Origin of the sequence: Desulfovibrio sp. 6_1_46AFAA (assembly GCF_000224635.1) — a bacterium.
In the GTDB taxonomy this organism is placed as follows: domain Bacteria; phylum Desulfobacterota; class Desulfovibrionia; order Desulfovibrionales; family Desulfovibrionaceae; genus Desulfovibrio; species Desulfovibrio fairfieldensis.
Window position 1 is genome coordinate 73,313 of record NZ_JH114302.1, and the last position, 43,089, is coordinate 116,401.

Annotated in this window: 38 protein-coding genes and 1 riboswitch; of the genes, 12 read left to right on the plus strand and 26 right to left on the minus strand. The window is 63.8% G+C overall.

Annotated features, from left to right (window positions below; all coding sequences use genetic code 11):
• From HMPREF1022_RS18885 to HMPREF1022_RS07035, 4 genes are all read left to right on the plus strand, one after another.
• On the plus strand, window positions 1–187 hold a 187-nt coding region (locus HMPREF1022_RS18885), incomplete at its 5' end, for a hypothetical protein (protein ID WP_009302535.1).
• A gap of 9 nt (window positions 188–196) precedes the next feature.
• Window positions 197–706 carry a peptidylprolyl isomerase gene (locus HMPREF1022_RS07025; protein WP_008683157.1) on the plus strand — a complete coding sequence of 170 codons (510 nt, stop codon included), beginning with the start codon at window positions 197–199 and terminating at the stop codon, window positions 704–706.
• A gap of 18 nt (window positions 707–724) precedes the next feature.
• Complete coding sequence (locus HMPREF1022_RS07030) at window positions 725–1,204, plus strand: DinB family protein (RefSeq protein WP_008683158.1); 480 nt, start codon at window positions 725–727, stop codon at window positions 1,202–1,204.
• Between the two features lie 136 nt (window positions 1,205–1,340).
• On the plus strand, window positions 1,341–2,273 hold the full coding sequence (locus tag HMPREF1022_RS07035; RefSeq protein ID WP_232221573.1) for a diguanylate cyclase domain-containing protein: 933 nt from the start codon (window positions 1,341–1,343) through the stop codon (window positions 2,271–2,273).
• Between the two features lie 82 nt (window positions 2,274–2,355).
• Here HMPREF1022_RS07035 and HMPREF1022_RS07040 read toward each other — a convergent pair whose 3' ends face one another.
• A complete protein-coding gene (locus HMPREF1022_RS07040; RefSeq protein WP_008683162.1) occupies window positions 2,356–2,817 on the minus strand; it encodes a nuclear transport factor 2 family protein in 462 nt (153 codons plus the stop codon).
• Between the two features lie 245 nt (window positions 2,818–3,062).
• Here HMPREF1022_RS07040 and cysK point away from each other — a divergent pair, with 245 nt between their 5' ends.
• Window positions 3,063–3,980 (plus strand): cysteine synthase A, encoded by a 918-nt coding sequence (gene cysK / locus HMPREF1022_RS07045; RefSeq protein WP_009302536.1) that lies wholly within the window; start codon window positions 3,063–3,065, stop codon window positions 3,978–3,980.
• A gap of 195 nt (window positions 3,981–4,175) precedes the next feature.
• Window positions 4,176–5,117, plus strand: coding sequence for a chemotaxis protein (locus HMPREF1022_RS07050; protein ID WP_008683165.1), 942 nt, complete (start codon window positions 4,176–4,178; stop codon window positions 5,115–5,117).
• Between the two features lie 68 nt (window positions 5,118–5,185).
• Here the strand turns inward: HMPREF1022_RS07050 and HMPREF1022_RS07055 are convergent, their stop codons facing one another.
• The 12 genes from HMPREF1022_RS07055 to HMPREF1022_RS07110 all read right to left on the minus strand — a co-directional run bounded on the left by HMPREF1022_RS07055 (window position 5,186) and on the right by HMPREF1022_RS07110 (window position 19,898).
• Entirely contained in the window at window positions 5,186–6,460 is a 1,275-nt protein-coding gene (locus tag HMPREF1022_RS07055) for a TRAP transporter large permease (RefSeq protein ID WP_009302537.1), read from the minus strand.
• Window positions 6,461–6,505: 45 nt separating this feature from the next.
• Window positions 6,506–7,045, minus strand: a complete 540-nt coding sequence (locus HMPREF1022_RS07060) for a TRAP transporter small permease (RefSeq protein WP_009302538.1) — start codon at window positions 7,043–7,045, stop codon at window positions 6,506–6,508.
• A gap of 75 nt (window positions 7,046–7,120) precedes the next feature.
• Window positions 7,121–8,200, minus strand: coding sequence for a TRAP transporter substrate-binding protein (locus tag HMPREF1022_RS07065; protein WP_009302539.1), 1,080 nt, complete (start codon window positions 8,198–8,200; stop codon window positions 7,121–7,123).
• Window positions 8,201–8,222: 22 nt separating this feature from the next.
• A complete protein-coding gene (locus HMPREF1022_RS07070) occupies window positions 8,223–9,053 on the minus strand; it encodes an SDR family NAD(P)-dependent oxidoreductase (RefSeq protein ID WP_009302540.1) in 831 nt (276 codons plus the stop codon).
• Window positions 9,054–9,078: 25 nt separating this feature from the next.
• The gene (locus tag HMPREF1022_RS07075; protein ID WP_009302541.1) at window positions 9,079–10,377 is read right to left on the minus strand and encodes a TRAP transporter large permease; all 1,299 of its coding nucleotides are present in this window, start codon (window positions 10,375–10,377) and stop codon (window positions 9,079–9,081) included.
• Entirely contained in the window at window positions 10,374–10,904 is a 531-nt protein-coding gene (locus tag HMPREF1022_RS07080) for a TRAP transporter small permease (protein ID WP_009302542.1), read from the minus strand. Before HMPREF1022_RS07080 ends, HMPREF1022_RS07075 begins: the two co-directional genes overlap by 4 nt.
• Before the next feature lie 233 nt (window positions 10,905–11,137).
• Entirely contained in the window at window positions 11,138–12,142 is a 1,005-nt protein-coding gene (locus tag HMPREF1022_RS07085) for a TRAP transporter substrate-binding protein (RefSeq protein WP_009302543.1), read from the minus strand.
• 51 nt (window positions 12,143–12,193) lie between these two features.
• Complete coding sequence (locus HMPREF1022_RS07090; RefSeq protein WP_009302544.1) at window positions 12,194–13,903, minus strand: thiamine pyrophosphate-binding protein; 1,710 nt, start codon at window positions 13,901–13,903, stop codon at window positions 12,194–12,196.
• A gap of 211 nt (window positions 13,904–14,114) precedes the next feature.
• Window positions 14,115–15,533 carry a sigma-54 interaction domain-containing protein gene (locus HMPREF1022_RS07095; RefSeq protein WP_009302545.1) on the minus strand — a complete coding sequence of 473 codons (1,419 nt, stop codon included), beginning with the start codon at window positions 15,531–15,533 and terminating at the stop codon, window positions 14,115–14,117.
• A 630-nt stretch (window positions 15,534–16,163) separates the two neighbouring features.
• Complete coding sequence (gene purN, locus HMPREF1022_RS07100) at window positions 16,164–16,856, minus strand: phosphoribosylglycinamide formyltransferase (protein WP_009302546.1); 693 nt, start codon at window positions 16,854–16,856, stop codon at window positions 16,164–16,166.
• A 19-nt stretch (window positions 16,857–16,875) separates the two neighbouring features.
• Window positions 16,876–18,396, minus strand: coding sequence for a uroporphyrinogen-III C-methyltransferase (gene cobA / locus HMPREF1022_RS07105; protein ID WP_009302547.1), 1,521 nt, complete (start codon window positions 18,394–18,396; stop codon window positions 16,876–16,878).
• Window positions 18,393–19,898, minus strand: coding sequence for a leucyl aminopeptidase (locus HMPREF1022_RS07110; protein WP_009302548.1), 1,506 nt, complete (start codon window positions 19,896–19,898; stop codon window positions 18,393–18,395). Before HMPREF1022_RS07110 ends, cobA begins: the two co-directional genes overlap by 4 nt.
• Window positions 19,899–20,083: 185 nt before the next feature.
• Here HMPREF1022_RS07110 and hemW point away from each other — a divergent pair, with 185 nt between their 5' ends.
• Entirely contained in the window at window positions 20,084–21,349 is a 1,266-nt protein-coding gene (gene hemW, locus HMPREF1022_RS07115; RefSeq protein ID WP_009302549.1) for a radical SAM family heme chaperone HemW, read from the plus strand.
• 14 nt (window positions 21,350–21,363) lie between these two features.
• Here hemW and HMPREF1022_RS07120 read toward each other — a convergent pair whose 3' ends face one another.
• From HMPREF1022_RS07120 to HMPREF1022_RS07135, 4 genes are read right to left on the minus strand one after another with little or no spacing between them, the layout of a single operon-like run.
• Window positions 21,364–21,990: a class II aldolase/adducin family protein gene (locus HMPREF1022_RS07120; protein ID WP_009302550.1), complete on the minus strand. Its 627-nt coding sequence runs from the start codon at window positions 21,988–21,990 to the stop codon at window positions 21,364–21,366.
• Complete coding sequence (locus HMPREF1022_RS07125) at window positions 21,974–22,900, minus strand: glycosyltransferase (protein WP_009302551.1); 927 nt, start codon at window positions 22,898–22,900, stop codon at window positions 21,974–21,976. The genes HMPREF1022_RS07120 and HMPREF1022_RS07125 overlap by 17 nt, the downstream gene beginning before the upstream one ends.
• Complete coding sequence (thiL, locus tag HMPREF1022_RS07130; protein WP_009302552.1) at window positions 22,900–23,973, minus strand: thiamine-phosphate kinase; 1,074 nt, start codon at window positions 23,971–23,973, stop codon at window positions 22,900–22,902. The genes HMPREF1022_RS07125 and thiL overlap by 1 nt, the downstream gene beginning before the upstream one ends.
• 1 nt (window position 23,974) lies before the next feature.
• Window positions 23,975–26,275, minus strand: a complete 2,301-nt coding sequence (locus tag HMPREF1022_RS07135; protein WP_009302553.1) for an ATP-dependent helicase — start codon at window positions 26,273–26,275, stop codon at window positions 23,975–23,977.
• 116 nt (window positions 26,276–26,391) lie between these two features.
• Between HMPREF1022_RS07135 and HMPREF1022_RS07140 the strand changes: the two genes are divergently transcribed.
• The 3 genes from HMPREF1022_RS07140 to panB all read left to right on the plus strand — a co-directional run bounded on the left by HMPREF1022_RS07140 (window position 26,392) and on the right by panB (window position 29,628).
• Entirely contained in the window at window positions 26,392–26,925 is a 534-nt protein-coding gene (locus HMPREF1022_RS07140) for a hypothetical protein (protein ID WP_008683179.1), read from the plus strand.
• Window positions 26,926–27,904: 979 nt separating this feature from the next.
• Window positions 27,905–28,801 carry an agmatinase gene (gene speB / locus HMPREF1022_RS07145; RefSeq protein WP_009302554.1) on the plus strand — a complete coding sequence of 299 codons (897 nt, stop codon included), beginning with the start codon at window positions 27,905–27,907 and terminating at the stop codon, window positions 28,799–28,801.
• On the plus strand, window positions 28,798–29,628 hold the full coding sequence (gene panB, locus HMPREF1022_RS07150) for a 3-methyl-2-oxobutanoate hydroxymethyltransferase (protein WP_008683182.1): 831 nt from the start codon (window positions 28,798–28,800) through the stop codon (window positions 29,626–29,628). Before speB ends, panB begins: the two co-directional genes overlap by 4 nt.
• 104 nt (window positions 29,629–29,732) lie before the next feature.
• Here the strand turns inward: panB and HMPREF1022_RS07155 are convergent, their stop codons facing one another.
• From HMPREF1022_RS07155 to HMPREF1022_RS07195, 9 genes are all read right to left on the minus strand, one after another.
• On the minus strand, window positions 29,733–30,260 hold the full coding sequence (locus tag HMPREF1022_RS07155) for a GNAT family N-acetyltransferase (protein WP_009302555.1): 528 nt from the start codon (window positions 30,258–30,260) through the stop codon (window positions 29,733–29,735).
• A 26-nt stretch (window positions 30,261–30,286) separates the two neighbouring features.
• Window positions 30,287–30,544, minus strand: a complete 258-nt coding sequence (locus HMPREF1022_RS07160) for a YjhX family toxin (protein WP_009302556.1) — start codon at window positions 30,542–30,544, stop codon at window positions 30,287–30,289.
• Between the two features lie 334 nt (window positions 30,545–30,878).
• On the minus strand, window positions 30,879–32,213 hold the full coding sequence (locus HMPREF1022_RS07165) for an amidohydrolase (protein WP_009302557.1): 1,335 nt from the start codon (window positions 32,211–32,213) through the stop codon (window positions 30,879–30,881).
• Window positions 32,210–35,344: a DEAD/DEAH box helicase gene (locus tag HMPREF1022_RS07170; RefSeq protein WP_009302558.1), complete on the minus strand. Its 3,135-nt coding sequence runs from the start codon at window positions 35,342–35,344 to the stop codon at window positions 32,210–32,212. Before HMPREF1022_RS07170 ends, HMPREF1022_RS07165 begins: the two co-directional genes overlap by 4 nt.
• A gap of 1 nt (window position 35,345) precedes the next feature.
• Complete coding sequence (locus HMPREF1022_RS07175) at window positions 35,346–36,041, minus strand: acyltransferase (protein ID WP_009302559.1); 696 nt, start codon at window positions 36,039–36,041, stop codon at window positions 35,346–35,348.
• A gap of 306 nt (window positions 36,042–36,347) precedes the next feature.
• Window positions 36,348–37,253, minus strand: coding sequence for an ATP-binding protein (locus HMPREF1022_RS07180; protein WP_008683196.1), 906 nt, complete (start codon window positions 37,251–37,253; stop codon window positions 36,348–36,350).
• A 174-nt stretch (window positions 37,254–37,427) separates the two neighbouring features.
• Entirely contained in the window at window positions 37,428–38,684 is a 1,257-nt protein-coding gene (locus HMPREF1022_RS07185) for a glycosyltransferase (protein ID WP_009302560.1), read from the minus strand.
• Window positions 38,684–39,634, minus strand: a complete 951-nt coding sequence (locus HMPREF1022_RS07190) for an aminotransferase class IV (RefSeq protein ID WP_008683198.1) — start codon at window positions 39,632–39,634, stop codon at window positions 38,684–38,686. Before HMPREF1022_RS07190 ends, HMPREF1022_RS07185 begins: the two co-directional genes overlap by 1 nt.
• A 16-nt stretch (window positions 39,635–39,650) precedes the next feature.
• Entirely contained in the window at window positions 39,651–40,697 is a 1,047-nt protein-coding gene (locus tag HMPREF1022_RS07195) for an aspartate-semialdehyde dehydrogenase (RefSeq protein WP_008683199.1), read from the minus strand.
• A gap of 374 nt (window positions 40,698–41,071) precedes the next feature.
• A riboswitch (glycine riboswitch) is annotated at window positions 41,072–41,188 on the plus strand.
• 55 nt (window positions 41,189–41,243) lie between these two features.
• Between HMPREF1022_RS07195 and HMPREF1022_RS07200 the strand changes: the two genes are divergently transcribed.
• The gene (locus HMPREF1022_RS07200; protein WP_009302561.1) at window positions 41,244–41,642 is read left to right on the plus strand and encodes a GrdX family protein; all 399 of its coding nucleotides are present in this window, start codon (window positions 41,244–41,246) and stop codon (window positions 41,640–41,642) included.
• A 134-nt stretch (window positions 41,643–41,776) separates the two neighbouring features.
• Window positions 41,777–43,063, plus strand: coding sequence for a glycine/sarcosine/betaine reductase component B subunit (locus tag HMPREF1022_RS07205; protein ID WP_008683201.1), 1,287 nt, complete (start codon window positions 41,777–41,779; stop codon window positions 43,061–43,063).
• The last annotated feature ends 26 nt before the right edge of the window (window positions 43,064–43,089 follow it).

Here is a 43,089-nt window from a genome sequence, read left to right on the forward strand (position 1 = left end):
CGCGGCCTCCAGGCCGGGCAGCATCGCCGGGGCGGCTCCGGGCCGCGCTGCGGGCTGTTTGGGAGGAATTTTCTTCGTTCCGGGCATGGGCGGCAGTGTATACCCCGGCCCCGGCATTGTCATCCGGCCCGGCCTGGCCTATATTTCAAAAACGGCCCATGCCGGGCCGAATATCCCCAATTTTTAAGGAGCAGGCATGGCTGACAATCCCACCGTGTTGCTGGAAACCTCGTCCGGCGACATCCTGATCGAACTTTTTCCGGACAAGGCTCCCCAGACCGTCGCCAACTTTTTGCAGTATGTGGACGACGGCTTTTATGAAAATACCATCTTCCACCGCGTGATCCCCGGCTTCATGATTCAGGGCGGCGGCATGGGCGCGCGCATGGATGAAAAGGACACCCGCGAGCCCGTGCAGAACGAGGCCGACAACGGTCTGAAGAACGAGCGCGGCACCCTCGCCATGGCCCGCACCCGCGACCCGCACAGCGCCACGGCCCAGTTTTTCATCAATCTGGTGGACAACGACTTTCTGGACCACAGCCAGCCCACGCTCGACGGCTGGGGCTACTGCGTGTTCGGCAAAGTCACCGAAGGCATGGACGTGGTGGACAAGATCGCCAAGGTCAAGACCAAGAGCATGGGCATGCACGAGAATGTGCCCGTGGACATGGTGCTGATCACCGGCGCGAGCCGCTTTGAGTAACAACGTTAAGGAGGCTGTATGTCCCGCGCAATCGTAATGGCGGCCCAGGGGCCGTTTCTGCACGCCTGGGGACTGCTGGAGGCCTATGTGGACGTCTGCCCGGATGAAATATGGGTGGAGAAAAACGGCGGCTGGCCCGTCTGGCAGCAACTCGCCCACACGATCATGGTGCTGGATTTCTTTGTGCTCGGCGAGAATGAGCAACTGCTGCCCGTACCCTGCGACATGGACGCGCTCATGCTCAGGACGCAGGACGTTCCGGCGCTGGGCAAGACGGCCCTGCGGGGCTACGCGGCCACGGTCAAGGCCCGCGTGGACAACTGGATCGCCGGGCTGGAAGACGCGGACCTGGCCCGCACTAACGTCGTGCTGAGCGCGAAGCTGGGCCGCGAAACCTCCTACGCGGCCACCCTGGTCATGCTGGCCTCGCACACCGACTACCATATCGGCTCCTGCGACGCGGCCTTGAGGAACCATGGTTTGCCGGGCGTGTTTTAGCTGAGACGCCTTGCCCTGTTTTCGCTGTGATGTTCTGGAAAGGCGGCGGCATGTTTTACCGGGAGGCCCCGGCCGAGCATGTCGCCGCCGTATGTTTGCCGGTGGGAAAGGCCGCGCCGGTGAAGGGGGATTGACTTTGAAAACGAAGCCCGCAAGCGGGGAAGCGGCGGTGCGGCAATTGCTGCATGAATATGGCGAACGGAACCGGGATGGAATTCTGGAACTCCTCACGGACGATGTGATCTGGATCGGCACGGCGGCACATGAGCAGATTTTCGGCAAACACGCGGTGGCCCGCTTGCTGGACGACGATCTGCGAACAGACGCGACGCCGTATGACGTGGAGCTCACGGACGTTAAAGAAATTGCTCTCGGACCGGCCGTGGCGACATTGTTCGTGCAGACCAGAGCATCCCTGCGGGGAAGAACGGATTTCGCCCTGGAATGCCGCAACACCTATACCTGCTGCGACAAGGGCGACGGCTTCAGGATTTGTTCGTGGCATTGCTCCACAGCGACGGCCCTGCAGAATGAGAATGAATATTTTCCGATTTCCTTTGCGGAAAATATCATGAAAAAAGCCACCCTGGATCCGGTGACGCGTATCATGAACCGGGCCAGCTTTGAGGAATCCGTACAGCTTTACCTCAAAGAGCGGCGCGGCAATTACGCGCTGGCCCTCATTGACCTGGATGATTTCAAGGGCGTCAACGACAGGTACGGGCATCATTGCGGCGACAAGGTGCTGGCCTTTGTCGCGCAACGCCTGAAAAGGGCTTTTGCGGAAACAGACCTTGTGGCGCGCCTGGGCGGAGATGAACTCGTGGCCTTTATGCCTTCGCTGACCGGCGAGGAAGAGCTGCGAGCCAAGATTGAAGCCTTTTTCAGAGGCATCTCCCGCGCGTTGACTCTTGATTCCCAGGTCTATACGCCCTCGGCAAGCGTGGGCGTGTGCATTTGCCGGGAAAAGCGGGGAATGAGCTACGAACAGTGTTACAAGGCGGCGGACGCCGCCATGTACCAGGCCAAGCACAGCGGCAAAAACGCATGGCGTTTCAAGCGCTTCTGAGAAGGGAAGCCTTTTCGGAAAACAAAAATCCGCCATTGCCCTGGGGCAACGGCGGACCATAATCTTTGAAGAGCGGTCGGCCTTACTTGATTTTGCAGTTGCCGTCCTTGCAGTCCGGGGTGGGCTCCACGGGCGTGGCCTGGAAAAGCGCCACCTGCTCCTGGCCGTTATTGTTGGCCAGCACCATGGTGAAGCGCATCAGCCCCTGGGGCAGAGGCGGCACGGCCGTACCCTTGAAGTAACCGTTGGCCGTAAGCATCCTGGTGTTCCCGACCTTGGTGTCGCGCACGTTGGTGAGCGTCAGGCGGTCCACAATCAGCTCCTTGTCTTTGATGCCGGCGATGAAGTGCTCCTTGTCCTGGATATGGCCGTTGGAGCTGACGTGCCAGTAGTTGGGCGCCAGCAATTTTTGCAGGGCGGCCACGTCGCCGGTCATCACAGCTTCGGTGTACAAAGCCACGGTATCGGCCTTGGCATGAGCCACGCCGCCTGCCAGACAAAGGGCCAGAGCCAGAAGAAGCGGCACCAACTGTACAAATTTCATGACATTTCCTCCATAAAATCAAAGGCTTGTTACCGGGCAACGCCCGACTCCGCGCCGATGGGACGCTTTCTTTACGGCTACTTGTCGCGCCTGTCAAGAGGCTGCTGGAACTATTTGCCAAGCGGCGCGCTTTCCTCTACCCTTATCTAAGGAATATCCGTAAAAAGTAAATGCCGGTAACGCTTCCGGAACCGGCTTTTTTGAGCGCAGCAAACGCGAGAGTATATAACGCGAGGCTATAGATTATGTTGACCACTGTTTTGCAGACCATCGGCAATACGCCCATGCTCCGTCTGGATCTTTCCCGCGACCTGCCGGGCACGGTCTGGCTGAAGCTGGAAAACCGCAATCCCGGGGGCTCCATCAAGGACCGCGTGGCCTTTTACCTGATTGAGCGCGCCCTTGAAAACGGCGAACTGGAGCCCGACGGCGTGTTGGTGGAGGCCACCAGCGGCAATATGGGCATCGGCATGGCCCTGGTCTCGGCCGTGCGCGGCCTGCGTTGCGTGCTCGCCATGCCGGAATCCATGAGCCTGGAGCGCCGCAATCTGCTCAAGGTCTTGGGCGCGGAGCTTAAGCTCACGCCCGCGGACAAGGGCATGGGCGCGGCCGTGCAGGAGGCGCACCGCATCGCCCAGGCCACGGGCGGCCATATTCTCGGCCAGTTCACCAATCCCGAGGCCGTGGAGGCCCATTACCAGAGCACCGGGCCGGAAATCTACAAGGACAGCGTGGGCAAGATGGACGTGCTGGTGGCCGGTGTGGGTTCGGGCTCGTCCATCACCGGCACGGGCCGTTTTCTGAAGGAGCGCATCCCCGGCTTCAAGGTCATGGCCGTGGAGCCCGCGGCTTCGCCCGTGCTCTCCGGCGGCAAGCCGGGGCCGCATCTGATCCAGGGCATCGGGGCGGGTTTTGTGCCGGAAATCCTGGACCGCGCCCTGCTGGACGAAATCATTCAGGTGGACGGCCGGGAGGCCATTGACATGGCCCGCAAGCTCATGCGCACCCAGGGCGTGTGCGCGGGCATCTCCACCGGAGCCAACGTGCTGGCCGCGCTGGGCGTGGCGGCACGGCCCGAAATGCGGGGCAAGAACATTGTCACCTTTGCCTGCGACACCGGCGAACGCTATATGTCCACGGCCCTGTTCCAGGATCAGGACTGAAATTTTCAGCGGCACGCAGGCGGCGGCCCGGTATATTTGCCGGGCCGCCGCTAATCTTTTCCGGCCGTTGTCCGATAAGAAAACGCAACGGCACTGACAGGCGCGGATGACGGAGCGCCGGCGTTTTTCCCGGTCGGACCGACATTCGGAAATTTTTTACCTATCCGCGCGGCGTCCCCCGCACATGGAGCAGCTATGGCGCAGACCAATATCTTGCTGGAAACCGGCACCAATGAGCTGGAAATCGTGGAATTTTACGTCAACCAGGACGGCTACGAAGCCCACTACGGCCTGAATGTGGCCAAGGTGGTGGAAATCGGGCGGCGGCAGACCGTCACGGCCATGCCGGAAATGCGCCACAAAGCCCTGCTGGGGGCCTTTCCCCATCGCAACGGCCGCATTGTGCCGCTCATCGACATGGCCCAGTTCCTGGGCAGCGGCCCCATCACCAATGAGGACGCCAAAGTCATTGTGACCGAGTTCAACACGGTCTGCACGGGCTTTCTGGTGTCGGGCGTCAACCGCATCTACCGCCTGAGCTGGACGGATGTGGAAGCGCCGGGCAATTTCCTGCAGAACGTCAGCCGCAGTTCCGTGACCGGCGTGGTGCGGTTGGAAGAGCGGGTCATTTTTCTCCTGGATCTGGAGGCCATTGTGGCCGAACTGCACCCGGCCATGGCCATCAGCTTTGACGGCGCGGCCATGAATGACGCCGACGGCAAGACCTACAATATCCTGCATGTGGACGATTCCAGCAGCATCCGTTCCCTGGTGCTGGATCTGCTCAACAAGGAAGGCCGCTTCAACGTGGTGCAGCACGTCAACGGCCAGGAAGCCTGGGATTATCTCCAGCGCCTGCGCGCCCGCAGCGAAGAGGAAGGCAAGCCCATTTCCTCCTATGTGCAGGGCATCATCAGCGACATTGAAATGCCCTCCATGGACGGTCTGGCCCTGTGCAAGCGGATCAAGACGGACCCGATGCTCAACCAGGTCCCGGTGGCTATTTTCTCCTCCATGATCAACGAAAGCCTGGCCCGCAAATGCGCCAGCGTGGGCGCGGACGCCCAGTACACCAAGCCGGACCTCAAGGCCCTTTCGGTGAAGTTGCACGACCTGATCACCAGGGCCTGGGCGTAACAAACCGCTCCGCCGGACCATTCCTGTCCCGCCGCCGAGATCGCTCCCGGCGGCGGGACATTTTTTATTCAGTTCAGGAGCAGCAGAGATATTTGCGGCACGGCAGCCAGCACGGCCAGGGCCAGGAGCATGGCCAGCAGAAAGGGCAATACGGCCAGGCTGAGTTTTTCAATGCTCATCTTGCTGATGCCGCAGGCCACGAAAAGGTTCACGCCCACCGGGGGGGTCAGAAAACCCAGGGCCGCCGAGGTTATCAGCACAATGCCGAAATGCACCGGGTCGATGCCCGCGCTCTTGATCACCGGGAACATCAGCGGCGCCAGGATGATGATGTTTGCCAGGGCTTCCATGAACGTGCCCGCGATGAGCATGATGACAATGATCACAGCCAGCAGCAGATATTTGTTGTGAGCCACGCCGGCCAGCAGGCCGCTGACGGCGTCGGGCACGTTGTAGATCAGCAACAGCTGCCCCAGGGCGCAGGCCACGCACATGATGATGAATATGGTGGCGTTGGTGATGGCCGCGCCTTTGAGCACTTCCCAGGTTTTGCTCCAGGTCAGGGAGCGCAACAGCAGGCCTTCCACCACAAAGGCGTACAGCACGGCCACGGCTCCGGCTTCGGTGGGTGTGAAGATGCCGCCGTAAATGCCTCCCAGCACGATGACCGGCACCAGCAGGGCGTGCTTGGCCTCCCAGACGGCGCGCAGGGTTTCGCGCCGTCTGGCTTTGCGGGTGGCGACGTTGATGCCGCGCCGCCGTACCAGGGCCCAGGCCGTGAACATCAATACGACGCCCACGAAAATGCCGGGCAGAATGCCCGCGATGAACAGATCACTCACTGACACGCCTACCGTGGTGCCGTAGATGATTAAAGGCACGCTGGGCGGAATCATCACGCCCAGGCAGCCCGCCGAGGTGTTCACCGCAGCTGAGAAATCACGCGGATAGCCCTCCTTTTCCATGGCCGGGATCATGATGCCGCCCACAGCGGCCACCGTGGCCGGGCTGGAGCCGGACAGAGCGCCGTAGAACATGCAGGTCAGAATGCTCACGTGGGCCATGCCGCCGGTGATGTGTCCCACCAGGCAGCGAGAGACGCGCAGCAGTGCGTCGGCCATGCTGCCTTTCTGCATGATCTCGCCCGCCAGGATGAAAAAGGGCACGGCCAGCAGCGGAAAACTGTCCAGAGAGGAAAAAACCTTCTGCATCATGAATTCCGGCGGCAGATCGCCCGCGATCATGCCCACCATGACCCCGAGGCCCAGGGCGGCGGCAATGGGCACGCTCAGGATCAGCAGCAGCACAATGGTCACGGCCGTCAGAAGAATGGGGAGTTCCATACAACCTCACAGATATGACGGAGGTAAAAAGGAAACGCGGGGTCGTCACCAGGATTTGGACATCTCGGACAGGGCGTTTTCCTCGTGGGATTTTTCGGGGTCGGCGGCTCCGCTCTTTGGGCCGCGCAATTTGCGCAGGACCGTCAGGGTATGGTTCAGGCTGCGCAGAAACATGCAGGCCATGCCCAAAGGCACCACCAGATAGATACTATACATGGGCATGGCAACCGAGGCGGCCACCTGATCCGACTCGGCCACGAAAAGAACCATCCGCGCGCCCCAGACCGTCATGATTGCGCAGAACAGCAGGGTGAAGGCCGTGGAAATCACGGTCAACGCGTAGTGCACGCGCGGCCCGAAGCAATGCTTGCAGACGCTGATTTCCAGATGCCTGCCTTCCTGGGCGGCCAGGCTCGCACCCAGAAAAACGGCGCAGATAAAGGCGTAGCGGGCGATCTCCTCGGGCCATTCTAGGGCATTGTCCAGAACGTAGCGGAAAAAAACCTGGATAGCGATGCAGATGAACATGACCACCAGGGCGGCCACGCCCGCATAGCCTTCCAGCCTGGCGCAGAATTTCAGCATAATGTCCTCCGGGCGGCAGGCGGTCCCGTCATTGCGGCCGGGACCGCCTGCGAGCGTGGGTGTGCCGTTTATTTTTTATTTATAGTCGGCGGGTAGCAGTCCAGGCGGGTAGAGCCCCGCGTCCCTGATGGTCGTGATAACGCTCCGCACCAGTTCCGTGGGCACCGCCTGCCGGAATTCCAGGGGCACGTCATGGGCGGCGTCCATCCAACGCCGCAACTCCTGGGGCGGCAGTTCGATGATCTCCATGCCCTGTTCGCTCTTCAGGCGCACGATGAAATCTTCTTCATTGGCGCGGCTTTTGGCCCGCTCAAAGGCAATGGCTTCGTCCATGACCGTTGTGACCAGGGCTTGTTCCTCGGCGGAAAGGCTCTTCCAGAAGCGTTTGGAAATCAGCACCAGATGCGGGGTGTAAAAATGACGGCTGAGGGTCAGATAGCGGGTGATTTCCGGAAAACGCCAGAACCAGCCCAGGTTGAGGTCCACGTCAATGCCGTCGATGGTCTTCTGTTGCAGGGCCGTGTAGACCTCGCCCCAGGCCATGGGCGTGGGGCTCATGCCCAGGGAGCGCAGAATGGCGATATGCGCCTTGGAAGGCGTGGCACGGATCTTCAGGCCCTTGTTGTCCGCCAGGGAGCGCACGGGCCGGATGCTGAAGACCTGGCGAAAGCCCAGTTCCATGTAGCCCAGGCTCAGGCAGCCGTTCTTTTCCAGCCCGGCGGCCAGTTTTTTGCCGATGGGGCCGTCCAGAATCAGGTCCGCCGCCTTGTAGTCGGGGATCAGGTAGGGCATGTCGAAGAGCATCAGGCGTGGGTCGAAGACCGAAAAATTGCTGGTGGATTCGGCGCCGATCTGCAGAACGCCCATCTGCAGGCCCTGGACGATGGATTCCGGATTGCCGAATTTGCCGGAGCCGATGAGTTCCACCTTGAATGCGCCGTTGGAGCGGGCCTCCAATTCTTTTTTGAACAAGGCGAAGGCCTGGCCCTGCGGATGCTCGGGAAAGTTGGTGAAGGCGATCTTGATGACCTTGGGCCCGGCCTGGGCCGCCGGGCAGAACGGGCCCAGCGCCAGACTCAGCGACAGACCCAGCAACAGGCCGCCGCAGATGAGGCCCGCAAGCAGGCTGCCGAACAGGCTGGAAATCCTTTTCATGTTCATCTCCTTTAGTTGTGGGTCATAGTTCCATAAGCTGGCCGCCGCAGATGTTGACGGCCTGGCCGGTAATGAACGAGGAGGCCGTGGAGGCCAGAAAGGCGGCCAGAGCGCCGATATCCCCCGGAACGCCCATTTTCCCCGCCGGGATGCTCGTGACCATCCGGCGGATGCGCTCTTCACAGGAAATATCCTGGCCGGCCGCCTCGCGTTCGAAGCGCCGCAGATTCAGCTCGGTCAGCACCTGGCCGGGACAGATGGCATTGGCGCGCAGGCCTGTATGGGCGTACTCCACGGCCAGACATTTGGTCAGCATGATCAGCCCGGCTTTGCTCACGGAGTAGGAGCTGTGCCCCGGCGCGGGCCGCTTGCCCGCGCGCGAGGCGATGTTGATGACGGCGCCGTCCGTGGCCAGCAGGGGCAGGCAGGCCCGGACCATGCGGAATGCCCCGAAGAGATTGATTTCCATGACTGTGCGCCAAAGGTCCGGGTCCGCTTCTCCCAGTGGTGACTGCGGGGGCATGATGCCCGCATTATTGATCAGGACATGCAGTTCCGGAGCCATCCGGCGGATGTCGGCCACGGCCCGTTCCACGCAGTGCGGTCCGTCCACGGCGCTGAGATCCAGGGGGAGCGGCCAGGCTCGCACGCCGTATTTGCGGCGCAGGGCCGCGACGCAACCCCGCAGGCTGTCATTTTCCACTTCTTCCTGGTGGCCCGTGGGCGCGGGAATATCCGCCAGAATGCAGTTCATGCCGTTGGCGGCCAGACTTTCGGCAATGCCGAAGCCGATGCCGGTGGGCCGTCCCGCGCCGGTAATCAGAGCTGTTCTTCCGTGCAGATCCGGATACATGGCGCCTCCTTTTGCGTAGCTGAAATTATTTGCCGTAGCCCAGCGCGTGCGGCAGCCATGTGGAGATTGCCGGGATGAAGGTGATCAGCAGCACGCAGCAGAGCAGGGCCGCGAGATAGGGCAGCACGCCCCTGGCTACGGATTCCACAGGCACATGGGCAATGCGGGAGGAAACGAACAGGTTTACGCCCACGGGCGGCGTGAGCAACGCCACCTCATTGGTCACCACCAGGATCACGCCGAAGTGGATGGGGTCCACTCCCAGCCCGGTGACCACGGGCAGCAGCACCGGCGCCAGGATGATGATGGTGGCCAGGGTCTCCAGAAACATGCCGAGAATCAGCAACAGGCCGATGATCAACAACAGGATGACTGTCTTGTTTTCCGAGATGCTCAGAAAGAGGTTGGTCATCTGCATGGGGGCCTGCTCAATGGTCAGCAGTTTGCCGAACAGGGTGGACGCGCCCACGATCAGCAGCACCACGCCGCAGATCATGGCGCCTTCCAGGAGCGAATTGTAAATATCTCTGCAACTCAGGTGTCGGTTGACAACAAAACCCACGAACAGAGCCCAGGCCACGGCCACCACCGAGGCCTCCACCGGCGTGCAGATGCCGGAATAGATGGAACCCAGGATGATGAAGGGCGTGAGCAGGGCAAAGCTGTTTTTCAGGCAGGTCCGGATGAAGACGCGCGCATTGAAGGGCGGCTGCGAGGCGTCCCCGCTGAAGCCCTGTCGCTTGGCTGAAATCCAGGCCGTAAAGGCCAGGGCCGCCGCGATGATAAAACCGGGGATGAAGCCCGCGGTGAACAGGCCGGTAATGGAGATATTGCCCACAATGCCGTAGATGATCATGGGATTGCTGGGCGGAATCAGAATGCCGATGGTGCCGCCGGAAGAGGCCACCGAGGCCGCATAGCGGGAGCTGTAGCCGTTGCGGACCATGGCCGGAATCAGCAGCGTGCCGATGGCGGCCACGGTGCCCGGTCCGGAGCCGGAAATGGCCGCGAAAAAGGCGCAGGCCAGCACTGTGGTGATGCCCAGGCCGCCGTGCATTCTGCCGAAGATCTGTTTGACCACCTCAATGATCTGATTGGTAATGTTGCCTTTTTCCATCAGGGTTCCGGCCACCACAAAACAGGGAATAGCCAGCAGAGGGAAGGAATTCAGGCCGTCGAACAGGGAATTCTGGATGACCGTTGTGGAAAGATCTCCGCTGATCAACAGGGCGATGATCGTGGACGCGATCAGGGACATGAAGATGGGCACGCCCAGCAGGAAGAGCAGCAGCAGAATGGTCATGACGCAGAGCAGGGTGTTCATTCCGCAATCTCCGCCGCCGCTATCCCTTCCGCCCCTTGCGAAGACCCGGCCAGTTCGGCCAAAGTGCCCGCGCGCAACCGGCGGATATAGTCTTCGATGACGCGCCAGGTGCTCAGCAGAAAACTCGCGGGCACGATCAATTCCACATCCGCGCGCACAATGCCGAGAGTGGGGGAAAATTCCGGGAATCTGTAGCTGTCCCGGATGACCTCAAAGCAGTACCAGGCGATCAGCAGGTTGAAGACCACGCAGAAAAGATCCGCCAGAACCCGGAAGGCCAGGCGGACGCGCAAGGGCGCTTTGGCGAACTGCGCGCTTATCCGGACATGCGCCAGACGCTTGGTGGCCAGGGACATGCCCAGATAGACCGTCCAGATGAAGCAGAAGCGGCTCAGTTCCTCGGTCCAGGCCAGGGCCGAGCCGGTGATCAGGCGCAGCCCCACCTGGATGAGCAGACAGGCGATCATCACGCCGCATAACAGCACGCAGGCGTATTCTTCAAAGTTGTCACAGCATTTGCGGAACATGACAGCCTCCCGTTTCGGCAAGGGGGGACGGCGCGGGGCACTCGGTTTCATATCGTCCGCGCCCCGCGCGGCGGCCTTAGAGCGGATTAACTTTGAGAATTGACATTCTCAAATTTTTTAAGACGCTCGCTCTGCTGTCGTCATCCGTAAGGCGGCATAGCCGCCTTACGGATGACGCTCATGGCGGGCGTCTGCTCACGCAGCCGCCAGAGCAATTTCAAAGTGAAATTACTCTATTCCCCCATGATGGCGAGAGCTTTATCAATCCGGTCTTTGCCGCCCACGGCCTCGTAATAGGCGGGCCAGACGGCGCGGGCCTTTTCCTTCCAAAGCTCTTCGTCCGTCACGGCATCGATGGTCATGCCGTTGTCCAGGCAGGCGCGCAGGGCCTTGCTTTCGTCCTCCGCGGCCCATTGCCACTCGTAACGGGCGGCCTCCCGCGCAGTGCGGTCAAAAAGCGCTCGGGTCTGCGGGTCAAGTCGGGCGTACCAGCGTTCGCTGACCAGAATCGGCGCCACCCAGAGCATGTAATGGATATCGGAGATATACTTCTGTACTTCCCAGAACTTGGTGTCCCGGTTGATCTGGTGCGGGTTTTCCTGGCCGTCGATGACGCCCTGCTGGAGCCCGTTGAACGTCTCGGACCAGGACAGGGGGTGCGGCTCCACGCCCCAGGAGCGGAAGGCCTCCAGTTGCAGCTTCACCGGCGGCACGCGCAGCTTGAGGCCCTGCATGTCGGCCATGCTCCGGATAGGTTTTTTGGAGTTGGTCAGCACACGGTAGCCGCCGATGAGCCAGGCCAGGGGCCGGGTGTTGCTCTGTTGGGCGATGGCGTTGTTGAGCTCCTGCATGAAGGGCGCGTCGCTGAAAAGCGTGCAGGCGTTTTCCCTGGTGGGGAACATATAGGGCAGGATGAGCAGAGTGGCCCTGGGCGCGAAGGGCGTCAGGTTGCCCGCCGCGAGTACGCCGATCTGGATTTCATTGCCGCGCAATTGCTTGACCACGGTCTGTTCGTCGCCCAGAACTCCACCGGGAAAGAACTCGCACTTGATCTTGCCGCCGGATTCCCGCTCCACGATTTCAATCATTTTTTCCAGAGGGACCGCCTGGATGGAAGTCCCCTTGGGCGTGGAGCAGGCGATGCGGACTTTCATGGACGGATAGTCCGCCGCGCGCGCCTGCCCGCAGAGGCAGGACAGAAACAGGGGAAGCAGGATCAGGACAGAGAGTTTTCTCATGCTGTTCTCCTTGTGGTAGAAAGGCTGGTCATAAAAATGCGCCGACAGCCTCTAATCGATCTTGTAGGCCCCCAGCTGCCCCAAAGCGATGCTGGCCGGGCTGATGACCGAGGGGTCCACCATCACATTGACGCAGGCCACGGTATTGGCGGCAAAGGCCGCTTCAATGGCCGGGCGGATGTCCTGCGGGCGTTCCACGTAAAAACCCTTGCCGCCCGCTGCTTCCACCATTTTTTCGTAGGGCGTGGGGCCGATCCAGGTCACGGAGTCCAGGGTGTAGCCCAGGCGCAGCTGCTGGCTGTGCCGGATCATGCCCCAGCTCTGGTCGTTGGCTACCACGATGACCAGGGACAGGCCCTTGCGCAGAGCCGTGGTCACTTCCATGAAATTGAAGCCGAAGGAGCCGTCGCCGGTGACCAGCATGACCCGGCTTTCGGGATAGACCAGTCGGGCCGCAATGGCGTCCGCGATGCCGCCGCCGATGCACCAGTACTGCCCGTGGTCCAGAATTCTGTACGGCGTGCGGGCCGTGCGGCCGATATGCACCCAGGTCAGGGTATCGCCGCCGTCGGCCAGCACCACGTCGTCGTCCCGGTCCATGAATCGATCCACTTCATGGACCAGACGCTGGGGATGAATGGGCACGGCGTCGCTGGTCTGCATGGGCAGCATGGCTTCGGCGCAGCGCTGTTGTTCCGCGCGCAGTTCCTCCACCCAATCCGCGTAGCGGCGTCCCAGGCCGTCCGGCCCGATTCCGGAGAGGCCCAGGGCGTCCAGGCGGCTGTTGGCCAGCTCCAGGAAGGCGCGCACATCGCTGATGACGGGCAGGTCAATGGCACGGTTGCGGCCCGGTTCCTCGCCAGCCACGTCCACCTGGATCAGCGCGGCATTTTTGTTGTAGGCGGCTCCGAAAAAGTGGTTGAGACTGATGCGGTTGCCCAGAATCAGGGCCAGATCCGTTTCCGCATAGGCCTTGCGGGCGGCCAGCGGACGGTGCGGACCGGCCAGACCGAAACAGAGCGGGTGCAGATCCGAAATCAGGCCGCGTCCCATATTGCAGGTGAAAACCGGGATGCCGCACTTTTCCACAAACTCCCGCAGGGTTCCGCCCGCCCTGGAATACCCGGCTCCGCTGCCCGCTATCAGAATGGGCCGTTCAGCCTCGCGCAGCAGGGCGATGGTTTTTTCCACTCCGCGCGGGTCCACGGGCCGGGAATCCAGCACGGTCTTGTGCCAGGCGCACTGCCCACCCGGCATGGCCTTGCCCAGCACGTCGCAGGGCAGTTCCAGAAAGACCGGGCCGGGCCGCCCGGCCAGGGTCATGCGAAAGGCCGTTTCCACGTATTCGGCCACCCGCTCGGTCTGGGTGCAGACATAGGCGGCCTTGACGATAGGCGCGGCAATGGCCGCCTGGGGGGCGTCCTGAAGGTCCATCTTGTCCCGGTAGTCCGTGCCTGAGGCTCCGGCGATGACCAGCAGCGGCGTGCAATTGGTGGCCGCCTGCTGCAAGGGCGAAATGCAGTTGGTGAAGCCCGGTCCGGCGGTGAGCATGGCCACGCCGGGCTTGCCCGTCATGCGGGCGTAGGCGTCGGCCATGAAGGTGGCCGCCTGTTCGTGCCGCGTGTCCACCAGGCGGACCGGGCTCTTTTCCAGGATCTGGTGGATATGGTTGAGATGTCCGCCGGTGAGGGTGAACACAAATTCCACGCCCAGATCGATCAGGGCGCGGGCGGCGGCTTCGCCTCCATTGGCAGCTTGCATGTTTTTCTCCTTTGCTGGGGTCGGGACGTGACGGCATGGTGAATGATTCGCTTTGTCCGGAGATAGCAAGGGGCGTGCCTCAATGTGGGCGAATGGCGATTGTTTTGTATTTTACATGGATGCGTGCCGTGGCTGAAGGGAACGGGCGGAGAGCGCGGGACTTTTTGTAAAGTTTTCTTAATCTCTGTACAGTATAATTGTAAGGTAATCTTTACAGATCGGTCACAGCCGTGTCGGCGGCAGAGTGCCGGATGCCGTATTTTTTCAGCTTGGCGTAGAGGGTCACGCGTGAGATGCCCAGCTGCCGGGCCGTGAGCGTGACGTTGCCTTGATTTTCCTGCAGGGCCGCGGTCAGAAAGCCCGCCTCCTGCGCGCTCAGCCAGGCGGCGAGATCATGGTGGCGTTGCGGGGGCGAGTGGCGTTCGGGAATCTGAACGCCGCCCGTGACTTCGTGGGGCAGATCGCGCGCGTCGATGCGTTCGCCGCTCTGATGCAGGGTGGCGTGCACCAGAGTGTTGAACAGTTGGCGCACATTGCCGGGCCAGGCATAGGCCTCCATGACGCGCACGGCCTCATCCGTGAAGTTCGCCGTGGGGCAACCGATCTTGGAAAGAATATGCCGGGCCAGAGGCAGAATGTCTTCCGTGCGGGCGCGCAGGGGCGGCAGGCGGATGGTCAGGGTGTTGATGCGGTAATAGAGATCTTCGCGGAAGTTTCCCTGGCTGATCATGTCCTGCAAATCGCGGTTGGTGGCGGTGATCAGCCGGAAGTCCACCTCCCGGCCGGAAACGTCTCCCAGGCGGGTGATGCGTTTTTCCTCCAGCACACGCAGCAGTTTGACCTGGGCGTGCAGCGGGATGTCGCCGATCTCGTCCAGGAAGAGCGTGCCCGTGTTGGCCAGTTCGATCTGGCCGATCTTGCCTTCCTTGCGCGCGTCGGAAAAGGCGCCCGGCGCATAGCCGAACAATTCGGCCTCGAAAAGCTCTTTGGGAATGGCCGCGCAATTGATGCTGACAAAAGGGCCGGCGGCGCGGTTGCTGCGCACGTGCAGGGCGTGCGCCGTCAGCTCCTTGCCTGTGCCGGTCCTGCCCAGAATCAGCACGGGGTGGGCATCGGCGGCATAGTTTTGGATGAGTTTTTTCACCGCCTGTATGGGCGCGCTGTCGCCGATGATGCTTTCAATATCGTAATGGGCGTTGTGTTCCGACTTGAGGCTGCGGTTGTAATGCTTCAGTTTTTTTGCCAGGAAATCGATTTTGCGATTCAGCTCGCGCAGTTCCGCCGGATCCGTGAAAAGGATGTGCGAAACCATGCCTGTGACCGCGCCGTCGCTGTCGCGCACCGGGATTCTGTTAACCACGAATTTGTAGTTGTCGCCGAAGAGCGGCAGGGTGCAGAGATCGCCCATTTCCGGACGGCCGTTTTTGATGACCACCGGCGCGCGGGTCAGAGGATTCAGATCCGGCAGTGGCCTGCCCAGAATGGTTTTGACGTCGCCGCCCAGCAGGGAGGCGTAGCACTGGTTGACTTTGCGGACGATGTAATTGGTGTCGCAGTAAAGGATGCCCTCGGGCAGGGCATCCAGCACGCTCTGATAGAGCAGTTCGGAACTGTTCCATTCCTCCGGCATACGCCCTCCGTCGACTCCCACAGGAAGGGGGGAGCCTGCGCGGCCGCTGTGGCGGCTTTTTCGCCAGTTGTATCCTTGTAACATAGGCGGGGGCGTTGTAAATAATTGTTTCTGATATAATTCCTTATATTTGAGGTACTATATATGGCCGGGAAATGCAACGGGCCGGTATTGCCGGGGCAATCGAATGAATGCCTCAATCATCGGATATTCATTTGCTTCCATATGTGGCCTTCCTTCCTCATTCCCGCGAACGCAGCCGACACAGTCGGCAGGTGAGCGGGGGCTGGTTTTGCGGGAATTTTGCAAAATTGGCGATTTTTTCGTGCGGACAAGGCAGCGGCGCGTTTTTGTGCGGAACATACTCAAGTATGTGAGCAGCAAAAACGCGCCGATAACGCCGCCCGCGCGGAAAAGGCGGATTTTGTGAAATAACCGCAAAGCTACAGGAAGGCTGCCGCAAGAGTCTTTCCCGCTCTATTCATTAGAGCGTTTTGATATTGAAAATATCTCAACGCTCTGCGCGGATTCTCCGAGAGAATACGCACAGCGAATTTACTTCGCCGTTAAGCGATAATTTCAAGCGCAAAATGATCTAGCGGATTGCGGCTTTTTCGCGCCGCCGGAGGATCAGAATCCTTCTTCCAGCGGCGGCCAGACCAGCCACGGGCCGTCGGGCCGGACATAGGGTCGGGGGGGGCGGACGGCCCGCGCGTCTGAAGCCAGATGCACCTGGCGGCCCCGCGTGCTGATGCGGCCCTCGGCGAACCATTGCAGGGCCTGGGGATAGATGCGGTGTTCCATGGCATGGATGCGCCGCATCAGGTCGTCCGGGTCTTCCCCGGCGTTGACCGGCACGGCGGCCTGGATGATCACCGGGCCGCTGTCCACTTTTTCCTCCACGAAATGCACGGTGCAGCCGGAAATTTTGACCCCGTATGCCTGGGCGTCGGCCCCGCCGTGCACGCCGGGAAAGCTGGGCAGCAACGCCGGGTGGATGTTGACGACCCGTCCGGCAAAAGCCGCCAGAAAGGCGGAACTGAGCAGGCGCATGTATCCGGCCAGGACGATGAGTTCCGCGCCGCTTTCCTGCAGCACGGCGATGAGCTTCCGGTCGTAGCTCTCCCGGTCCGGAAAGAGGGTGTGGTCCAGAGCCAGATGGGGCAGTCCGGCCTTGCGGGCGCGCTCCAGCACGCCGGCGCCCGGCCGGTTGCTGAGGATCATGCGGATGTCCACATCCAGAATGCCGTCGGCGGACTTGTCGATCATGGCTTGGGCGTTGGTGCCGCTGCCCGAGGCCAGTATGGCGATTTTCAGGGGCATAGTGTCCTCAACGGGCGGCTCAGGCCCGCGTAAAGTGTTGCGTAATGGCGTCCACCAGGGCCGGAATGGTATATTCCCCAGGCTGGATCCGGCAGTCCAGCCCGTGCTTGCGCAGCGTTTCCGCCGTCACCGGCCCGATGGCCGCCAGCAGGGTTTCCGGATGGGCCTTGAGCTTTTCCGCCGGGATCAGGTTGAGGAAGTTTTCCACCGTGGAGGATGAGCCGAAGGTCACGCAGGACAGCGAGCCCTCTTCCAGGCGCGCCAGCACCTCGTCCTTGCGACCGGCGGCGGGCACGGTTTCATAGGCCGGGATGACGTCCACCGTAGCCCCGGCCTTGCCCAGTTCCACGGGCAGCACGTCGCGGGCTTTGGCCGCGCGCGGCAGCAGCATGCGCGTGCCCGCCAGTTTGCCGCCTTCACGCGCCAGCAGGCCTTCCACCACGCCCTCGGCCACATAGCGCTCGGGCACGAAATCGGGCCGGATGCCGCGCTCATGCAGGGCGTCCGCCGTGGCCGGGCCGATGGCCGCCACCTTGCAGGCCCCCAAGGCCCGGCTGTCTTTGCCCGCGGCTTCCAGACGCTGCCAGAAATGACGCACCCCGTTCACCGAGGTGAAGATCAGCCAGCCGTAGTCCGCCAGCCGGGCCACGGCCGCGTCCAGCTCTGCATAGTCGGGCAGGGCGCGGATTTCAATGGTGGGGCACTGGATGACCTCAGCCCCGAGCCCAGACAGACTGCGGGCCAGACTGCTGGCCTGTTCCCGCGCGCGGGTGACCACAATACTTTTGCCCAGCAGGGGCTTTTGCTCAAACCAGTTCAACTTGTCGTGCAGGCTTGCCACCTTGCCCACCACGATCACCGAGGGATTGGTGAAATGCGCGTCCACGGCGGCCTGGGGCAGCTCCCGCAGGGTGGCGACCAAGCTACGCTGGCGCGGCGTGGTGCCCCGGTAGATCAGGGCCGCCGGGGTTCGCGGGTCCAGTCCCGCGTCCAGCAGGTTGCGGGCGATGTCCGGCAGATTCTTCATGCCCATGACAAAGACCAGGGTGGAGGCGCTTCGGGCCAGGGCCTGCCAGTTGTGCACCGAGCCGGGCTTGTCCGGGTTTTCGTGGCCGGTGATGATGGTCACCGAGGAGGCGAAATCGCGGTGGGTCAGGGGAATGCCCGCGTAGGCCGGGGCCGCGATAGTGCTGCTGATGCCCGGCACTTCCTCAAAGGGCACGCCCGCGGCCAGCAGTTCCTCGGCTTCTTCGCCGCCGCGCCCGAAAATGTAGGGGTCGCCGCCCTTGAGCCGGGCCACTATGTTGCCCTCTTTGGCCTTGCGCACCAGCAGGGCGTTGATTTCGTGTTGGGGCAGGGCGTGGTTGCCCGCCACCTTGCCCACGTAGATCAGTTCGGCGTCGGGCCGGGCGTGCCCCAGCAGGCTGTCGTTGGCCAGGGCGTCGTAAACCACCACGTCCGCCGCGGCCAGGGCGTCCCTGGCCTTGAGGGTCAGCAGGCCCGGATCGCCGGGGCCCGCTCCCAGAAGATAGACTTTCATTGCACGCCTCCGCGGGCCAGTTCCAGCAGGGTTCGCGCGCCGAAGCCCGACGCGCCCACCGGGCAGAGCGGCGATTTCTTGGCGTTCCAGTCCACGCCCGCGATGTCCAGATGTGCCCAGCGCACGCCTTCGCGCACGAAGTGCTTCAGGAACAGCGCGGCATTGATGGCCCCGCCTTCGCGCGGCCCGGTGTGGCAGATATCCGCCACTTCGCTTTTGAGCTGTTCCGCGTAAGGCTGCCAGAGCGGCAGACGCCAGTAATTTTCGCCGCCCACGCCCCCGGCGGCTCGGATGCGTTCGGCCAGGTCCGTATCGTCGCAGAACAGACCGGCCAGTTCCGTGCCCAGGGCCACGGCGCACGCGCCGGTGAGCGTGGCGATGTCCACCATGGCAGCCGGGGTCCACTGTTTCTGGGCGTAGGCAAGGGCGTCGCAGAGAACCAGGCGGCCCTCGGCGTCGGTATTGGTGATTTCCACCGTGTCGCCGCCGGCCGAGCGCACCACGTCGCCCGGACGCGTGGCCCTGCCGTCGGGCATGTTCTCGGCGCAGGCCAGCAGGCCGATCACCCGGCGGGGCGCGTCCTCTTCGGCCAGGGTCGCGATAGCGGCCAGCACGTCGGCCGCGCCGGTCATGTCGCATTTCATCTGCTGCATGTTGGCCGCCGGTTTGAGGCTGATGCCGCCGGAGTCAAAGGTGATGCCCTTGCCCACCAGGATCAGCGGCTTGTCCTGCTCGTGGCCCTCGGGGGCATGCTCCAGCACGACCAAGCGGGGCGGACGGGCCGACCCCTGGCCCACGGCCAGCAGCGCGCCCATGCCTTCCTCGGCCAGGGCGGTTTCGTCCAGCACCATGCAAGTGAAGCCCAGTTCCCTGCCCAGTTCCACGGCACGCTGGGCCAGGCTTTCGGGATAGAGCAGATTGCCCGGCATGTTGGCCAGATCCCGCGCCAGAGCCACGGCCTTGGCCGCGCGCTCGCCCCGGCGGGCCGCCGCGTGCTCGCCGTCGGGCACGGATTGTCCGTCAAAGCCCAGGGCCAGCCATTGCGGATCAACGGCTTCGTCTTCCTGCGGCTTTTTCAGGGCCGTAAAACGGTAGAGGGCCAGCTGGGCGGCATAGACGCATTCCTCCACCAGGCGTTCCCGCCCGCCGGGCAGGCGGGACAAAGCCGGTTCGGGCAGCAGGATGGAATTCAGCCCCAGGCCGCGGCAGCGCTGCACGGCGGCGGCGATAGCCGCGCGCAGTCTGGCGGCATCCACTTTTTCGCGCGGTCCCAGACCCACGGCCAGGACGCGCGGCACGGAAAGCTCCGGATGACCATGCAGCAGGACCAGCTCGCCGTCCTTGCCCTTGAAGTCGCGCATGGCCGGAGCTATGGCCAGCCAGGGCGCGGCCTTGTCCAGTTCCGGGCACTCGCGTAAGATGTCTTCGCCTTCGCAGGCCGGGGCCAGCATGATCTCGGCTTTCCACTGCTCGGGTCCGAGGTTCTGGAAGCGTATATCCATAAATGGGTTCTCCTCATGGGTGCGGTCGCCGCCGCGGCGGCGCGCTTGAAATCTGAGCGCCCGAATATACGCCGGGCCGCCTTTTTTGCCAAGCGCGGCGGTCAGGGGTGGTGGGCATCCTTCCGCCGGGCATGATCCTTGCAATTTCTAAAACCGCCCGCCATTTTTTTGCCAACGGAAAATTCATGCTCGTTTATATCCACGTTCCCTTCTGCCGCACACGCTGCCGCTACTGCGCCTTTCATTCCATCCCGCTGGGCCGTGGCGTGGAGCCCGCCGCGTCGCCCCTGCTGCGCGACTATCTGGACACCCTGCTGCTGGAGCTGGCCCATTGGGGCGACCGCCTGGGCGGAACCGAGGTGCAGACCGTTTTTTTCGGCGGGGGCACGCCCAGCTTGCTGCCGCCGCGCATTGTGGGCATTGTGCTGGAACGTCTGGCCCGCTGTTTCACGCTCAGCCCCAAAGCTGAAATCACCCTGGAGGCCAATCCCGAATCCCTGCGGGGAAGCCAGAGCGTGCCGCAGTATCTGGCGGCGGGCGTGAACCGTTTGTCCATCGGCATCCAGAGTCTGGATGAAAGCATGCTGCGCCTGCTGGGACGGCCGCACAGGGCCCAGGACAGCCTGCACGCGGTGTTCGCGGCGCGTGAGGCGGGTTGCGCCAACATCAACATGGACCTGATGTGGGGCCTGCCCGGCCAGAGCGTGCGCCAGTGGCTGCAAACCCTCAAGGACGCCGTGCGCATGAGCCCGGACCATATTTCCGCCTACGGCCTGACTCTGGAGCCGGGCACGGCGCTGGAACTGGATTGCGAGGAAGGACGCCTGGCCCTGCCGCCCGAGCGGGATCAGAACATTATGTTCATGGAGGGCGCGGCTTTTCTGGAAGCCAGCGGTTATCTGCACTACGAAATTTCCAATTTCGCGCGCATGGGCTTCCAGTGCCGTCACAATCTGGGTTACTGGGAGGGGGCGGACTATCTGGGGCTGGGCCCGTCGGCCACCTCCACTATCGCGGGGCGGCGCTGGACCAATCCGGCCGGTCAGCGTGCCTGGGACGCGCGTGCCCGCGAGGGCTCGCTGGGCGCGGAAGTGGAAAACCTGACCCCCACCGTGCGCGTGCTGGAACTGATCATGCTGCGCCTGCGCACCTCGCGGGGCATGCGGCTCAAAGCCTACCGGGAAATGACGGGGCGCGATTTTCTGCGCGATCACCAGCGCCTGATCCAGGCTTTGCACGAAAACGGGCTGATCCGCATCCGCAACGGCTATCTGCGCCTGACCCGCAGCGGCATGCTGGTTTCTAATTCCATTCTTTCCAACCTGTTTGAGCGCACTGAAACCGTGCTGGCGCAGCCCCTGCCGCCCGGCGCGGCCACACGGCTGCCCCCGGCCCCGGCGACGGGGGACGACGAACCGGAAGTGCGGGCCGTGGTCTGGCCGTCGGCCTGATATTTCCGAGAATTTTACCGCGCCCCCAGGGCCAGCAATTGCACGGCGGCCAGATGTTCCAGCTCTTCGCTCATGCACAGGGCGTCGGCCAGGCTCGGGCCCCAGCAGCAGAGGCCGTGTCCGGCCATCCAGACCGCGGCCCCGGCGGGCTTGTCCGCGCCCACCGCGCGCGCGGCGTCGGCAACGGCCAGGGCCAGCTCCGCGCCGCCCGGCGGCAGGGCTGGCGCAAAGCCCAGACGGGCCCGCCAGACATCGGCCTCGAACAGGGGCAGGCGCAGAAAATCTTCCTGGCCAGCCACAACCAGGCTCAGGGCCAGCAGGCGGCGGGGATGGCTGTGCAGCACGGCTCCGCAATGGGGCAGGGCGCGGTACAGTTCCAGATGCATGCCCAGTTCCGAGGAAGCCGGGCCGCCGCAGAGTATTTCGCCGGTCCGCGCGTCCACCAGGCAACAGTCCCGCGCCGTCAGGCGGCCCTTGGCCGCGCCCGAGCGGGTCACACAGAGCAGGCCGTCGCGGGGCGCGGGCAGGCGGCGGCTGGCGTTGCCGTTACAGCCCGACAGCAAGCCCTCCTGCCATGCGTCGCGGCAGACGGAACGCAGGTCCTCCACACAGACATCCAGGTCCTCAGGGTTCGGATTCATACTTGCTCGCTCCTTGCCGCCATGCGCTCAGGTCCAGGCGGGACAGCTCGCCCGACGCGTCCACCTCGACGGTCCGGGCCAGGGTGTTCAGCAGCTTCTGCACTGGCCGGTAGGCGGGATTCAGCACAAAGGAAATGCGGCCCTCAGCCTCTGACGGCAGGTATTTGCGGATCATCCGCAGTGGCAGCAGGCCTTCGTCAAACAGCAGCAGATTGAGATAATAGGCGGTGTCGCCGGAAAGCCGGGCTTGGTTACTTGTTTTTTTGCCGCGCTCGATGTCCGCGTCCACCATGCCCTCGGCATAGCCCAGATGGCGCACCATGCCTTCGGCCGCGACCGAAGCCAGCGCATAGCCGGCTTTTCGTGCCCGCCAGCTGTAATCCTGATCCTCATGCCCGTATCTGCCGTAACCTTCATTCCAGAAGCCCAGGCGCTCATATACCGCGCGGGGAATACAGACGCAGCCCCCGCCGCAGACCGTGGTCAGTTCCGCTTCGCCGCCGTCGCGCAGGACAAGCGGTTGACGGGAGGGCTCATGCCAGTCGCAGAGCCTGTAGGCGGCCATGCCCACCTGCGGATTTTGCGCCAGCAATCGTGTGAGCCGCTCCAACCAGAGCGGATCCAGAATCTCCACATCATTGTCCAGCTTGATGTAAAAATCGTCGTCCGCCGCGTCATCCCAGGCCAGATTGGCGGCCACGCTGACGCCCATGTTGCGGGAAAGCAGCTTCAGGCGGATATGCGCATGGGCGGCGGCCAGGCTTTGCAGATACTCCCGGCTGCCGTCCTCACTGCCGTTGTCCACAATGGTCAGCGCATAGCCCGGGGGGGTCCGGGCCAGCAGGCTTTCAAGGCAGATACGGGTGAGTGCGAGCCTGTTCCAGGTGACAACGGCCAGGTGGGCGCGCATCAGTCGGCCTCGATGCCTTCCCGGTCGCTGCTTTCAAAGTGGTCAAAGCCGTGCAGGCAGTCCAGGGGCTCGTTGTTGCAGGTGATGCCGCCGCCTGCCGTGACCGTGCCGATGCTGCAAAAGCCGGGGATGGCCGCGTGCAGGGAAGGCAGCATGTCCGGCGCGCAGGAACCCAGCAGGGCGTAGTCCTCGCCGCCCAGCAGGGCTTCGTGGACCGGATTTTTGCCCTGCTCCCGGGCGTAGCGCAGCACTTCGGCGTGCAGCAGGCCTTGGGGCAGCAAGATGGCCGCGCCCAGACCGTGATTGTCCCGGCCTTTTTCGGCTCCGGCGCGCAGTTCGCCGCTCAGGCCCAGCAGGCGGGGCAGATCGCGGATGATGCCGTCGGAAAGATCCATGAGCGCGGGCGGCCGGGCGTTGTAGCCCGCGCGCGCCAGCATCAGGCCCGCGTCCACCTGGGGTTCGGGCCGCAAATGGGCGGCGCAGGCCTCGGGCCAGTCCCGCAGGGCATCGCGGCCGCAAGCCTCCAGCATATGCAGGCCCACTCGCGCCAGGCCCACGCGGCCCACCACAAAGAGGCTGTCGCCGGGCATGCTGCCGCCGCGCGCCAGAAAACCGCCGGGCTCGGCGGTTTCGCCCCAGACCGTCACGCTGATGTGCAATTGCCGGCAACGGGAGAGATCCCCCCCGGCCAGGGCCATGCGCTGCTGTCCGGCCAGGGCGGCCATGCCGCTGAAAAAGGCTTCCAGCCAGGCCATGTCCACCCAGTCCGGCAGGCCCAGGCAGAGGGTGAAGCCCAGAGGCCGGGACCCGCAGGCGGCCAGATCGCTGACGTTGACGGCCAGGGCCTTGTGCCCCATGTCCTCGGGGCTGAAATAGGAGCGCCGGAAGTGGATGTCTTCCAGAAAGAGGTCGCTGCTCACGCACAGGGGCCGCCCGGCCTTGAGCACAGCGCAGTCGTCGCCCCGGCCCAGCAGCAGAGAGGCGTGCGTCTGGGGAAAATGGCGGGCGAGGCAGGCCAGAATGCCGTCCTCGGAAAAGGGGGAAGCGGAAGGGGATAGCGGGGCCGGAACCATGTCAGTTCTCCATGAGCAGATATTCGGTCAGAATGACTTTCAGCCCGAAACCGGGAAAATTCACCTGCACCTTGTCCGGAGGCAAGTGTTTGATGATCTTGCCGCGGCCGAAAATGCGGTGGCGGCAGTGGCAGAGCCGGGCCGTGCCGGACATGGAAGCGGTGGGAGATGTTGCGTCATCCGCGCTATCCTGAACCTCGGCCTGAAACGACGACACGGAGCCGCTTTCAGGCAGGAGCTGGCAGTCGTCAAAGGCTGTGCCTTCTCCGGCGGGGCCGGGAAAGGCGGGAACCGCCTGACGCGCGGGGGGCAGCAAATGGCCGCGCACGCCGCCCGCGCCGGAAAAGCAGCTTCCGCGGCGGCTGAGTACCCCGCCGAAGCCTTCCACCCATTCTTCGGTCAGGCCGGGGGACAGCTCGCGCACAAAGGGGCTCTGGCTGACGTGCAGGCTGCCGCGCTCGGCCCGGCTGTAGATGGCCGCCGGGGCGTACAGTTCCAGATCCTGGCGGGCGCGGGTGCAGGCCACGTACATCAGGCGGCGCTCCTCCTCGAAATCCTCGGGCCGGGCCAGGGCGTGGCGGGAGGGAAAGCGGTCCTCCACCAGATCGATGATCAGCACGGCGTTCCATTCCAGGCCCTTGGCCGAATGCACGGTGGACAAGGTGATGCGCCCCTCGCCGTCGTTTTCGTCCTCTTCCGGCGACTCCAGGGCCAGATCCGCCACAAAGAGGTCCAGTTCGCTGTACCCGGCGGCCATCTGGATGATTTCCTCCAGGCCCTGCTGGCGGCGGGGCCAGTCTTCGGGATAGGTGCTTTCCAGCCTGGGCCGGTAGTGCTCCAACACGGCCCCGAACAGGGCCGCCGGGCTCTGCGGCCGGGCGCGCAGGTCGTCCACGAAGCGCATGTCTTCCAGCAGATCCGGATGGCGGGCAAAGGCCTTTTCCACGGCTTTGGCGTCCCCGCCCGAGGCCACGGCATAGAGCTTCTGCACGGTCTTGGGGCCGATGCCGCTGTGCAGAGCCGCCACCCGCGCGAAGGCGGGCAGGTCCAGGGGGTTGAGCACCAGACGGGCGTAGGCGATGACGTCCTTGACGTGCGCGGCCTCGGTATAGCGCAGGCCGCCGTATTTGCGGAAGGGAATGCCCGCCTGGTTCAGGGCCATTTCCAGGTTGTAGGAATGGAAGCCCGCGCGGAAGAGCACCGCGATTTCGTGGGGCAGATGCGTGCCCAGCAGTTCCTCGATGCGGCGCACCACCAGCTTGGCCTGGCTCATGTCGCTGAGCGGCGTGACTAGGCGCACCGGGTCGCCGCCTTCCTTGCGGGTGAACAGGGTTTTGCGGAAGGATTCCGCCGCATGGGCCAACAGACTGTTGGCCACGTCCAGCACGGGCTTGGTGGAGCGGTAATTCTCTTCCAGGCGGATGATGCGCGTGCCCGGAAAAAGTTTGGGGAAGTCCAGAATATTGCGGACATTGGCCCCGCGAAAGGCATAGATGGACTGGGCTTCGTCGCCCACGGCCATGACGTTGCCGGTTAGGGACGTGGTTTCCCCGCCGTTCGCATCCTTGCCGGGCGGCCCGGCCAGCAGGCGCACAATGCGGGCCTGGACCAGATTGGTGTCCTGGTATTCGTCCACCAGGATATGGCTGAAGCGCAGGCGCAGGGCTTCGGCGGCGGCCTGGTTTTCGCGCAGCAGGGTTTCCAGCTCAAAGAGCAGGTCGTCGTAGTCCAGCAGGCCCTTTTCGCGGCGGTAGGCGGTATAGGCTTCGCCCAGAGCCGCGAGGGCTTCGGTGTGGGGCAGAAGGTGGAAGGCTTCGCGCCGCAGCACTTCCTCCAGGGACAATTCCTTGTTCCGGGCTTTGCTCAGCAGGCCCACGATGCTCTGGGTCTTGGGGAAGGAGCGGTCGCCCCGGCCCAACTTGAGCTCATCCTTGCAGTATTTGACCGCCGCCGTGATGTCCGCCGAATCCATGACCGTGAAGGGCCGTTCGCCCAGCCAGGCGGGGCGCCAGCGGCGCAGCACGCCGTAGGCGAAGGCGTGGAAGGTGCCCCCCTGCACGCCGGAAAGGCCCTGGTCCAGAAGCATGCCCGCGCGCTGGAGCATCTCCTGCGCGGCCTTGCGGGTGAAGGTCAGCAGCAGGATGGACGTGGGCGCGACGCCGTGCTCGGCCAGCCAAGCCAGGCGGTAGACGATGGTGCGGGTTTTGCCGCTGCCCGCGCCTGCCACGACCAGCACGGGACCGTCGCCGCTGGTGGCCGCCGCGTACTGGGCTTCGTTGAGGGCCTGGGCGTAATCAATCATGAGATCAGCATAGCATAAGCCGTGTGCACAAGCCAGAGCCGCGCGCAACCCCGCATTGACGCGGCCTGTGCACGCGTCTATTATTGAAAATATACGCCTAGCGGAGGAAAAATGATATGCCCGAACAACAGGAGCAATTTCAGAACGCGGTTTTTCAGGTTCTTGAAGCCGTGATGTTCGAGAACTGGCTGCGTTTTTATTTTATTACCGAAAAGCCGGACGCGCCCGCCGGGCCGGACGGCGAGACGCCGCTTTTTCTGGCCGTGCCCGAGAAGGGTATGGAGCGGATCAAGGAACTCTATCCCCATCTGCTGCCGTTGGCCGAGGATATGAACGGCCGGGAAGTGGATTTTGAAACCTCCCGCCGGGCCGTGTGCACGTTCGTGCTGGACAACCTGGACGGCAAGAGCCTGCCCAAGGACATGACTTCCACCATTTTTGAGAGCGCCACCTTCCAGGTTCAGATGCAATTGTTCAATGCCTGGGTGCAGATGCACGAGAGCCAGCTGGACCAGGGTTTTCTGGAATTCGGGGCTTGGCGCAAGCTTTTCACCCAGTGGCGGGAAACGCCGGGAGCCAAGGAGCTGGCGAACAGGCTGGCCATGTCGGGCCAGGGCTCGGCCGCGCAGGGCAAAGACACGGTACATTAGAGCAGATTGCTTTTGAGAATTGGCATTCTCAAAGTTGACGCCGCCTTCAACCTGTCGTTCTGTCGCTACTCGCAGCAGTGCTGCTCTTATCTGTAGGCCGCCGGCCGTTCCGCCGGTTCCGGCTTTCGCAGCCGCCAGAGCAAAGTAACTTTTCAAAGTTACTTTGCTCTGGCGGTTGCCGTCCCCGTTGCTGGCGGGCGCCACCTGTGACATCGGCCAATGACTGTCTCTTTCTGAGCGGCACGTCCCCGTTTTCTGTGGCGTGGGCATCAAGACCGGCAGCCCGATGGCGTTCCTTCATGCACGTCCTGGCCTGAAGGCCGGTTCTGTTTTTCCCGCTGCTGTAGTCTTGAGTGGAGATAATTTTTTGTACGTCCATATGCCTGGGTGGCTGGATTGGGTTTGTCGGTGTATAAAATTTTTTACGCAGCGGCGTAACAACTGAAAAATTTTTACATTATATTTCAGTATGTTAAATAAATTTTCGAGAAAATCTAATTTGGCATGCCAGTTGCAATATAAAAAGTACCTTCCTTTCTTTTGCTGACAGCCTCCTCCAAACAAAACGGCCTGCCTCCCCAAGCGGGCCGTTTTTTATTGCCTTCTCCCTGTGGTCGTCTGCTATGCCACCAAGGCAGACCCATCTAAAAAATGCCGCCAAGCTATGCATACGTATATTTATTTCAAATAGTTACTATTTATGATCTGGCCTCCCCGTAGAATTGAGCAAATCCTCCTCTGCCCTACCGGAGCGTAGCGTAAACGGATGACGCGGGCAGCGCACGAAAGTCTGTTTTTCCCGGATAATCACGATAGGCAATGATGGCAGGAAATATGAAATTTGATACGTCTGCCCCGCCCGCGCCTGCCCGTTTACGGATGCGGGTGGCGGCGTTATACTGGCGGCGCGCGGATAACGGCGTGCAAGCCTTACATTGCGCGCGGCTTCGCCATAAAGACGCGCTGAGGATGGGACAGCATGGATCAGCAAAATTTTCTGGCTTCGGAGTATGCTCCGACACGGCCCGAGGACGCGGCCTTTCACATCATCCCCGCGCCGCTGGAGCGCAGCGTCTCCTACGGCGGCGGCGCGGCGCAGGGCCCGGCGGCCCTGCTGGACGCCTCCCGGCAGTTGGAAGCCTGGGAAAGCGGGCTTGCGCCGGGCGAGTCAGGTTTTTATACCGCGCCGCCCGTGGACTGTGCCGGGCCGGTGGAAGGGGTGTTGGCCCGCATTGAGTCCGCCACGCGCCGGGCTCTGGATTGCAAGGCCGTGCCCGTGCTGCTGGGCGGCGAGCATACCGTGAGTCTGGGCGCGCTGCGGGCCCTGGCCCGGCAGGCGCGGGAAAAGGACGAACCTTTCGGCATCGTCCAGTTTGACGCGCATGCGGACCTGCGGCCTGAATATGAGGGCGATCCCTTTTCCCACGCCTGCGTCATGCACCGGGCCGTGGCCGACCTGGGCCTGCCGCTGGTGCAGTTCGCGGTGCGCGACATGAGCCGGGAGGAGGCCGAGGTACGCAAACGCTACAACGTCACCCATTATGACGCCTATTTTCTGGCCCGCGTGGGTCTGCCCGAACAACCCCTGCCCGAGGATTTTCCGCGCCGCATCTACATCAGCTTTGACGTGGACGGCCTGGACTCTTCGCTGATGCCGGCCACGGGCACGCCGTCGCCGGGCGGCATTTCCTGGCGCGAAGCCCAGTTCATTCTGGAGCGCTGCGCGCGGGACCGTGAAATCGTGGGCCTGGACGTGGTGGAACTGGCTCCCATTCCGGGCCTGCACCACGCAAACTTCACCGCCGCCAAACTGACGCATCTGCTCATGGCCCTGGCCCTGCAGGGCCGGACAGACTTGCAGGGGAAAAAGGCATGAAAAACACCGTCGCCACGTTCAGGCAGGCTAAGGGCCGGGAAAAACTGGTCATGCTCACGGCCTACGACTACAGCACGGCCAAGCTCATGGACCGGACCGGCGTCAATGCCCTGCTGGTGGGGGATTCGCTGGGCATGGTCATGCTGGGTTACCCTGACACCCTCTCCGTCACCCTGGAGGACATGATCCGCCATTGCGCGGCTGTGGCGCGCGGCGCATGCTCGGCCCTGGTGGTCTGCGACATGCCCTTCATGAGCTGCCAGGTTTCCGTGACCGACACCGTGCGCAATGCCGGTCGGCTGGTCAAGGAAGGCCGGGCCCAGGCCGTCAAGCTGGAAGGCGGCGCGGACTTCTGCGACGAGGTGCGCGCGCTCACGCGGGCGTCCATCCCGGTCATGGGCCATCTGGGCCTGACCCCGCAGTCGGTCAATGCTTTCGGCGGTTACAAGGTACAGGGCAAAAGCCTGGCCGCCGCCCAGAAGCTGCTGGACGACGCCCGCGCTTTGCAGGAGGCCGGGGCCTTTTCCCTGGTGCTGGAATGCGTGCCCGCCGCCCTGGCCGCCCGCGTCAGCAAGGAGCTGGAAATACCGGTCATCGGCATCGGCGCGGGGCCCGAGTGCGACGGCCAGGTGCTGGTCTGGCAGGACATGCTGGGCCTCTGCGATACCGTGGCCCCCAAATTCGTCAAGCGTTTCGGGGAGGTGGGCGAAGCCATGCGCGCGGCCTTCACGGCCTACGCGCAAGAAGTCAAGGGCGGAACCTTTCCGGCGGAGGAACACTGCTACAGCCTGGAGGGCGAGGCCGAGCTGCTGGAAAAACTCTACTAGTCTCAGCCCTGGGCATATGTGCGTTACCTCCTCCACATTCCGGAGATGCGCCCTTTCCCGGCGGCGGAAGTTCAACCGCCGCCGGGAAGAGGACGGATATAAGGTTATGCCGGGCTCTCCGGGAAGAATGCCGGGGAGTACTTCAGCAGGCCGGGCAGGCGTTCCGCGCCTCCCCTGAGGTTGATGGCCATAAAGGCTTCCTCCGGCACCTCAAAAGGGGAAACAATGCCGAAAGAAGCGGCGGGCTTGTAGCCGAAGCGCGGGTAGTAGCCCGCATGTCCCACCAGGATTACGAATTCCCAGCCCAAAGAACGGGCAATCTCATGCCCGCGCCGGATAAGGGCACCGCCTGTGCCCCTGCCCTGATGCGAAGGCTGCACGGCCAGCGGGGCGAGGGCCAGAGCCGTCGTCTCCCCGACCTTCAGCCTGGTGAACATGATGTGGCCGACGATGCGGCCGTCTTCCTCGGCCACCAGGCTGAGTTCGGGAATATATTCCCGCGAACGGCGCAGGCGATCCACGAGAAAATGCTCGTCGCCGCTTGCATGCTCGGCGTTTTCAAAGGCCGTGCGCACCAAGTCGTGAATAATGGGGAAATCCTCGGGGCATTCCGGGCGGATAGCGATAGTCATGGTTGACTCCATGGAGAGGTGAAACCTCAGCGGTTATCGGTCTGGGCGCGCACGGCGCTCAGACCTTCGGAAGTGATGCGGTAAGGGAGACTGTTTTTCGAGCTGATGAGCTTTTTGCTTTTCAGTTTTTTGAAGATCTCCGGGCTGCAGTCGCTGAGCAGCCAACCCTCGCGGGTATAGCATTCCACCTCAGCTATCTTGCCGGAACTGTCGCGGATTATCAGGATTCTGCCACCCTTGGCCAGGGTGTGAAGAGTTCTTTGCTCAAGACGGGAAATGTTCACGGGATACCTCGTGTCAGTGGATAAACGACAAGACGCCGCGCAAAGGCGGCCGGCCATGTTCGCGTCCCGCCGGCCCTGCGGCCTCAGCGGAACTCATTTATCCAATGATTACGGTATCCAGCATCCAACATCCGTTAAAATAAAGTAACGGCGCACTCTATACGTAAGGCCCTCGTGCCGTCAATGAGGGCTGAGCCTAGTGAGATGTCACGTTTCACCTGTCGGTTCAGCGTGAAGGCCGCACAGCAAAAAACGTGGTTTTTGCTGTGCTTACGCCGCCTGCGGCGGCGCGCAACCCCTTGCGGATTTGCGATATGTGTCGCTTGACGCGACACTAGCCGCACAGCCTTCCGCACACGGCCGCCAGCCACAACGCGCCCGGCCAGAGCACGCTTTCGTCAAAGTCGAAATGCGGCGTATGGTGGCCGCCTGCCAGATCAGCGCCCAGCAGAGCATAAGCGGCCTGGCCGCCGCCCAGCCGCACGGCTTCCATCAGGGTGGCCGCGTCTTCGCTGGCCGTCATGCGTCCCTCGGAACATATTTTGCCCGCTGCGAACAGGGGCTGTCCGTCCGGGCCCGGCGGCAGTTCCAGGGCGGTCCGGGCCAGCAGTTGGGCCAGCTCCGCATCGCTGTTCGCGCAGCCCGCGCGGCCTTGAATCGTGATCTCCAGGCCCAGTTCCCGCTCACGCGCAATGCGCCTCAGGGCCGCGCGCGCCCCGGCCAGCAGGGCGTTGTCCGCCTCACGGTCAACGCAGCGCGTTTCGCAGGCCATGACGGCCTGGTCCGGCACGATGTTGCGGGCCGAGCCGCCCGCGAGCAGGCCCACGTTGATCCGGCCTTTTTGCTTCGCCTGTCCCTCCTGCCCGCTTTGGTCCGTCTGATCGGGCAGGGCATGCAGGGCCAGCAGCGCTTCGGCGGCCCCCTGAAGGGCGTCGCGTCCGGCCTCGGGCGCGAGCCCGGCATGCGCCGCGCGGCCCGTGAAGCGCGCGTCGAATTTGGTTGTGGCCAGAAAGCCCGACAGCCCGGTGACCAGGCTCCCGCTTTCCGGCGCGCTGAGCCCGAGGTGCACGGCCAGAAAACGGCGCGCGCCCAGCACCTGCTGGATCAGCGCGGACGCGCCGCGCACGCCTTCCTCCGCCGGTTGGAAGAGCAGGCGCACATTGCGCGCCAGGCGCGTTGCGTCCCGCCGCAGCAGAGCGGCCAGCCCCAGGCCTAGGGCCGTATGCCCGTCGTGGCCGCAGGCGTGGCAGAGACCGGGGTGGCGGGAGGCGAAGCCCTCCCGCGCCGGGAGATGCCCGGCATCGTCGGCCTCGGGCATTTCCAGGGCGTCCAGATCAAAACGCAACACCAGATCCGGCTCCCGGCCGGGATGCAGGTCCGCCACAATCCCGGTGGCCGGGCCCATGCGCTCAAGCCAGCGGGGGTCGGCTCCTTCCTGAACGGCCCGTTGCCGCGCCCGCTCGAGCACGGCGGGGGCGGGCAGGCCCATGCGCTGGTCCGGATTGAGGATTTCGCGGCCCACGCGCGGGGCATAGCCCAGGGAGTGCAGGACGTCCGCCGCAAAGGCCGTGGTCCAGAATTCCGTCCAACCCGTTTCGGGATGCCGGTGCAACTCACGTCGCCAGGTGATCAGGGCCGCCGCCAGTTCCGCATCCGTAGCTCTGTTCATGGCCGTTGTCCGAAATCCACGGGCACGCGCACACGCTGCCCGGCCTTGTTGGTGAACAGCAGATAGCCCTCGCGCAGGCCGAAGAGATAGAGGCGGCGGGTCAGGTCCACATCCTTGCGGCAATAGGCCGCGATTTCCTCGCAGCGGCCTTCCTTCCACCATTGCAGGGCCTGCAGGCCGTCGGCGCTCTTGGGTTCGCCGAGCGTGGCTTGGCCCAGATTGTCGAGCGAAATTCGATAGTTGAGACGCTCCTTGATGCGCTGGAGCAAATCCAGGCTGGGCAGGGCGCGCAGCTCAAAGGGCGCGAAGGGCGTGAGCACCGCATAGTCGAAACGCAGGCTGTTGAAGCCCACCACGGTCTCGGCGGCGCGCAGGCGCTCGAACAGGGCGGGCAGTTCGTCCTGACTGTAGGAAAAATAGTCGTCGGCCAGGCTGTCGTAGAGCACGGTGACGCTCACGCCCATTTGTCCGGCTTTGTGCCAGCCGCCGACTTCAGCCGCCGAGCGCCGGGTTTCCACGTCAAAGACCACATAATGCGGGGGCGGCGGCACGGGAATATGGACCGTGAGGCTGTCGGGCACAGGGGAAGATGCCGGAGTCGCGGGCCTGTTTTCCATGATTTTCTCCTGACGCGGGGCGTTGGCGAACGGCGTGCCCGGCGTCTCTCGCGGCCGGATATCCAGAGAGGCTCCCGCTTCGGCGTTCAGGTTCGCCTCCAGGCGGCCATTCAGATGGCCATCCAAAGATTCCGGGGCCGGGCTGATTCTCAGCTCCCGGCAGAGCGCGTCGCCTTCGCCGCCCGGCGCGAGCAGTTCGTCCAGCAGGGCCAGGGCGCCCTGTTTGCTGATGGGCCGGTTGCCCGAACCGCATTTGGGCGAATGCACGCAGGAGGGGCAGCCGTCCTCGCAGGGGCAGGCCCCCACAACCCGGCGCGTGGCTTCCAGCAGTTCCCGCGCTCCGGCAAAGGCCTGGCGGGTGAGGCCCGCGCCGCCGGGCAGGCCGTCGTAGACGAAAACGCAGGGCAGCCCCGTCTGGGGATGCAGGGGAATGGAAATGCCGCCGAAGTCGTTGCGGTCGGCCATGACCTGCAGGGGCAGCAGGCCGATGAGCGCGTGCTCCAGAGCGTGGATGGAGCCCATGAAATGCAGGAAGCGCTCCTCCAGCCCGGCCCGGACAGCGTCCGGAATCACGTACCAGAGGCCTTCGGTTTCAAAGACTTGGGGCGGCACGTCCAGAGGCACGATGGTCAGCAGCCGGTTGCCGGACGTCGCGCGCTTTTCATAGCCGGTAATGCGCTCGGTGATCCGCAGCCTGCCCCGGCAGACCAGGCAGCGGCCGATGGCAAGGCGCTCCGTCTCTTCCAGGATGTCCGTGCTTTTCTGCCCGCGCGTGCGCGTGAACCAGGAAACGTTGGCTTCTTTGGCGCGGATCGCGGCCCGGCCGGGGTCCACTTCCTCAATGACGTACGTGCGGCCCCGGTGCAGGTAGACCGCGCCGGGATGGGTTTCGCGCCAGGCCCGGAAGCCGTCCACCGAGCCGATGACAGCGCCCGCCTGATCCTCGATGCTGTAGCTCTGGCCCGTGCCGCGCAGGTCCACCAGGCGCTGGGGCCGCTTGCGCGCGGCCAGCCATTGCCTGCCGTCGGCGGATTGCAGCAGCAGGCTTTGCTTGCGGAGCTCGCGCACGGCCCGGCGCGCGCCCGCGGGGTGCAGCCAGGGCTCATCCGCGCTCAGGGGCAGTTCGGCGGCGGCGCATTCCAGATGCCGGGCCAGAATGACCTCGTTGTCCGGATTGACCACGGCCTTTTCCGGCGGGCGGCTGAAAAAATCCTCGGGATTGCGGGCGAAATACTGGTCCAGGGCGTCCTCCCCGGCCACCACGATGACCGCCGATTCCTGCTGCGCCCGGCCCACCCGGCCGCCGCGCTGGAGGGTTGCCATGACCGTGCCGGGATAGCCCACCAGAATGCAGACGTCCAGGCCGCCGATGTCGATGCCCAGCTCCAGAGCGCTGGTGCTGACCACGGCCAGCAGCTCGCCCGAAGCCATGCGGGCCTCGATGCTCCGGCGCTCCTCGGGTAGAAAGCCCGCGCGGTATGCGGAAATGCGTTCCTTGTACGGGCCGGACTGGCTGCCCGCCCAGAGGCTGACCAGCTCGGTCATCCGGCGCGAGCGGCAATAGACGATGGTGCGCAGATTGCGGGCCAGCGCCGCCTTGAGCAGGTCGATGGCCGCCGTGGCCGGGCTCTGCTCGGGATTGAGAAAAACGAAATGGCGCGGCCCTTGGGGCGCTCCCGACGTGTCAATGACCACAGGCGCATCGGCCGGGCGCGGCGTTTCCGCCATTACGCCCGGTTCTTCAACGACGACAGGCGCGCTGTCGCCCGCGCCGATAAGCCCGCTTGCCAATTCGCCGGGATTGCCCACCGTGGCCGTGCAGAGCACATAGGTGGGCCGCGCGCCGTAGCGCCCGGCCAGACGGTTCAGCCGCCGGAAGACCTGAGCCATGTGCGCGCCGAACACCCCCCGGTATGTGTGGGCCTCGTCCACCACCACGTGGGTCAGGCCCGCCAGAAAGGCGGCCCACTGCTCGTGGTGGGGCAATATGCCCAGATGCAGCATTTCCGGATTGCTGACCAGCACTGTGGGCGGATCGCGCCGGATCTTGCGCCGGAAATGGTCGCTGGTGTCGCCGTCGTAGAGCGCGGCCGTGGGCCGGGCCGCCTCGGGCCAGGTCGCGGTCAGGGCGGTGAAGGCCGCCAGCTGGTCCTGGGCCAGGGCTTTGAGCGGAAAGAGATAGAGCGCCCTGGCGTCGGGATCGTGCAGATGGCGCTCCAGCACGGGCAGATTGTAGATCAGGCTTTTGCCGCTGGCCGTGGGCGTTGCCACCACCACGGAATGCCCGGCGCGGATGTGGTCCGTGGCCAGGGCCTGATGGCTGTAAAGGCGGACGCCGCGCTCCTCCAGCAGATTGCCGATGGCGCGCGGCCAGGGCAGGCGGCTGGGCGCGAACACGGGTTCCGCGCCGGGCAGCAGGCGGTGATGGGTGACCTGGCCGCCCATTTTGGCTGAGGCCAGCAACGCGGCAATGTATTCGCCGACGCCTGCGGGGGTTCCCCTTCCGGCATCCATCTCAGGCTCCCCGGCCTTCTGAACCGGGCATGGCGTCCTCCGGGCCCAGGCGGCGCAGCACGCGCGCGGGCGCGCCCACGGCCAGGCAAAAGGGCGGCACGTCGCGGGTCACCACGCTGCCCGCGCCGATCATGGCGCCCTCGCCGATGCTCACGCCCTTGAGAATCAGGCAGTTCATGCCGATCCAGACGTAGTCCCCGATGCTCACCGGCGCGTCACGTTCCAGGCCCGGTTCCGTGGCGCGGGCCTCGGGCGGCCAGAGGGCGTGGAAATCCGAATCCACGATCACACAGTTGGGGGCCAGCAGAACCTGACGGCCGATGCTGATGCGTTGCGAGCGCGCGGTGACGGACGTGCCGCTGAGCTGCGCGCCCTCGCCGATTTCGATGGCCGCGCCTGGCCCGAACACACGCAGGCGCACGGGCGCGTACAGGCTGGCCGCCGTGGCTCGCCGCCGGGAGGAAATCAGACTGGCGCGCGCGCCGATGCGGATGCTGCCGCCCGGCCAGCGCAACAGGCCCACGGGCCCGTGGGCACGCGTGCCCGGCCCCACGGCCACGCCCAGCAGGGCGGCCTTGCAGCGCAGGCGCACTGTGCCCCAGAACGCGCCCCAGAGCCGCATGCTCTCCAGGCAGACATAGCTGATGATATTGCTCGGGGTCAGGCCCCGTTGCAGAGCTTTGCGCAGGATGTTCATAAAACGCAGGATAGCGCCTTGGCGGCGGGGGGGCAATACGCGCGGGGCAGGGCCATTCTGTTCTCCTGCCGTCGGCAGAGTGATTTTGTATTTAGAGCGGGTTATTTTTCAAAGGTACTTGTGCTATGGGCTTGTCATGCGGATGAGGTACTCCGGGCCCTGCGGACACGGAGGATTCACGCCTCCCGCCCCCTGCCCGCGTCGGAGGCGGCCCAAACGGCGGCACGCCGTAAGCCTTCGTACCCGGAGGGCAGAATAACACAGCGGACGGAGAACAGAATGACCCTAGGGGCAGGGCAGGCAAGGCTACTCGCCCCGCAGCGCCTCCCGTATCCGGCAAACCCCGCAGAGATCGCCGGAAGAGGTGGGATAGCCGCACTGCGGGCAGGGGGCCAGTTCCACGCCCTCCTCGGCCTCGCGCCGGGCGAAGACGGGCCGCCCGCGCGCCAGAAAGCCCTGGTAGAAATCCAGTTTGCGGCCGGGCATGGCCGTTTCCAGGCGTTGCAGCAAGCCCTTGAGCACGGTGAAGCTGGCGCCGGGGCTGTAGGGGCAGGGCGCGTAATGGTTTTCAATGCCCATTAGAAAGGCATAGTTGGCGGTTTCAAATTCCGTGAGCCGCCAGAGCGGTTTGACCTTGCGGGCAAAGCCGTGCTCGCCGGGCAGCAGGGGGCCCTGATCCGAAAGGTAGGCCGTGTCCCAGCGCAGGGTATTGCTGAACAGGCGGGCCGCCTCGTCGTCCAGGTTGTGGCCCGTGGCCAGGGCGTCAAAGCCTTCGTCCAGCGCCACCTTGTTGAAGAAGTGGCGCTTGATCTTGCCGCAGGCCGAACAGATCGGCCGGTGCAGGCGTTCCTTGACCGCCGGAATGGGCAGGCCCTCGGCGGCCATGTCCTTGACCAGCAGCTTGAGGCCGTGCTTGGCGCAGAAACGCTCCACCACTCCCCGCGCCGCCGCCGAGGAGCCGGGGATGGCCAGGTCGATGTGCAGGCCGGTGACGTTGTACTCCTGGCGGGCCAGCTCCAGCATCAGGGCCAGGGAGTCCTTGCCGCCGGAAAGAGCCACCAGAATACGCTCGTCGCGGGTAAAGAGCTTTTGGCCTTCAATGCCGCGCGCGACCTGGCGGGCGAAAAAATCCTTGTAGCAGTCCGGGCAGAAGGCGGCATTATGGCTTTTAAGGGCCACGGCCGCCGGGGCCTTGCAGATTTTACACTTCATGGGTGTCCTGAAAAAGGCTGGAGGTTAGAGCACGTTCACTTTGAAATTGCTCTGGCGGCTGCGTGAGCAGACGCCCGCCACGGAGGCGTAAGCGCAATTTATTCGCGCCGGTAAACGGCGAAGCGGGCGTTGCGCAAAAAGACTCATTGTGGAGTATCGCAACGGTAATCCGCTCTAAGACGATTCGTCGCGCTGGGCCGCCGCAGGCTCCCGCGTATCCGGAGTTTTCTCCGCCGGGGCGGGCGCGCCGGTCCCCAGAGCCCGCAGCCAGGCTTCGAACAGGGCGCAAGCCTGGTCGGCCATGTGCTGCAGGCCGGTGGACGGGGCCAGCGCGCGGCCGCATTGCGCCAGTCTGTGCCGCGGCCCCGCATCCTGCATGATTTCGATCATGGCCTTGGCCAGAGCCTGGGGATCGTTCTCCTCCACGGTCAGGGCCGCGTTCTGCGCCTGGTCCGGGCCGCCCAGGCGTTCCAGGTGCAGGCCGCTTCGGCTGCAAATGACCGGCAGGCCCGCCGCGAAGCCAGACCAGAGCGTCTCCGGCGCTTCCTCGGGCGAGGAACCCGGCGCGAGCCATGCGTGGCAATTCCGCAGCACATCGGGCGCGTACTGTTCGTTGAGCAGGCAGAGGCGCGATTCCACACCCAGGGCGGCGGCCTCTTCCAGCACTTCCTGAAAACGCGGACCGCCGCCCAGCATGCGCACTTCCCAGGGGGGCAGGTCGTCGCGCTGCCAGATGGCGGCCATGGCCCGCGCCACCAACTGCGCGCCGGATCGCGGCGCAAGGCTTTCCCCCATGCCGAAAATGAAGTGCCGCCCTTCTTCCTCCCGGAACGGGCTGGGCGGATCAAAGCCTTCCAGGCAGATGCCCGGCGGCAGCAGGGGCAGGGCGTCTGCGGGAACGATAGGGGGAACGACGGGCGCGGCGGCATCGGGCGCTTGTTCCCAGGCGGCCAGAATCCGGTTTTGCACGTGTTTGGAACCGCAGAGGATATAGCGGGCGGCGCGCATCTCTTTGCTTTTGCACCGTTCCGGCGCGGGCGGCCGCAAAAAGAAGGCGTGCGCGAGCAGCGCGCTGCCGGACGGGCGCATGCGCAGCACGCGGCGGCCCAGAGCCAGGGCTTCCTCGCCCACGGTCTGGATCAGCAGCTTTTTATGCCGCCGTTGCCGGTTCCAGAGGCGCAAGAGGGTCAGCGGATTGCCCGTGCCCGTGCCGCTCACGGCCAGCAGGGGCAGATTCAGGGCGCGTGCGCGCTCGTGCAGGCGCGAGCCCTTGAGGCAGACCAGCAGAGGGGCCAGGCGGCCTCCGTCACGCATGGCTCTGACCAGGGCCAGGGTCTGTTCCTCCTCCAGCCGCCGGACCCGCGCGCGCGTGGAGCCGTCGGGCGCGGCGTCCTGATTTTCGTCCTGAAGGGAGAGCAGCAGGATACGCATCAGTAAGGCGTGCCCTGGGCCAGCATCTGCGCGAGCAGGGCGTCTTTGAGCCAGAGGGCCGTGGGGCCGGGGCGGCCCCGGTAGTCCCCCTGGCCCACGGGCCTGCCGTCAAAATGCGTGACGCCCACGCAGAGCGTGGCGCTGGTGAACAGCAGCATTTCGCGGGCCGTGGCGATATCCTCTTTGTGGATGGGCCCCTGGATGACCGGCATGCGTTCCTCGGCCAGTTTGAGGGCCGCCAGCAGGGTGGTGCCGGGCAGGATGCGGCGCAGTTCCGGGCTGCGCAGGCGGCCCCGCGCGTCCACAATGCCCAGGTTGGCAATGGCCGCTTCGCCCATGAAGCCGTTCTCGTCAAAGGTCACGGCCACGTCCATGCCTTTTTGGCGGGCCTCCACGGCCATGAAGACGTTGGGCAGATAATTGGTGTTCTTGATCCGGGCCAGATATTCCTGCTTGGGCGGAATGGCGCTGCTGAAGGCCGTGAGCCCTTTGCGGTACAATTCCTCGGAGGGCAGCCTGGAGGCCAGGGCCACAATGTACAGACCGGCCAGCGGGCATTCCTGCGGGGAAACGCCGAAACCGCCCGGCCCCCGGCTGAGAAAGACGCGCAGGTCGCCGTGGTCCCGCCCCGAGGCGCGGGCCACGTCCAGAATGCGCGCGCGCATTTCCTCCCAGGAGCAGGGCGGCGTGATGTCCAGGGCCTGCGCGCCGTCGCGCATCCGGGCCAGGTGTTCGTCCAGGACGAAGATCTTCCGCTCCCGGTAACAGATGCTTTCGAACAGGCCGTCGCCGCGATGGCAGATATGATCGTCCAGGGGCAGGAGCAGGAGGCGCGGGTCCGTGCCGATGCATCCCACCCGGTGATCGTAAAAGGCCAGGAATTTGTCCGCCCCCGGACGGGGGGCGGACAAAAGGGCTTGCAGATAGGTGTCGGAATCCACGGCCTGCATGGCATATTTCTCCGCGCTACCGCATGAAGACATTCTTGTCCGGCACGCGGACCAGATCGCGCTTGAGCAGTTCCTCGGCGATCTGCACGGCGTTGAGCGCCGCGCCCTTGCGCACGTTGTCGGCCACGATCCAGAGGTTCAGGCCGTTTTCAATGCTTTCGTCCTCGCGGATGCGCCCCACAAAGGTGGGATCGTCGCCGATGCAGTAGGCGGGCATGGGGTACATGAGTTCGCGCGGATTGTCGAAAACCTTCACGCCCGGAGCCTGGGAGAGCATGATCCGGGCTTCCTTGGCCGTGATCTTCTTTTCGGTTTCGATATTCACGGATTCCGCATGGCAGAAAAATACCGGCACGCGCGCGCAGGTGGCCGTGACCTTGATTGAGGGATCGTCGAAGATCTTCACGGTCTCGTTGACCATCTTCATCTCTTCCTTGGTGTAGTCGTTGTCCAGGAAGACGTCGATGTGCGGCAACACGTTGAAGGCGATGCGGTAGGGGTATACCTTGTTTTCCGGGTCGCGGGCGTTGAAAAGGTCGCGCACCTGGCGTTCCAGCTCCTCAATGCCTTTCTGGCCTGTGCCGGACACGGCCTGATAGGTGGAAACCACCACGCGGTTGATGTGTGCCGCGTCGTGCAGGGGCTTGAGCACCACTACCATCTGGATGGTGGAACAGTTGGGATTGGCAATGATGCCTTGATGCTCTTCCAGGGCCTCCGGATTGACTTCCGGCACCACCAGGGGACAGCGCTCGTCCATGCGCCAGGCCGCGGAATTGTCCACCACCACGCAACCGGCATGGGCGGCGTGCGGCGCGAACTTCGCGGACGTGCCGCCGCCGGCGGAAAAGATGGCCAGGTCGATGCCGTCAAAGACATCTTCCTTCAGCTCTTCCACCGTGAGTTCCTCCTCGCCGAAAGGCACTTTGCTGCCCGCTGAGCGGGCCGAGGCGAAGGCCCGTACTTTCGTGGCCGGGAACTGCCGCTCGTGCAGCGTCTTGAGCATTTCACGACCCACGGCGCCCGTGGCGCCCACAACGGCAACAGTCAACGTATCGCTCATGGCTTTTGGTCTCCTTGGTGGAAAAGAGGCGCGCGTTTTCCGCGTTTGTGAGCACGCATCATAACCGCCCTTATCCGAAAAGTGAAGCCGGGGCTGACAGCGTCCCAGGGCAATCGAATGAATAGGATGAGTATTTTTTGTGTCCGGAGTGAAAAAGAAAAATACTTTTGCGTCAGCCTTCCTGTACCTTTGCGGTTATTTTACAAAATCCGCCTATTCCGCGCGGGCGGCGTCATTCCCCGGCCTAGCCCGCGCCGGTCGCCGCAATCCATCGTTTGGTTCTTCAACCAGGCATAATTTGCGGATATGTTTTATTTTTTTTATGAGGCCGCCGCTTGACATTTTTTTCTCAATGTGGGAGTGGGGAATTGCGAGCGAAAGTTGCAAGAGAGCACCCGCGCACAACCGGCATGCCGGACGTTGCCACGGGGTCGCCGAAGGGGCAAGGCCGCAAGGCTGAAACTCTCAGGCATCAGGATTGCAACCGGACGCATCTCTGAACCGCCCGGCGCGCGACAGAGCCAACGCAAACGCGGGAGCTTTGCTGTGGCCGGTCGCGCGATTCTCATTACCAACAATCCCTCTTTTCCGTCCCGCGTTCCGGCGGGTGTGGACGTTCTGTTGCTGGACGGCGGCGCGCGCGACGCGCTGACCATGGCGCGCGACCGCGTGCATCAGGGCTGGCGGCTTGCCAATCACCCGTTGTACGGCAATTTCCGTCCGCATCAGCAGCCCTACCGTTCCCTGCTTCTCTTGCCGCCCTCCCCCTCCGGGACGGTGGACTCTGACTCTCTGCATTTTCTGGAAGAAGCCCTGCAGCTCTATCAGAGCCCGGCCGCGAAGGTCCGGCAAAGCCTGCCCGGCGACCTGCCCGAGGCCATGCGCCGCGATTGCGCTCTGCTGGACTGTGAATTGCTGAAAGCCACTCTGGAAAGCCTGCACTGACTCCTTTCCCAACCGGGCCGGTCGGTCCGGGCATGCCGGGATGCGGACGGATGCGGGCACCTCCCGTTGCGTCACAATCATCATGGATTCATCCGGGCGGCCCGCCCGAAGACGTCTGACCCAAGGAGTTTGTCGTGAACCTGGAACTGCATAAGATTGCAATCCGCAAGCTGGAATGGGGCCCGCGCACCGGCGCGCGGGATCATGTGCTCACCGTCAATAAGGAGGAGCTGGTCAGCCTGCTGCTGGAAGACCCGGCCCTCCGGAATGTGGAGGCCGAGCTGGTCCATCCCGGCGAGAGCGTGCGCATCCTGCCCTGCAAGGATGCCGTGGAGCCGCGCTGCAAGCTGGAAGGCCCGGGCGAGGTGTTTCCCGGCTGGATCGGCGACGTGGACACCGTGGGCCAGGGCAAGACCCTGGTGCTCGAAGGCGCTGCGGTGCTGACCACCGGCCGTCTGGTGGCCCCGCAGGAGGGCATTGTGGACATGAGCGGCCCGGGCGCGGCATACACGCCTTTTTCCAAAACCTGCAACGTGGTTCTGGTCTTCGAGCCCGTGGACGGGGTGGAGTTGCATGAGCTGGAGGCGGTCTACCGCCGGGCCGGGCTCAAGGCGGCATACTATCTGGCCTCCTGCTGCAAGGAAGACAAGGCCGACACTGTGGAGAGCTACGCCTTCCCGCCCCTGGCCGAGGCCATGAACGCCTGGCCCGGGCTGCCCAAGGTGGCGTATTTGTATATGCTCCAGTCCCAAGGCCTGCTGCACGATACCTGGGTCTACGGCGTGGATGTCAAAAAAATTCTGCCCACCATGATCAGCCCCACGGAAATCATGGACGGGGCCATTATTTCCGGCAACTGCGTTTCGGCCTGCGACAAGAACAGCACCTACACGCACGTGAACAATCCGGTGATCAAAAGTCTCTACGCCCACCACGGCAAGGACATCAATTTCGTGGGCGTGATCATCACCAATGAAAACGTTACCCTGGCCGACAAGAAGCGCAGTTCCTCCTACGCGGTGAAGCTGGCCCGGATGCTCGGCGTGGACGGCCTGGTGATTTCCGAGGAAGGTTTCGGCAACCCGGACGCGGATCTGATCATGAACTGCTGGAAGGCCGAGCGCGCGGGCATCAAGACCGTGTTGATCACCGACGAATACGCCGGGCGCGACGGGTCGAGCCAGTCCCTGGCCGACTCCTGCCCCGAGGGCGACGCCTGCGTCACCGCCGGCAATGCCAATGAAGTCATCGTCTTGCCGCCCATGCAAAAGGTCATCGGCGAACCGGCCACGGCTGACGTCATCGCCGGGGGCTTCTTCGGTTCCCTGCGCGAGGACGGCGGCATGGAAGTGGAATTGCAGGCCATTATGGGCGCCACCAGCGAATTGGGGTTTAACCGTATTGGCGGCCGCACCCTCTAGGGAAGTGCTGAAATAATCAAGCATGG

Bases quoted from the DNA above. Each gene is read 5' to 3' on its own strand.
- HMPREF1022_RS07025 (WP_008683157.1), top strand. From the start codon at position 197: ATGGCTGACAATCCCACCGTGTTGCTGGAAACCTCGTCCGGCGACATC.
- HMPREF1022_RS07030 (WP_008683158.1), top strand. From the start codon at position 725: ATGTCCCGCGCAATCGTAATGGCGGCCCAGGGGCCGTTTCTGCACGCC.
- HMPREF1022_RS07040 (WP_008683162.1), bottom strand. From the start codon at position 2,817: ATGAAATTTGTACAGTTGGTGCCGCTTCTTCTGGCTCTGGCCCTTTGT.
- cysK (WP_009302536.1), top strand. From the start codon at position 3,063: ATGTTGACCACTGTTTTGCAGACCATCGGCAATACGCCCATGCTCCGT.
- HMPREF1022_RS07050 (WP_008683165.1), top strand. From the start codon at position 4,176: ATGGCGCAGACCAATATCTTGCTGGAAACCGGCACCAATGAGCTGGAA.
- HMPREF1022_RS07055 (WP_009302537.1), bottom strand. From the start codon at position 6,460: ATGGAACTCCCCATTCTTCTGACGGCCGTGACCATTGTGCTGCTGCTG.
- HMPREF1022_RS07060 (WP_009302538.1), bottom strand. From the start codon at position 7,045: ATGCTGAAATTCTGCGCCAGGCTGGAAGGCTATGCGGGCGTGGCCGCC.
- HMPREF1022_RS07065 (WP_009302539.1), bottom strand. From the start codon at position 8,200: ATGAAAAGGATTTCCAGCCTGTTCGGCAGCCTGCTTGCGGGCCTCATC.
- HMPREF1022_RS07070 (WP_009302540.1), bottom strand. From the start codon at position 9,053: ATGTATCCGGATCTGCACGGAAGAACAGCTCTGATTACCGGCGCGGGA.
- HMPREF1022_RS07075 (WP_009302541.1), bottom strand. From the start codon at position 10,377: ATGAACACCCTGCTCTGCGTCATGACCATTCTGCTGCTGCTCTTCCTG.
- HMPREF1022_RS07080 (WP_009302542.1), bottom strand. From the start codon at position 10,904: ATGTTCCGCAAATGCTGTGACAACTTTGAAGAATACGCCTGCGTGCTG.
- HMPREF1022_RS07085 (WP_009302543.1), bottom strand. From the start codon at position 12,142: ATGAGAAAACTCTCTGTCCTGATCCTGCTTCCCCTGTTTCTGTCCTGC.
- HMPREF1022_RS07090 (WP_009302544.1), bottom strand. From the start codon at position 13,903: ATGCAAGCTGCCAATGGAGGCGAAGCCGCCGCCCGCGCCCTGATCGAT.
- HMPREF1022_RS07095 (WP_009302545.1), bottom strand. From the start codon at position 15,533: ATGCCGGAGGAATGGAACAGTTCCGAACTGCTCTATCAGAGCGTGCTG.
- purN (WP_009302546.1), bottom strand. From the start codon at position 16,856: ATGCCCCTGAAAATCGCCATACTGGCCTCGGGCAGCGGCACCAACGCC.
- cobA (WP_009302547.1), bottom strand. From the start codon at position 18,396: ATGAAAGTCTATCTTCTGGGAGCGGGCCCCGGCGATCCGGGCCTGCTG.
- HMPREF1022_RS07110 (WP_009302548.1), bottom strand. From the start codon at position 19,898: ATGGATATACGCTTCCAGAACCTCGGACCCGAGCAGTGGAAAGCCGAG.
- hemW (WP_009302549.1), top strand. From the start codon at position 20,084: ATGCTCGTTTATATCCACGTTCCCTTCTGCCGCACACGCTGCCGCTAC.
- HMPREF1022_RS07120 (WP_009302550.1), bottom strand. From the start codon at position 21,990: ATGAATCCGAACCCTGAGGACCTGGATGTCTGTGTGGAGGACCTGCGT.
- HMPREF1022_RS07125 (WP_009302551.1), bottom strand. From the start codon at position 22,900: ATGCGCGCCCACCTGGCCGTTGTCACCTGGAACAGGCTCGCACTCACC.
- thiL (WP_009302552.1), bottom strand. From the start codon at position 23,973: ATGGTTCCGGCCCCGCTATCCCCTTCCGCTTCCCCCTTTTCCGAGGAC.
- HMPREF1022_RS07135 (WP_009302553.1), bottom strand. From the start codon at position 26,275: ATGATTGATTACGCCCAGGCCCTCAACGAAGCCCAGTACGCGGCGGCC.
- HMPREF1022_RS07140 (WP_008683179.1), top strand. From the start codon at position 26,392: ATGCCCGAACAACAGGAGCAATTTCAGAACGCGGTTTTTCAGGTTCTT.
- speB (WP_009302554.1), top strand. From the start codon at position 27,905: ATGGATCAGCAAAATTTTCTGGCTTCGGAGTATGCTCCGACACGGCCC.
- panB (WP_008683182.1), top strand. From the start codon at position 28,798: ATGAAAAACACCGTCGCCACGTTCAGGCAGGCTAAGGGCCGGGAAAAA.
- HMPREF1022_RS07155 (WP_009302555.1), bottom strand. From the start codon at position 30,260: ATGACTATCGCTATCCGCCCGGAATGCCCCGAGGATTTCCCCATTATT.
- HMPREF1022_RS07165 (WP_009302557.1), bottom strand. From the start codon at position 32,213: ATGAACAGAGCTACGGATGCGGAACTGGCGGCGGCCCTGATCACCTGG.
- HMPREF1022_RS07170 (WP_009302558.1), bottom strand. From the start codon at position 35,344: ATGGATGCCGGAAGGGGAACCCCCGCAGGCGTCGGCGAATACATTGCC.
- HMPREF1022_RS07175 (WP_009302559.1), bottom strand. From the start codon at position 36,041: ATGAACATCCTGCGCAAAGCTCTGCAACGGGGCCTGACCCCGAGCAAT.
- HMPREF1022_RS07180 (WP_008683196.1), bottom strand. From the start codon at position 37,253: ATGAAGTGTAAAATCTGCAAGGCCCCGGCGGCCGTGGCCCTTAAAAGC.
- HMPREF1022_RS07185 (WP_009302560.1), bottom strand. From the start codon at position 38,684: ATGCGTATCCTGCTGCTCTCCCTTCAGGACGAAAATCAGGACGCCGCG.
- HMPREF1022_RS07190 (WP_008683198.1), bottom strand. From the start codon at position 39,634: ATGCAGGCCGTGGATTCCGACACCTATCTGCAAGCCCTTTTGTCCGCC.
- HMPREF1022_RS07195 (WP_008683199.1), bottom strand. From the start codon at position 40,697: ATGAGCGATACGTTGACTGTTGCCGTTGTGGGCGCCACGGGCGCCGTG.